Annotated in this window: 48 protein-coding genes; 17 read left to right on the forward strand and 31 right to left on the reverse strand. The window is 66.6% G+C overall.

Features of this window, described 5'->3' with window-relative positions; all coding sequences use genetic code 11:
* Positions 1-164: 164 nt before the first annotated feature.
* The 8 genes from IV112_RS00710 to IV112_RS00745 all read right to left on the reverse strand — a co-directional run bounded on the left by IV112_RS00710 (position 165) and on the right by IV112_RS00745 (position 5,605).
* Complete coding sequence (locus IV112_RS00710) at positions 165-776, reverse strand: nitrogen fixation protein NifQ (RefSeq protein ID WP_304000459.1); 612 nt, start codon at positions 774-776, stop codon at positions 165-167.
* A 16-nt stretch (positions 777-792) separates the two neighbouring features.
* Positions 793-1,101, reverse strand: coding sequence for a ferredoxin III, nif-specific (gene fdxB / locus IV112_RS00715; protein WP_019916643.1), 309 nt, complete (start codon positions 1,099-1,101; stop codon positions 793-795).
* 13 nt (positions 1,102-1,114) lie between these two features.
* Positions 1,115-1,312, reverse strand: a complete 198-nt coding sequence (locus IV112_RS00720) for a CCE_0567 family metalloprotein (protein ID WP_019916642.1) — start codon at positions 1,310-1,312, stop codon at positions 1,115-1,117.
* A 10-nt stretch (positions 1,313-1,322) separates the two neighbouring features.
* Positions 1,323-1,799, reverse strand: coding sequence for a NifX-associated nitrogen fixation protein (locus tag IV112_RS00725; protein ID WP_304000460.1), 477 nt, complete (start codon positions 1,797-1,799; stop codon positions 1,323-1,325).
* Positions 1,792-2,205 (reverse strand): nitrogen fixation protein NifX, encoded by a 414-nt coding sequence (nifX, locus tag IV112_RS00730; RefSeq protein WP_020165972.1) that lies wholly within the window; start codon positions 2,203-2,205, stop codon positions 1,792-1,794. The genes IV112_RS00725 and nifX overlap by 8 nt, the downstream gene beginning before the upstream one ends.
* 30 nt (positions 2,206-2,235) lie before the next feature.
* Positions 2,236-3,675 carry a nitrogenase iron-molybdenum cofactor biosynthesis protein NifN gene (nifN, locus tag IV112_RS00735; protein ID WP_304000464.1) on the reverse strand — a complete coding sequence of 480 codons (1,440 nt, stop codon included), beginning with the start codon at positions 3,673-3,675 and terminating at the stop codon, positions 2,236-2,238.
* A 10-nt stretch (positions 3,676-3,685) separates the two neighbouring features.
* Positions 3,686-5,080, reverse strand: a complete 1,395-nt coding sequence (gene nifE / locus IV112_RS00740; RefSeq protein WP_304000467.1) for a nitrogenase iron-molybdenum cofactor biosynthesis protein NifE — start codon at positions 5,078-5,080, stop codon at positions 3,686-3,688.
* A 210-nt stretch (positions 5,081-5,290) separates the two neighbouring features.
* The gene (locus IV112_RS00745) at positions 5,291-5,605 is read right to left on the reverse strand and encodes a hypothetical protein (protein WP_020165975.1); all 315 of its coding nucleotides are present in this window, start codon (positions 5,603-5,605) and stop codon (positions 5,291-5,293) included.
* 105 nt (positions 5,606-5,710) lie between these two features.
* Between IV112_RS00745 and IV112_RS00750 the strand changes: the two genes are divergently transcribed.
* From IV112_RS00750 to IV112_RS00760, 3 genes are read left to right on the forward strand one after another with little or no spacing between them, the layout of a single operon-like run.
* Positions 5,711-6,127 carry a response regulator gene (locus IV112_RS00750; RefSeq protein ID WP_304000468.1) on the forward strand — a complete coding sequence of 139 codons (417 nt, stop codon included), beginning with the start codon at positions 5,711-5,713 and terminating at the stop codon, positions 6,125-6,127.
* Between the two features lie 10 nt (positions 6,128-6,137).
* Positions 6,138-7,850 (forward strand): AAA family ATPase, encoded by a 1,713-nt coding sequence (locus IV112_RS00755; RefSeq protein ID WP_304000469.1) that lies wholly within the window; start codon positions 6,138-6,140, stop codon positions 7,848-7,850.
* An 11-nt stretch (positions 7,851-7,861) separates the two neighbouring features.
* Positions 7,862-8,404 (forward strand): flavodoxin, encoded by a 543-nt coding sequence (locus tag IV112_RS00760; protein WP_019916634.1) that lies wholly within the window; start codon positions 7,862-7,864, stop codon positions 8,402-8,404.
* 441 nt (positions 8,405-8,845) lie between these two features.
* On the opposite strand, the gene nifK is transcribed toward IV112_RS00760, so the two are convergent.
* The 3 genes from nifK to nifH form a co-directional block, all read right to left on the reverse strand.
* On the reverse strand, positions 8,846-10,405 hold the full coding sequence (nifK, locus tag IV112_RS00765; protein ID WP_304000471.1) for a nitrogenase molybdenum-iron protein subunit beta: 1,560 nt from the start codon (positions 10,403-10,405) through the stop codon (positions 8,846-8,848).
* 110 nt (positions 10,406-10,515) lie between these two features.
* Positions 10,516-11,970, reverse strand: coding sequence for a nitrogenase molybdenum-iron protein alpha chain (gene nifD, locus IV112_RS00770; RefSeq protein ID WP_304000472.1), 1,455 nt, complete (start codon positions 11,968-11,970; stop codon positions 10,516-10,518).
* A 109-nt stretch (positions 11,971-12,079) separates the two neighbouring features.
* Positions 12,080-12,955: a nitrogenase iron protein gene (nifH, locus tag IV112_RS00775; protein ID WP_024300793.1), complete on the reverse strand. Its 876-nt coding sequence runs from the start codon at positions 12,953-12,955 to the stop codon at positions 12,080-12,082.
* A gap of 457 nt (positions 12,956-13,412) precedes the next feature.
* Here nifH and IV112_RS00780 point away from each other — a divergent pair, with 457 nt between their 5' ends.
* The 3 genes from IV112_RS00780 to IV112_RS00790 are packed head-to-tail and all read left to right on the forward strand — an operon-like array spanning position 13,413 to position 14,896.
* Positions 13,413-13,880, forward strand: a complete 468-nt coding sequence (locus IV112_RS00780; RefSeq protein WP_304000476.1) for a group II truncated hemoglobin — start codon at positions 13,413-13,415, stop codon at positions 13,878-13,880.
* A complete protein-coding gene (locus IV112_RS00785) occupies positions 13,861-14,454 on the forward strand; it encodes a hypothetical protein (RefSeq protein ID WP_304000478.1) in 594 nt (197 codons plus the stop codon). The genes IV112_RS00780 and IV112_RS00785 overlap by 20 nt, the downstream gene beginning before the upstream one ends.
* 10 nt (positions 14,455-14,464) lie before the next feature.
* Complete coding sequence (locus IV112_RS00790; protein WP_304000479.1) at positions 14,465-14,896, forward strand: ArsC/Spx/MgsR family protein; 432 nt, start codon at positions 14,465-14,467, stop codon at positions 14,894-14,896.
* 28 nt (positions 14,897-14,924) lie between these two features.
* Here the strand turns inward: IV112_RS00790 and IV112_RS00795 are convergent, their stop codons facing one another.
* On the reverse strand, positions 14,925-15,086 hold the full coding sequence (locus tag IV112_RS00795; RefSeq protein WP_198291452.1) for a hypothetical protein: 162 nt from the start codon (positions 15,084-15,086) through the stop codon (positions 14,925-14,927).
* Positions 15,087-15,108: 22 nt separating this feature from the next.
* Between IV112_RS00795 and IV112_RS00800 the strand changes: the two genes are divergently transcribed.
* Entirely contained in the window at positions 15,109-15,408 is a 300-nt protein-coding gene (locus tag IV112_RS00800; protein WP_304000481.1) for a DUF6156 family protein, read from the forward strand.
* A gap of 12 nt (positions 15,409-15,420) precedes the next feature.
* On the opposite strand, the gene IV112_RS00805 is transcribed toward IV112_RS00800, so the two are convergent.
* From IV112_RS00805 to IV112_RS00885, 17 genes are all read right to left on the reverse strand, one after another.
* A complete protein-coding gene (locus IV112_RS00805) occupies positions 15,421-15,786 on the reverse strand; it encodes a hypothetical protein (protein WP_304000483.1) in 366 nt (121 codons plus the stop codon).
* 18 nt (positions 15,787-15,804) lie between these two features.
* Positions 15,805-16,038: a hypothetical protein gene (locus IV112_RS00810; protein ID WP_304000485.1), complete on the reverse strand. Its 234-nt coding sequence runs from the start codon at positions 16,036-16,038 to the stop codon at positions 15,805-15,807.
* Positions 16,039-16,088: 50 nt separating this feature from the next.
* Positions 16,089-16,385: a 2Fe-2S iron-sulfur cluster-binding protein gene (locus IV112_RS00815; protein WP_019916623.1), complete on the reverse strand. Its 297-nt coding sequence runs from the start codon at positions 16,383-16,385 to the stop codon at positions 16,089-16,091.
* A 50-nt stretch (positions 16,386-16,435) separates the two neighbouring features.
* Positions 16,436-17,269: an SIR2 family NAD-dependent protein deacylase gene (locus tag IV112_RS00820; protein WP_304000488.1), complete on the reverse strand. Its 834-nt coding sequence runs from the start codon at positions 17,267-17,269 to the stop codon at positions 16,436-16,438.
* Between the two features lie 21 nt (positions 17,270-17,290).
* Positions 17,291-18,439: a DegT/DnrJ/EryC1/StrS family aminotransferase gene (locus IV112_RS00825; RefSeq protein ID WP_024300787.1), complete on the reverse strand. Its 1,149-nt coding sequence runs from the start codon at positions 18,437-18,439 to the stop codon at positions 17,291-17,293.
* A 14-nt stretch (positions 18,440-18,453) separates the two neighbouring features.
* The gene (locus IV112_RS00830; RefSeq protein ID WP_304000491.1) at positions 18,454-18,717 is read right to left on the reverse strand and encodes a hypothetical protein; all 264 of its coding nucleotides are present in this window, start codon (positions 18,715-18,717) and stop codon (positions 18,454-18,456) included.
* A gap of 1 nt (position 18,718) precedes the next feature.
* On the reverse strand, positions 18,719-18,934 hold the full coding sequence (gene nifT / locus IV112_RS00835; protein WP_019916619.1) for a putative nitrogen fixation protein NifT: 216 nt from the start codon (positions 18,932-18,934) through the stop codon (positions 18,719-18,721).
* 30 nt (positions 18,935-18,964) lie between these two features.
* Positions 18,965-20,101 carry a cysteine desulfurase family protein gene (locus IV112_RS00840; RefSeq protein WP_304000494.1) on the reverse strand — a complete coding sequence of 379 codons (1,137 nt, stop codon included), beginning with the start codon at positions 20,099-20,101 and terminating at the stop codon, positions 18,965-18,967.
* Complete coding sequence (locus IV112_RS00845) at positions 20,098-20,454, reverse strand: DUF3024 domain-containing protein (protein ID WP_304000496.1); 357 nt, start codon at positions 20,452-20,454, stop codon at positions 20,098-20,100. Before IV112_RS00845 ends, IV112_RS00840 begins: the two co-directional genes overlap by 4 nt.
* Positions 20,455-20,483: 29 nt before the next feature.
* Positions 20,484-20,753 (reverse strand): nitrogen fixation protein NifZ, encoded by a 270-nt coding sequence (locus tag IV112_RS00850; protein ID WP_304000498.1) that lies wholly within the window; start codon positions 20,751-20,753, stop codon positions 20,484-20,486.
* Positions 20,746-21,099: a nitrogen fixation protein NifZ gene (locus IV112_RS00855; protein ID WP_304000500.1), complete on the reverse strand. Its 354-nt coding sequence runs from the start codon at positions 21,097-21,099 to the stop codon at positions 20,746-20,748. The genes IV112_RS00850 and IV112_RS00855 overlap by 8 nt, the downstream gene beginning before the upstream one ends.
* The gene (locus tag IV112_RS00860) at positions 21,092-21,892 is read right to left on the reverse strand and encodes a 4Fe4S-binding leucine-rich repeat protein (protein ID WP_304000502.1); all 801 of its coding nucleotides are present in this window, start codon (positions 21,890-21,892) and stop codon (positions 21,092-21,094) included. Before IV112_RS00860 ends, IV112_RS00855 begins: the two co-directional genes overlap by 8 nt.
* Entirely contained in the window at positions 21,889-22,449 is a 561-nt protein-coding gene (locus IV112_RS00865) for a hypothetical protein (RefSeq protein WP_304000504.1), read from the reverse strand. Before IV112_RS00865 ends, IV112_RS00860 begins: the two co-directional genes overlap by 4 nt.
* Before the next feature lie 10 nt (positions 22,450-22,459).
* Positions 22,460-22,885: a HesB/IscA family protein gene (locus tag IV112_RS00870; RefSeq protein WP_304000506.1), complete on the reverse strand. Its 426-nt coding sequence runs from the start codon at positions 22,883-22,885 to the stop codon at positions 22,460-22,462.
* A gap of 7 nt (positions 22,886-22,892) precedes the next feature.
* A complete protein-coding gene (locus IV112_RS00875) occupies positions 22,893-23,102 on the reverse strand; it encodes a 4Fe-4S binding protein (RefSeq protein WP_019916611.1) in 210 nt (69 codons plus the stop codon).
* A gap of 53 nt (positions 23,103-23,155) precedes the next feature.
* Positions 23,156-24,730, reverse strand: a complete 1,575-nt coding sequence (nifB, locus tag IV112_RS00880; protein ID WP_304000510.1) for a nitrogenase cofactor biosynthesis protein NifB — start codon at positions 24,728-24,730, stop codon at positions 23,156-23,158.
* Positions 24,731-24,896: 166 nt separating this feature from the next.
* Positions 24,897-26,459 (reverse strand): flavin monoamine oxidase family protein, encoded by a 1,563-nt coding sequence (locus tag IV112_RS00885; RefSeq protein ID WP_304000512.1) that lies wholly within the window; start codon positions 26,457-26,459, stop codon positions 24,897-24,899.
* Between the two features lie 292 nt (positions 26,460-26,751).
* Between IV112_RS00885 and IV112_RS00890 the strand changes: the two genes are divergently transcribed.
* Genes IV112_RS00890 through IV112_RS00900 form a run of 3 tightly spaced genes read left to right on the forward strand, consistent with a single transcriptional unit; the run spans position 26,752 to position 28,982 of the window.
* Positions 26,752-28,263 (forward strand): protein adenylyltransferase SelO, encoded by a 1,512-nt coding sequence (locus IV112_RS00890; RefSeq protein ID WP_304000513.1) that lies wholly within the window; start codon positions 26,752-26,754, stop codon positions 28,261-28,263.
* Positions 28,264-28,294: 31 nt separating this feature from the next.
* A complete protein-coding gene (locus tag IV112_RS00895; RefSeq protein WP_304000514.1) occupies positions 28,295-28,729 on the forward strand; it encodes an Ohr family peroxiredoxin in 435 nt (144 codons plus the stop codon).
* Positions 28,730-28,739: 10 nt separating this feature from the next.
* Positions 28,740-28,982, forward strand: a complete 243-nt coding sequence (locus IV112_RS00900) for a hypothetical protein (protein ID WP_304000516.1) — start codon at positions 28,740-28,742, stop codon at positions 28,980-28,982.
* Positions 28,983-29,014: 32 nt separating this feature from the next.
* Here IV112_RS00900 and nifA read toward each other — a convergent pair whose 3' ends face one another.
* A complete protein-coding gene (gene nifA / locus IV112_RS00905) occupies positions 29,015-30,655 on the reverse strand; it encodes a nif-specific transcriptional activator NifA (protein ID WP_304000517.1) in 1,641 nt (546 codons plus the stop codon).
* 479 nt (positions 30,656-31,134) lie between these two features.
* On the opposite strand from nifA, the gene IV112_RS00910 reads away from it, so the two are divergent.
* Entirely contained in the window at positions 31,135-31,548 is a 414-nt protein-coding gene (locus IV112_RS00910; RefSeq protein WP_304000519.1) for a SoxR reducing system RseC family protein, read from the forward strand.
* Between the two features lie 9 nt (positions 31,549-31,557).
* Here the strand turns inward: IV112_RS00910 and leuA are convergent, their stop codons facing one another.
* Complete coding sequence (leuA, locus tag IV112_RS00915; RefSeq protein WP_304000520.1) at positions 31,558-33,264, reverse strand: 2-isopropylmalate synthase; 1,707 nt, start codon at positions 33,262-33,264, stop codon at positions 31,558-31,560.
* 468 nt (positions 33,265-33,732) lie between these two features.
* Here leuA and IV112_RS00920 point away from each other — a divergent pair, with 468 nt between their 5' ends.
* The 6 genes from IV112_RS00920 to IV112_RS00945 form a co-directional block, all read left to right on the forward strand.
* Positions 33,733-35,508: a glutamine--tRNA ligase/YqeY domain fusion protein gene (locus IV112_RS00920; protein ID WP_304000522.1), complete on the forward strand. Its 1,776-nt coding sequence runs from the start codon at positions 33,733-33,735 to the stop codon at positions 35,506-35,508.
* Positions 35,509-35,731: 223 nt separating this feature from the next.
* Positions 35,732-36,313 (forward strand): PEP-CTERM sorting domain-containing protein, encoded by a 582-nt coding sequence (locus IV112_RS00925; RefSeq protein ID WP_304000523.1) that lies wholly within the window; start codon positions 35,732-35,734, stop codon positions 36,311-36,313.
* 35 nt (positions 36,314-36,348) lie between these two features.
* Entirely contained in the window at positions 36,349-36,906 is a 558-nt protein-coding gene (locus tag IV112_RS00930) for a flavin reductase family protein (RefSeq protein ID WP_304000524.1), read from the forward strand.
* Between the two features lie 64 nt (positions 36,907-36,970).
* Positions 36,971-37,993: a S1 family peptidase gene (locus tag IV112_RS00935; RefSeq protein ID WP_304000525.1), complete on the forward strand. Its 1,023-nt coding sequence runs from the start codon at positions 36,971-36,973 to the stop codon at positions 37,991-37,993.
* 61 nt (positions 37,994-38,054) lie between these two features.
* Positions 38,055-39,635 (forward strand): ShlB/FhaC/HecB family hemolysin secretion/activation protein, encoded by a 1,581-nt coding sequence (locus IV112_RS00940; protein ID WP_304000526.1) that lies wholly within the window; start codon positions 38,055-38,057, stop codon positions 39,633-39,635.
* Positions 39,636-39,821: 186 nt separating this feature from the next.
* Positions 39,822-47,172: two-partner secretion domain-containing protein (locus tag IV112_RS00945; protein WP_304000527.1), on the forward strand; the 7,351-nt coding region annotated here is incomplete at its 3' end.

The raw sequence follows: 47,172 nt of genomic DNA on the forward strand, positions 1-47,172 counted from the left end.
CTATGTCCCGAAACAGCACGAAAACGCTTGCGCCGGAACATAGAATCTCCCACAGAACCCTCCCTGGAAGCCGCTCGGGCGCACTGTCGTGGGAGCGAGCTTGCTCGCGATGCAGCCTGTGCAGCGAGACGGCCTCGCTTCCAACAACCACAGTGGTCAGGTAGTCAGTCCTCCGGACCGAAGCACACCGCGTAGTCGGTGCACACGCCGCAGCTGGGCGCCTTGCAGACGCGGATCTGCTCGCGCTCGCACAGCTGTTTGTAGAGGAATTTCTTCCACTTCATGTCCTGCGTATTGCGTTCGGCCAGCGAAGTGAAGCGGCCGTGCATCAGTTCGGACAGCATGGCGCGCGAGGTCAGGTCCATGTCCTGCCACAGGTGGTCGGCGCCCAGGCAGCCGGTGGCCACCGCGTGCGCGAGCCACAGGTGATCCTGATCGACGATGGACAGATGCTCGCGCAGCAGCGCCACCACGTCGTCCATCTCGATCGCTTCGGCGAACTCGGCGGGCGTTGTCGCGTGCAGCGCCGGCAGCCACTCGGCGCCGGGGAAATGGCGCGCCAGCAGGCGGCGCGTTTCCGACACGTCGATGCCGTACAGCGGCAGGCACTGCAGCCCGCGCTGCGTCCAGCTGCGGCCGATCACGCCGGCGAGCACGCGCGGCACCAGATCGTCGGGCCGGCGCGCCAGCTTCAGCAGCAACCCGCGGAAGCCACCGGGCGCGGCCGGCAGTGGCCAGACGGGTTGTAACGGTGCGGTCGGAAAGAGCGTAGGCATCGCCGTCGTCCCGCGCTCACACCTCGACCGGCGCGTGCGTGTAGCACTTCTTCGGACAGACCTTGGAACAGGCCTGACAGCCCACGCAGTTCACCTGCCGCGAAATGGTCATTACCTTGCGCTCGTACTCCTCGTCGTCATCCTCGTTGTCCGGGTCGACCACGACGATGTCGCCATCCTCGGTGACACCGGCGAGCTGCAGCACGTCGTTGGCACAGACCTTCACGCAGCGCGCGCAGCCGATACAGGTGTCCTGGTTCAGGCTGGATACGAACTTCGGTGTCCAGATTTCGCCGCTGGGCAGCGTGACGGAAAATGCAGCCATGATGCGTCCTTCCTCAGGCGGTCGCGGCCGCCAGTTCCTTGCGCGCAGCCATCAGCGACTGGTGCGCGTCGTAGGCGACCTGCGCGACCTCGAGGATCTTCTCCCAGTTGGTCGGCAGTTCTTCCGACAGGTCGTGCAGGTCCATCTTGGCCTGCGTTGCCTGCGCGTTGAGCTTCTTCACCCGTGTCTTCAGTGCGTCGACGTCTTCCATCGCTTCGTCCTCAGCCCCAGTTGGCGACTTCGTTGTACTTGTTCACCATGCCGACGCCCTCGTCGACGAACTTCTGCCCCGCCTCGGCCAGCTTCGCGTAGGTCGGAAAGCCGAAGCGGTGGGCGTCGCGCAGCTGCTTGTTCACCGCGATCAGGCGACCGGCGATGAGCACCATGCGGCCGAAGCCCTCGTGCGACATCTTCATCATCGGCGTCACCATCACCTTGGTGGCGCGCTCGATCGACAGGCCGACCGCGTTGTAGAACAGCTCGATGCGCCACAGCGTTTCCGGGTCCGGGTCGCCCATGATGGGCAGCGCGCGACGCGCCTCCGCGCTCAGGATGTAGGGCTCGAGCAGCTGCGCGTCGCTCTTGCCCTCCCAGGCGCCGTGCATGTCCTGCGCGCGGTACTGCTTGATCAGCTCGCTCAGGAAGGGCGATGCCAGCGCTTCGGTGTCCTCGGCGCTCAGTTCCAGTGTTTCAGCCATGTTCTTCCACCTCGTCTTCGAAATCGAAACTGCGTGCTTCGTCTTTCTGCAGGGCCTTGCGCAGCCAGGGCGGCGGCGTGCCGCGCAGCACTTCCTGCAGCTTGTCCAGGATGTCCATGATCGGTTCCGGCTGATTCACCTTGATCGGGTGGATCTTGCTGGCGACCACGCGCGCCGCCGCCGAGCCGCCGATGGCGGCGACATAGACGATGGCGACGTCCTTGATCGCCTCGAGCTTGGGCGCGAGCTTGTCCTCGTCGCCGTCCTCGTCCAGCTTGCCGCCGAAGTCGAAGTCCTCGACATGGTGGTAACCAGCCTTGTCGATCTCGTACACGGCCAGGTGTTTGGCCCAGCCGAAGTGCGCGTCGACGCGCTGCTTGTCCTGGGTGGCGAAGGCGATCTTCATGCGCTGCTCCTCGGTGGATGGGCGACCGGCTCAGGTGCCGGACGCAACGGTTTCAGGAATTTCGGCGGACGATGCACAGCCACAGCCGCCGCTGCCGCAACCGGATGCCTGACTGCCCTCGCTCGCCGCGACGATGCTCTCCTGCGGCAGTGGCCAGTCTTCAGGCGTGTTCACGTGCTCGTCGGCGAGGAAGGTGTTGGCCCAGCCGAGGATCAGTTCGCGCGTGCCGCGATAGCCGACGCGCAGCACGTGCGCCGCGCCCAGCCGGTCGAACATCGGCAGGCCCTCGCGCAGCAGCGGAATGCCCAGTCTCGCCGCCGACTGCCGGCCATGCGCATGGGTGATGAACAGTTCGGCACCGGCCGCCTTGGCGCGCATCTCCAGATCTTCGAGATCGCCGAGCAGCACTTCGGCACACGGCACGGCTTCGAGCACGCGCGACGGCGTGGTGCTGACGGCGGCCACCACTTCGGCGCCCATTTCGGCGGCGGTGGTCGCCAGTGCATAGAGCAGGTCCGGTTCGGCGCCAATGGCCATCTTCCTGCCGCCGACCCAGAAGTGGGCGTCCAGCATCACGTCCAGCAGCTGGGTCCGCGCACGGCGGTATTTCGGCGGTACCGGACGACCGGACAGCTCGGACAGGTACTGCAGGAAATCGTCCACCGCGGCCAGTCCGGTCAGCCGGTCGAATACGCGGAAGGGCACGCCGCAGCGTTCCTCGATTGCCGCCGCGGCGGCGTCCATGCGCGCGCCGACGGCGAGGGTGGCGGCGGCCGCACCAACCCGGCGCAACGTGTCGACGCGGGTGCCGCCCAGCGTGGTCGGCGTGAAGTTGTCCGGAATGTGACCGTCGAGCGAACCGGAAATATCAGGCAGCACCTGTACGCGCAGGTCGAAGGCTTCGATGGTTTCGCGCAGTTCCTCGATGTCGGCCGGCGTCAGGTGTGCGCCCGGCAGCAGGTTCACCAGGCCGGCGTCGCGATCGCAGGGCTGGGCGAAGGCGTCGATCACGGCCAGCACCGCCTTGCCCCAACCGTCCTCGAAGGCGCCGACATAGTCCGGCGTCGACACGTAGACGATTTCGGTACCGGTCAGCGCCTCGCCGTGCTTGCGGCGGATCAGGTTCAGATAGCCGTCGACATCGTCGCCCTTGGTTTCGGTCAGCCCGGTCGAGGCAATGGCGATGATGGAGGGATTGGCGCGCTTCTTGATGTTCAGCACCGCCTGTTCGATGTTCTCCAGCCCGCCGAGTATGGTGCTCACCTCGTTCATCGCCGTGGTCTGCATCGGGATCGCCTCCTTGAAGTGGCGAACCAGCAGTACCAGGCCGAACGAGGTGCAGCCCTGCGAGCCATGCATCATGGGCATACAGTTGTCCAGGCCCATGAAGGCGTAGCACGCGCCCAGCGGCTGGCTCATCTTGAGCGGATTGACCGTGCAGGCCTTCTTCGATTCGATGACGGTGGCCATGGCGTGATCCTCAGGCGACCGCCACGTCCCAGGGCGCCGGACGGCGCACCTGTTCCCAGATCGGGTTGTACAGCGCCTTGTCGATCTCGCGCACCAGATCGACCATGCCTTCGTAGCCAGCGTAGGCGTGGTGGCGTTCCTGGTTGATGTCCAGCCAGGGCATCTTGGCCTTCAGCGCGATGAACTGGCTGCGCCCGCCGGACAGCATGATGTCGGCCTTGGCGTCCTTGAGCATTGCGTACATCTCGCGCGGCGTCATGTCGTCGATCATGTGCGCGTCCTGGCCCATCAGCTCCTTGATCTTTTCCTTGTCTTCCTTGGTCGATTTCTTGACGCTGGTGCCGACGATTTCCAGACCGGCCTCCTGCAGCGCGGCCACCACCGACCAGCTTTTCACGCCGCCGGTGATCAGCAGCACCTTCTTGCCTTCGAGCCGCGGGCGATAGGCAGCGATACGCTCGAAGGCGCGCTTCTCCTCGACCGCGATCAGCGCTTCGGTACGTACCTTCAGCTCCTCCGGCGCGCCCTTCTCGACCAGCAGGCGGGCGATTTCGCGCAACGTTTCCGACATGTCGCCGATGCCGTAGAAGGAACCTTCGAAGAAGGGGATGTCGTAGCGCTCGTCCATCTTGCGCGCGATATTGATCATCGACTTCGAGCACACCATCATCGCCGCCTTGGCGCGGTGGCTGTAGGCGACTTCCTTGTAGCGGCCGTCGCCGGAGATACAGGACAGGATGCGCACGCCGAGCGCATCGAGCAGCGGCTTCACCTGCCACAGTTCGCCGGCCAGGTTGTACTCGCCGATGATGTTGATGTCGTAGGGCGTGACGAATTCCGGCTCTTCGGTGCCGATCACGTAATCGAGCAGCGCCTCGGCGCCCAGCTTGTTGCCGAGGTTCTTCGGCCCGACGAAGCCCGGTGAATTGACCGGGATGACCGGCTTGCCGAACTTCTCCGAGGCCTTCTTGCACACCGCCTCGATGTCGTCGCCGATCAGCGCGGTGACACAGGTCTGGTAGACGAACACCGCCGGCGGGTCGTACTTCTCGATGATTTCCTTGACCGACTTGAACAGCCGCTTCTCGCCGCCGTAGATGACATCCAGTTCGTTGATGTCGGTGGTGAAGCCGGTGCGGTAGAGCTGCGAGGTGCTGGACGAGGAATTGCGGTTGTCCCAGGAGTTGCCCTCACAGGCGATCGGGCCGTGCACCAGGTGAGCGACATCGACGATGGGCTGCAGCGCGACCTTGGCGCCGTCGAACGCACAACCGCCAGCGGCTGCGCCGGGCGAAAGCTGCTTGGTACAGCCCTTCTTCTTTTCCTTGGCCGACTTGTTCTGGTTGTGCTCGCAGGCGGGTTCTTCGAACACGTCCTGGATCTTTGCCGATACGCGTGCATCCATGGCCCACCTTCCTTCCTGTCAGGGTCGGCGCGCAAGGCGCTGTCGGAGCTCACTCAGCAGGATTGATGCCAGAGCCGGCGCACGGGTCAGAGAGCCGGGAAATCAGTCATCTGCGGTCCGCCGGGTCGCCCGCGGGCAACGCGGCCCGACAAAGGCTGGTCGTTTTGCGACATGCAATGTCGGGTTTGGCGGACCGCCACGACGCCAGCACTACTCGATGCCCTCCATGCGCGCCTTGTTGTGGATGGCCGACTGCAACCGCTTGGCGATGCCCATCGGGCTGGCGTCGAAACTGCGATGCGCCTCGGTCAGCGCGTCCTGCGCGACCTGCGCTTCCTCCAGCGTCAGCGGAATGCGCCCGGCCACATGGGTGGCGCCCGGCACCGCTTTCGCGATGGCCTGGCGGTTCGGATGTTCGGACAGCGGAACCAGCCCGCCCGCCTCCGGCTTGCCCTCCAGACAGACCACGCCCTCGATCACCTCGACCCGCCGTCCGTCCATCGTCGTCTTGATCAGTACGCCCATTGCGACCTCCTTCGAATGAATGACAAAGGCTGAGAAGCGAAAGCCATGCCGCGTTTGGAACGAAGCTTGCTCGGACCGAGAAGACGACAGACAGGGAGAGTCCTCATGCAGATCGGCGTAGACAGTCAGCGCGCAGTCGAGAACAAGCGCGTGTTCGTGGTCGATGACGACGACGTGGTCGGCACCGCCTTGCAGTTCATGCTGGCCGACGAGATGGAAACCCATGTGTTCGCCGACCTCGCGTCGGCACTCACGGTGGCCGCGGCGACACCGCCCGATCTGGTGCTGCTCGGCGCCGGACTGCTGGCCGGCGACGCGGTGACGCGCCTGCGCGCGGTGCTGCCTCAGGTGCGCATCCTGATCGTCTGCAGCGATGCCGACGACGACGTTGTCCGTCAGGCGCTGGCGGCCGGCGCACAGAGCACGCTGCTGCGTCCGCTCAAGGTCGAGAACGTGCGGCGCAAGGTAGACGCCCAGCTCGGCCGGCGCGCGGCGCTGGAAATTCCGGTCGTCACCCGCTGAGGCCGCAGCGATGAAGGTGACCATAGAGGCACCGCAGATCGAATCGATGGCGGACGCCTTCCCCGATCTGGCCAGCCTGCGCGACCAGCTGCAGTACTGCGACAAGGTCGAGGTGCCGGTGTCGCGCCTGTCCATCGACGCGCTGCGCTTCCTCGGCCGGCTCTACGCCGACGCCGGGCCGGCCATGCTGGAGCGCGCGACCGCGCTGACCACGCTGGCCGACGCACTGGAAGGCGACGGCCGCCGCTTCGACGGCAACGATCTCGAACAGCTGGTGCCCGCGCTCGCCCGGCATCTGGCCGAAGGCGCGATTCGCGGCTGGCTGTTTACCGCCAATCAGCTCACCCGGCCGCTGCCCTGGGTGGTGAGCCGGCTCGACTACACGCCGGCCAACAACGAAGAGACCGGCAAGGTCTTCATCGAGCTGAAGGCCAATGTGAAGGCGACGCTGGCCACCTCGGTCATCCGCATCTACGGCGCCGACATCACCGGCAAGACGGTGGGCGAGGTGCTGGCGGCCAAGGGCTTCCTGAAGGAAACGCCGGCGCTGATCGCCGCCTGCGACACCGTGACCGCACGCTACATCGAATGGCGCGCGCGTTACGGCGAACAGTTCTCGGCCAGCGGCACCGGCTTCCACGCCGAAGACCCGAGCGCCACCCACCGCGACACCGACTGGTCGCGCAAGGATCAGGTGGTGCTGTCGGCCAGTGGCGGCATGGCCCGCCTGGTCAATGACGAAGCCATCCTGCCGGCGCGCACGCTGCTGCTCGAAGCGCCCGGCGACATCCTCGGCCCCTATCTGCGCAAGGCGGCAAAGAGCAATCGCTACGAGGCGGAGGACGAGGTCGAAGCCTCGCGCGACGCCATGCCCGACGGCCTGTTCTCGCAGCTGCCGGTGCATCCCTATGTGCTCATGTTTCACCTTGACCTGCACCAGCATCTGTGGGTCCACGTGGACGACATGGCGCCCTATGCCTACCAGCCCGCACTGAAGCAGAAGCTGGTGCTGCCGCCCGAGCAGACCGACCTGATCGACATCCTGACCGCCGAGATGGACGTGCTGATGGACGACATCGTGGCCGGCAAGTCGGGCGGCACCACCGTGCTGTGCGCCGGCCCTCCGGGCGTGGGCAAGACGCTGACTGCCGAGGTGTACTCGGAAATCATCCGCCGCCCGCTCTACCGCGTGCACTCGGGCCAGCTCGGGCTGAACGTCGCGCAGATGGAAGGCGCGCTCAAGCAGGCGCTGACGCGCGCCCAGCGCTGGGGCGCCGTGATGCTGATCGACGAGGCCGACGTCTACATCAAGCGGCGCGAGGACAACATCACGATGAACGCCGTGGTCGGCGTGTTCCTGCGCGTGCTCGAGTACTTCAACGGGCTGCTCTTCCTGACCACCAACCGGGTGGACGACATCGACGAAGCCATCGTGTCGCGCTGCATCGCGCTCATCCGCTACCACGCGCCTGACGAAGCGGCGCGGCGTCGCATCTGGCAGGTGATGGCAATGCAGTTCGGGCTCGCGCTGGACGAAGGCATGGTCGAGGCACTGGCCGTGCTGTTTCCCCAAGCCTCCGGCCGCGACATCAAGGGTCTAGCCAAGCTGGCGGCGAAGTACTGCCAGCACAAGGCCTGCGCGCCAACGCTGGAAGTATTCCAGCGCTGCGCCATCTTCCGCGGCATGGACGCCGCATACACCTCCCCTGCAACACTCAACTGAATGGATCTGTCATGGCACGCATCGGACTTTTCTTCGGCACCAACAGCGGCAGCACACGCAAGATCGCGAAGCAGATCAAGAAGCGCTTCGACGACGACACGATGGCCGAGCCGGTCAACATCAACAAGGCGACGGTGGACGACCTGCTCGCCTACGACTACCTGATCCTCGGCACGCCGACACTGGGCGACGGTCTGCTGCCCGGCATCGAGGCGGAATGCGACGACGAGAGCTGGGCCGAAGCGCTGGTCAAGTTCAAGGGCACCAGCTTCGCCGGCAAGACGGTGGCGCTGTTCGGCCTGGGCGACCAGGACACCTACGGGCACGAATTCGTCGACGGTCTGATCCTGCTGTACGACTTCTTCAAGGATGCCGGCGCAAAGATCGTCGGCGCCTGGCCCACCGATGGCTACGACTTCACCGAGTCGCAGTCGGTGATCGACGACAAGTTCGTCGGCCTGGCCATCGACCAGGACATCCAGCCTGAACTGACGGCCGAACGCGTCGACGGCTGGCTCAAGCTCATCGCCCCCGAGTTCGGTCTGAGCATCTGAGCGCAACAGGGCGTCGCTCGGCGACTGCGCCGACCGACGCCCCCAGTCGCGCCCAGGGCCACTCCCACAAGGAACGCGCCCGACCTGCTGAACGAGCCTGGGCAGGGGTTCTGTGGGAGGGCTCTTCTGACCCCGACGGCACCCTGCATTCAAGCCCGCGGACCGCGACGCCCCAGTCGCGGCCAAGGCCGCTCCCACAAGGAACGCGGCCGACCTGCTGCCCGAGCTGCACCGGGGTTCTGTGGGAGGGGTCTTGACCCCGACAATAGCCTGTATCGAAGCCTGCGGACCGCGACGGCCCGGTCGCGGCCAAGGCCGCTCCCACAGGGGGTGATTCGCCACACCTGCCGCCAGAGCCCAGGCCGGTGCATGCTCACCCTGCCCCAAAAAAGACGCCGCGCCGGCACGATGCGTGCCGGCGCGGCGCGAGAGGACGCGATATCAGCGGATGATGTCGTACGAGTAGTCGGTCTTGCCCGGAACGATGGTGTTCACGTCGATCGACTCGAAGAACTCGTCGAGCAGCATCACCAGCACGCGCATGCCGCCTTCGTAACCCCAGATCGGGTAGCGATGGTAGTGATGGCGATCGAAGATCGGGAACACCATGCGGATCAGCGGAGTGCCGGTGTCACGTTCCAGATACTTGCCATACGTGTTGCCGATCAGGAAGTCGACCGGCTCCGTGTAGAGCAGCGAACGCATGTGCCACAGGTCGCGCTTCGGATACACCTTGCAGCCGGCGCCGTAGGGCGAGGCGTCCAGCACCTTCTGCACACGTGCCTCCCACTCCTTCTCGCCGTTGGTGGCCAGGATGTGCGCCGGCTCGGCACCGAGTTCCAGCAGGAACTCGGTCAGGCCCAGCATCATGTCCGGGTCGCCGTACATCGCGTAGCGCTTGCCGTGCAAGTGGGCCTGCGAATCGGCCATCGCGTCAACCAGGTAACCGCGCTCCTTCTCCAGCACTTCGGGGATGGGCTTGCCGGTAAGGCGCGACAGTTCCATCAGGAACTTGTCGGTGCCGGCGACGCCGATCGGGCTGTTCAGCAGCACCACTTCCTGGCTATGCTCGGCGATGAACTTCGCGGTCTTCTCGCAGCAGAACTCCTGGAAGATGACCGTGGCCTTGGCGTTGATCGCGCGTTCGACCGTTTCCTTGGTGGTGCCGCCCTCGTACATGCGGAACTCGCCATCGGTCGGCGTATTCCAGACCTCGGACGGATCGCACAGGATGTTGTAGTCGATCTCGAACAGGTCGAGGATGCGCTTCATTTCCTTCATGTTGCCGACGACGAAGCCGTCGAAGCCGAAGATGAAGTTGATCGACTCGTCCGCCTTGCGCTCGAGCTTGGCGGCGGTGTCGGCCTTGCCGTCCCAGAAGTGACGCAGGATGCCGAGCAGCGCGTTGTCGTAGCCGGTGATGTGGCTGCCGACGAAGGCCGGGGTGTGCGCGAAGGGCACGTCGAACTCGGCCGGTACGCTGCCCTTCTCCTTCGAAGTCTTGATGAAGGCGTTCAGGTCATCGCCGATCACTTCCGCCATGCAGGTGGTCGACACCGCGATCATGTCCGGCTTGTACAGGTTGTACGAGTTGGCCAGGCCGTCGATCATGTTGTTCAGGCCGCCGAACACGGCTGCGTCCTCGGTCATCGACGACGACACGCAGGAGGTCGGCTCCTTGAAGTGACGCGAGAAGTGCGAACGGTAGTAGGCGACACAGCCTTGCGAGCCATGCACGAAGGACAGGGTCTTGTGGAAGCCGTTAGCGACATAGACGGCACCCAGCGGCTGGCAGGCCTTGGCCGGATTGACCGTAAGCGCTTCACGGGCGAAGTTCTTCTGCTTGTAGTCCTCGGTCTTGGTCCACTCGACGATCTCCTGGATCTTGGCGTCGGCGTGGTTGAACTCGAACTGGGACTTCTTGTCCGCCAGCATCTGCTGGTATTCCGGTTCGCGGAACAGCAGTTCGTGGTCGAGGATCTTGTCGGCTGATTGAGGCATGTTGAACACTCCTGAGTGTAGGGTGGGCAGGGGCTGCGCCCCGCCCTGCGACACGGATGTCGGGAACGGTGGGTTTCGGTGCCCTCAACCCACCCTACGTTGCACTGCGCTTACTTCTTCCACGGAGCCTTGGTCAGGCCCCAGATCGGCGAGCTGATCGCCATGTCCATGTCGCGGGCAAAGATGGCGAAGCCGTCGTAGCCGTGGTACGGACCGGAGTAGTCCCAGCTGTGCATCTGGCGGAAGGGCACGCCCATCTTCTGGAACACGTACTTTTCCTTGATGCCGGAACCGACCAGATCGGGCTTCACCTTCTCGACGAACTTCTCGAATTCGTAGCCGGTGACGTCGTCATAGATCAGCGTGCCGTCCTTGACGTAGTGCGTGGTGCGCTGATAGTCGTCGTTGTGGCCGAATTCGTAACCGGTGCCGACCACTTCCATGCCCAGATCCTCATAGGCACCGATGACGTGACGCGGGCGCAGACCGCCGACGAACAGCATCACCTTCTTGCCTTCCAGGCGCGGGCGGTACTTGTCGATCACCGCCTGCATCAGCGGCTTGTACTTGGCGATCACCTTCTCGGTGTTCTCCTTGATCTTGTCGTCGAAGTGCGAGGCGATCTCGCGCAGCGATTCCTCGATCTTGGACGGGCCGAAGAAGTTGTATTCCACCCAGGGAATGCCGTATTTCTCTTCCATGTGCCGCGAGATGTAGTTCATCGAGCGGTAGCAGTGCAGCACGTTGAGCTTCGCCTTCGGGGTGTTCTCCAGTTCGGCGATCGTGCCGTCGCCCGACCACTGGGCGATCACGCGCAGACCCATCTCTTCCAGCAGGATGCGGCTGGACCAGGCGTCACCGCCGATGTTGTAGTCACCGATGATGGCCACGTCGTACGGGGTCGACACGAAGTCGGGGCGCTTGTCTTCGGTCTTGTCGAACACCCAGTCGCGGATCGCGTCGTTGGCGATGTGGTGACCCAGCGACTGGCTCACGCCGCGGAAACCTTCGCAGCGCACCGGCACGATGGTGTGGCCGTTGTATTCCTTGGACTTCTTCTTCGACACCGCTTCGATGTCGTCGCCGATCAGGCCGATCGGGCACTCGGACTGCACCGAGATTCCCTTGTTCAGCGGGAACAGCTGCTGGATTTCATCCATGATGACTTCCAGCTTCTTGTCGCCACCGAACACGATGTCCTTCTCCTGGAAATCGGAGGTGAACTGCATCGTGACGAAGGTATCCACACCGGTGACGCCGATGTAGTAGTTGCGGCGTGCCGCCCACGAGTACTGGCCGCAGCCGACCGGGCCGTGGGAAATGTGGATCATGTCCTTGATCGGACCCCACACCACGCCCTTGGAACCTGCGTAGGCACAGCCGCGGATGGTCATCACGCCGGGCAGCGACTTGATGTTCGACTTGACGCCGCAGTCGGGCTTGCCTTCCTCGTGCACGTTGAGGTGCTTGGCGCGCTTCTTCGCGGTCTTCTCGGGATAGGCCTTCAGCACTTCTTCGATCAGCGCTGCGTTCTGGGCCTTCTTTTCGTCTATGGTCATGCTCATTTGATCACTCCTTGTCGAGAGCTGAGGGTAGAGAACCACGGTTGTCGCCGGCGGAGGCCGGGAGCCTGCGAGCGACGCCCGCGGCTCCCGACCCTCGACTCTCGGGTGCTCAGGCGGCAGCGGCGGCCTTGCCGACTTCCGATTCGTCGACCTGCTTCATGATCCCGTGCTCCATCAGCAGATCTTCGAGCTGGTCCATCGTGATCGGGGTCGGAATGGTGCCGTTGCCCGCGTTGGCATGAACCTTCTGCGCCAGATCGCGGTACTCGTTGGCCTGCTTGGAATCCGGCGCGTACTCGAGCACCGTCATGCGACGCAGTTCGGCGTGCTGGACGATGTTGTCGCGCGGCACGAAGTGGATCAGACGCGAACCCAGCATCTTGGCCAGCGATTCGGCCAGTTCCAGTTCCTTGTCGGTCTGACGCTCGTTGCACACCAGGCCGCCCAGGCGCACACCACCCGAATTGGCGTACTTCAGAATGCCCTTCGAGATGTTGTTGGCGGCGTACATGGCCATCATTTCGCCGGACATGACGATGTAGATTTCCTGCGCCTTGTTCTCGCGGATCGGCATCGCGAAGCCACCGCACACCACGTCGCCGAGAACGTCGTAGGACACGTAATCGACGCCGTCATAGGCGCCGTTCTCTTCGAGGAAGTTGATCGAGGTGATGACACCGCGACCGGCGCAGCCGACGCCGGGTTCCGGGCCACCGGATTCGACACAGCGGATATCGCGGTAGCCGATCTTCATGACGTCCTCGAGCTCCAGGTCCTCGACCGAACCGGCTTCCGCGGCCAGCGACAGGATGGTGTCCTGTGCCTTTGCGTGCAGGATCAGGCGGGTCGAGTCGGCCTTCGGGTCGCAGCCGACGATGAGGATCTTCTGACCCATTTCGGCCAGAGCGGCCAGGGTGTTCTGGGAGGTGGTCGACTTGCCGATGCCGCCCTTGCCGTAGAAGGCGATTTGTCTGAGAGATGCCATGTTTGATTCTCCTGAGTCGATGAACAGTTGATTGCCGCTGACCAAGCGATCATTGGCCACGTACCGCGCCACCGGATCCAGCCCCTTGTGCCCATTGTTGGTCTTCGTGGTCAGCCATTGGCGGCAAGTCATGGTCGGTGCATGGCCTGTTCAGCAACTGCCGTGCCATTCACCGTGCATTCTCGATAAACGGCTTACAGACGTCATTCCAGCGCTTTCGAACGACATTCACGCGGGCCGCCGCGGGGAACGACAAACGCGACAATCAGCCCAGCGCTGTGAGGATTGACCGGGCTGCGACAGAGCCGACACAGGCTTCCCTCTCCTGTGTGGTCCATGCGTCATCGGGCGCACCGGCGGGCGTTCCCGCACGCATTCCGGTGTGATGGCGGGCGAGGCGGACGCAGCGGGTACGGCACTTGCTGTAGCTCCGCATCCGCCCAGCAAAGACACGTCCATGTCCACGCAAGAACCCGTCGTTCCGGCCGCCGCGCCTTCGGTCAGTTCGACCGCAGGTACGCAGAACCCGCACTTCGCCCGCATCGGCGGCGAAGCGGCGATCGTTCATCTGGTCGACCGCTTCTATGCACACATGAGCGAACGCCCGGAGGCACAGGGCATACGCGCCATGCACGGGGTCGATCTGACCGACGTCAAGCGCGTTCTCGTGAACTACCTCGTCGAATGGATGGGCGGCCCGCAGCGCTACTCGGTCGAACGTGGCCACCCGCGTCTGCGGCGCAAGCACCTCGCGTTCGCGATCGGCCCGGCCGAACGCGACGCGTGGATGAACTGCATGCGCGCCGCCCTGCAGGAAGTCGTCAACGACGGCGAACTGCGCATGCAGCTGGAGCAGGCCTTTTTCAAGACCGCGGATTTCATCCGCAACGATCAGGGGAATCACCATGAGCATCACCATCGCTAGCTCCGCCTTCGCCGCACTGGAAAACGAAAAGCGGCTGCTCAACGCCGTCTTCAAGGGGCCGACGCACAAGGCTGGGCGCGTCGGTTTCCGGGGCGACATCGCACTGAAGTTCGCGCAGCAGTTCGCAGACGAGGCCCGTCCGCCCGAAATCAGCAGTGACCAGGTGATGGCCGCCGCGCACGAGGGCGAAACGCATATCGCCTTCCTGACCTGCTTCCTGCTGTCCTTCGAGTACCTGAAGATGCTGGCCGAGGTGCTGGGCGACGCGCTGTCGCCGCAGGGCAAGTACATCGTGTTCTGCGACAACATCGACCTGTCGAAGAAGTACCAGGTGCAGTACGGCGGTGCCACCTTCCACGTGCTGCCGATCGACGAAGCCACCGTCTACAACGAGACGCTGGAACTGCTCTATCTGGAGAAGAACGACCTGAAGAAGCTGGACACCGCGGGCAAGCTGGACGCGGTCGTCGACGCCGCGATGAAGTTCACCGGCAAGTTCCCGGAGATCAGCTACGAAGAAGGTCTGAAGCTGATGGGCCCGGTGCGCAATCTGTACGAAAACCGCCCCGTTTGAGCTGTCGTCCATGGCGCACGTCGTCTTTTTCGAAAAGCCCGGCTGTACCGGCAACGCGCGGCAGAAGCAGTGGCTGCGCGATGCCGGCCACCAGCTTTCGGTGCGCAGTCTGCTGACCGAGCCATGGACAGCGGCGTCATTGCTCGACTTCCTCGACCCCTTGCCGGTGGCCGACTGGTTCAACCGCGCTGCGCCACGGGTGAAGAGCGGCGAGGTGCAGCCTGAGTCGCTCGGCCGGGCGGAGGCACTGGCGCTGCTGCTGGCCGAGCCGCTGCTGATACGGCGGCCGCTGCTGCAGGTTGGCGCTGAGCGGCGGGTCGGCTTCGATCCGCCGGCGATAGACCGCTGGATAGGCCTGACGCCCGACGCCGCGGCGCGGCTGCGTGAAACGTCGGAAGGCTGTGCCGCCGGCGGCATGGCGTCGTGCCGCCCCACGGAATGAGGAATCGTCGCGCGGGCGGTGACGCCGCTCAGTCCGGCGTCATGTCCGGCTGCAGCACCACCTCGTCGGGCAGCACGCCACCGTTGCCCAGCAGTTCCAGCGAGCCGAGCGGGGAATAGCCGTCGTCGCCCTCCAGCAGCACGGTGGCGTCGGCCGGCAGCCCCTGCAAGGCCACGATCAACTGTTTCACTGTCATCGACATCCGCTCACCCATGTCCTCGCCATCGCGCTCCCCTTCGCCCTCGACGACCACCCGCTACTTCCTCACCTACCGCGGCGTGAAACTGCCGCTGCAGTTCGCCGAGGAACTGCAGCCCGACGCGCTGCGCAACCGCAACACCTGGTTCCAGGTCGACTACGACGCGGCCGGTCGCATCGTGCGCGCCGAGAAGAAGGTCTACGGTGAAACCGAAATGCGTCACGAATACAGCTGGAGCGCCGACGGCCGCCTGCTGCGTGCCTGCATCGTCATCGGTGACGAAGACCCGCAGGTGGTCGACTTCGCCGCCTGAACGGCGCCCGCCTCAGCCGGCGAACGCGAACAGCTCGGGCTCGCGCTGGCGGTAGAGCCGCAGCCACATCAGCGTGGCCGGCACCAGCGAGGTGAGGGCGAACCACAGCGTGTCGTCGCTGGCCGGCCCACGGTCGGGCAAGGTGCGCGCCAGCAGCGACCAGCCGGCCCAGTCGATCTCCGGCAGACGACGGCTGGCGTCCACTGGCAGGCCATCCATCAGACGGGCGATGATCAGCAGCAGGCGGCCCACCTCGGCGCGGGTCAGCCGCGACGACAGGAACTCGTCGCGCTCCAGCCCTTCGCCGAGGATGAGCACGCCGCTGCAGGCCTCGTCCAGCATGGCCAGCGACGCTGCACTGAACAGCGCATCGGTCATCGCGGTCGAGCCTCGGCCTCAGGCGCCGATGCGGTACTCGTAGTTCAGCCGCGTCATCTTGCCGACCGCGCCGCACTTGACACAGCGCCAGCCGGCCGAGAAGGCCTGGTTGGTGCAGCTGTCGTCGTAGGTCTGGCGGCAGCCGACATGGCCGCACTCGCACTGGAAGGTCTGGCCGTTGCACTTGCCGGCGGCGCCAAGGCGGTTGCCGGTACAGAGGCCGCGATCGGCCTTGATTGCGTCGTAACTCATGATGGTGTTCTTCCCGTTGTCCGGTTCTTGTCGGGGTGGCGTGGACGCGATCAGACGAAGCTGAGCAGCTCGACCGTCACGTTCTCTTCGCCCATCTGCGCCTGACAGGCCAGGCGCGATTTCGAGCTGACGCCGACCAGCGCGTCGAGCTTCTCGTTCTCGGCGCGCGTCGTCTTCGACAGGCTCTTGCGCCCCTCGTTGACCGCGATGTGACAGGCGCCGCACTGGGCCTGACCGCCGCACTTGCTGATCAGCTTCTCGCCGGCGGACAGGATGGCGGCGAGCAGGGTGGTTCCGGGTGCGACTTCGAGTGCCGTTCCGGACGGCATGATGGTGAGCTGTGGCATGGCGCTTCTCCTTGTCGGTGTGTGTGAAATCCGTTGGCGAGGCGCTGCGCTCAGGCGGCCTGCGCCGACACGGCGGCGAGGCTGTCCAGCGGCAGCGCGATGCGGGTGATGTTCTGTTCGGCCAGGAACTTCGCTTCCATCCGCGTCGGCTCGTCCGGCAGCAGCGCCCAGTGACGGTCGCTGGAACGCTTCATGATCTGGCGCGCGAACGATCGGGTGAGCTGGTCGTTGAAGCGGCAGCCGAGGAAGAGGAAGCTGCGGCCGCTGCGCAGCGCCTGCACTTCCTGCGGGATCGGCGTCTGGATGTCGATTTCGGTCAGCACCTCGACATAGTCGGAATCCGACACCAGGTAGTTGCCGGCCGGGCTTGTCGAGCCGATCGGCTTGTACAGCAGCGTAGCCCAGTCCGGCGCGCGATCGGGCAGCGGATTGCCGTCGCGGTCGTACCAGCCGGTCCAGTTGCCGAAGTGTTCGGACTGCGACAGACCCTGCACCTCGCCCCACTTGACGCCCGCTTCGTGCAGCGCGGTCGACATCGCCTCGTCGTACCAGGTGTCGACGATGAGCGGCAGATTCAGGCTGGCCAGCCAGGCATGCAGCGGCGAGGCCGACGGGGCGGCCGCGAAGGCGTTGTTCATCAGGTCGACCACCGTCTTGCGGTGCTTGAAGTTCTCGATGAACTGCGCGGCCTGGGTGAGCCGGCTGCGTATCTTGTGCGGCACCGAAACCTTGGCGGTGAGCAGCGCGACCAGCGCCTCGGGCGTACCGGGCACCGCGTACTGCGGCACCAGCGACAGCATGCCGGGGCCCAGATAGGGCACGACGCGGCCGGCGCGCAGCCCTGCTTCGATCTCGGCCGGCAATTGGGTCAGGGGGGATGTCATGACTCGTCCTCGTAACGCGGTTCAGTAGATGGCGGCGCCGGCGCCGACGTTGGTGGCCGCGTCCTTCAGCGTCTTCACCACGAAGCGCACTTCGTCCTGCTCGATGAAGCCGTGGAAGGGCAAGGCCAGCGAACGATCGGCGATGCGGTCGGTGTTGGCGAGCTGGCCGCGCTTGTAGCCGTAGCTCTGGTAATGAAACTGCTGGTGCAGCGGCCGGCTGTAGGCGGCCGCCTCGATCGCTTCGGTGTCGAGATCCTCGATCAGCTGCGCGCGCGCGCTGGCGGTGAAGCGCTTGCCCAGATGCACGACGTAGAGCATCCAATGCACCTCATCGACGTCCTGCGCCAGATAGGGCGGCTTGATGCCCTCGAAGGTCTGCATCTGTTCGTGGTACCAGACCTCGACCTGCTTGCGCCGCGCATGGATTTCGTCGATGCGTTCCGCCTGGGCGATGCCGATGGCCGCGGTGACGTCGCTCATGTTGGCCGAGAAGGGCACGCGGCTGCCGACCGACACCGAGTTGCGGTCGCTCAGCCCGTGCGCACGCAGGTAGCGCAGTTCGCTGGCCAGGCGCGCGTCGTCGGTCAGCACCATGCCGCCCTCGCCGCAGTTCAGCGCCAGCGGTTGCGAGAAGTCGAAGATGGACAGGTCGCCGAAGGTGCCGACCAGCTCGCCGAGGTAGCGCGAACCGATCGCTTCGGTCGAATCCTCGATCAGCGCCAGCCCGTGCGCGTCGGCAATGTCACGCAACGGCTTCCAGGCGGCCGGATGACCGTTGCAGTTGTTGCCGATGATGGCGCGCGTGTTCGGCGTAATGCGCGTCAGTACCGACTCTGGCGCCACCGCACCGGACCAGTAGTCGATGTCGGCCAGCACCGGCGTGGCCCCCGCGTGCACGATGGCGTGCGCGATGTGGTGCCAGCTGTATGCACTGGCGATCACTTCATCGCCCGGGCCGATGCCGAGCGCGCGCAGCGCCATCCAGGCTCCCGCCATGCCGCTCGATACGGCCACCGCATAGCGGCGCCCATGCAGGTCGGCGAACACCGACTCGAAAGCTTCCACCATCGGGCCGCCCGATAGCCGGCCGGAACGCATCACCTGCTCCACCAGCTGTGCTTCGCGTTCGCCGACGTCGGCGAGCGAAAGCGGTATCCAGTCGCTGTCCATGTTCATCTCCCGGTTCAGGTGTGCTGGGTCAGCACGATGCCGTGCGCTGCCAGCGGGTCTGGCGTGACCGACCAGCAATGTCCGTCGCTGTGCATCAGGAACAGATCGCGGTCGCCGATGCGCAGCGCCGGCGTCTCGCCGCGCATGTCGAAGGCATCGACCGCCGAGGCGCGCACGCCGGGCAGCGCTTGGCGCACGCCGGCAATGGCCTCGCCCAGCGTCGGTGCCGCCAGCGCGATGCGGGCGATCTCACCCAACTGATCTGCGCTCAGCGCCACGTCACTCTCGTCCGCCGGTCAGGCGGGCCTCCACCGTGATCGGCAGCCGGGTGTCGGCGGCCATCTCGGGCAGGTCCAGCGTCCACCCGTTGGCGAGCGTGATCTGGCCGCCCCACATGTCCGGGCGCTCCATCTGCACGATGGGTTCTTCCAGGTCCTTCTTAGGCACGTAGAGCGAAAGTTCGCCCTTGCTGCTCTTGCGGATCATGACTTTCATGGCGGACTTCCTCGTGGTGACGTGTCGGCTTCAGGCCGCGGCGGCGGCCGTTTCGGATTGCAGGCTGCGCAGTACATGGACGACGCGGGCAAGGTGTTCGCCGTCGGTGTCGCGACCCAGCGACAGGCGGATCGCCTCGCGTGCGAGCGCCGGCGGCACCCCCATCGCGGCCAGCACGTGCGACGGCTCGCTGCCGCCGGACGAACAGGCCGCCCCCGACGCGGCGAGGATGCCTTCGCGCTCCAGCCTGCCCAGCAGACGGTCGGCCGACTGGCCGGCGACGGCGATGAAAAGCGTGTTGGGCAGGCGCGGCGCACCTTCGCCGAACACCGTCAGCCCGGTCAGTGCTTCACGCAGCGCGTCTTCGAGCGCGTCGCGCAGCGCGCCCTGGCGCAGCGTCTCGGCCTGCATCGTCACGCGCGCCTGAGACGCCGCGACGGCAAAGCCGGCGATGCCCGGCATGTTCTCGGTACCGCCGCGGCGCCCGCGCTCCTGCTGGCCCGGCAGCAGTGCCGGCCAGATCAGGCCCTTGCGTGCGATCAGCGCGCCGCAGCCCTTCGGCCCACCGAACTTGTGGGCGGACATCGACATCAGGTCGACGCCCCAGCCTGCGAAATCCAGCGGCAGGCGACCGGCCTGCTGGGTGGCGTCGACATGCAGCGGCACGCCGGCCGCGCGCGCTGCTGCGGCGACCTCGACCACCGGCTGCAGCACGCCGGTCTCGTTGTTGGCCGCCATCACCGACAGCAGCGCGGCCGGGCGCTCGAGCGCGGTGTGCAGCGCGTCGAGGCGCAGCACACCGCGCCCATCCACCGGCAGCAGCTCGACCTCGACACCGAAGTCGCGCATGCGTTGTGCCGCCTTCAGGAAGCCGGCGTGCTCGACCGCCGACAGCAGCACCCGCGGCGGCGCGCCGGGACGCGACAGCGCGCCGGCCAGCACCTGGTTGTTCGCCTCAGTGGCGCCGCTGGTGAACACCACCTCGGCCGGCTGCGCGCCGGCCAGCGCCGCCACCTCGGCGCGCGCGGCCGCCAGCGCCGACTTCGCGCGCTGACCGAAGCCGTGCTTGGACGAAGGATTGCCCCAGCCATCGCGCAGGCAGTCGGTCACCGCCTCGATCACCTCGGGCAGCGGCGGTGTGGTCGCGTTGTGGTCGAGGTAGATCATGGCCAGAACACCCGGTGCGGGTCGTGCACGATCAGGTCGAGCAGGCGATCGAGGCTGTTCGAGCGCGTGTGCTGCACCCAGCCGCCGAGCAGATGGTCGCAGGCGTACAGCACCCAGCTCGCGTCCTCGTGGCGGATGCGCGCGATATCGATCGTTCCGCCCTCCGGATCGACATTGCGCGAACAGCACGGGCTGGTGATGATCCAGCCGTCGTCGGTGTCGTGCAGGGCCGGATGCACGTAGCGATAGCGTTCGCGTTCCGCCAGTGCGCGCAGCACGCGCCGGCGCAGCAGTTCGGTCTCGGCGACGACGACGCTGCCGACGGGCGCCGGCGCGGTGCGGAGCGGGCTCAAGGCATGGACGTTCATCGCGCGCGCACCGGTCAGACCGGCGCGATCTCCTCTTCCAGCACGCCGATCACGCAGGGGCGCGGCGCGCCATCGACGCCGCTCGGACCGTCGGCGAACTCGACCATGTAGATCGGAATGTTCGCCTCTTCGTGATGGCCGATCTGCACCACCTCGCCGGCCGCGCCCTCCGCCACCAGCAGGGCGTCGAGCGCTACCTCGGGGTGGGAGCCGTCGTTGTACAGGTCTGTCGTCGCGGCGACGCGCTGACCCCAGCGGAACTTCGGTTCGCGCAGTTCAAACACTGTCGCCTCCCACCTTGATGGCTGCCAGTTGATGGATGCGCTCGCCCAGCACCTCGACCACGTGCGGCGGCAGGTTGTCGAGCGACACCAGTTCGCGCCCGCGCATGCCGACCCGGTGGCCGGTACCGAGGAATTCGACGGCGTAGATGTAGTACTGCTGCAGGAAGGTGCCGATCGAGGTGACGAAGCCGACGTCGCCCTTCTTCGCCAGTACCTCGCCGATGTCCTTGCCGCAGTAGGTACCGTCGTTGCGTATCGTGTAGCGGCTCACCACACGCTCGCCGTACTTGAATACCGGCGGCGCGGTCAGTTCGACGGTATCGCTGTCGCGACTGATGTCACCCATGTCGATCTCCTTCTTCCCGATCCAGTTCGTTCAGGCGCGCGCACGCTTCGGCACGCACATCCGCTTCCTCGTCGCTCGCCGACATCTGCAACGCAAGCGCCCGGCCGGCACGGCCGGCCACGATCCAGCGCACCTCCCACGCGGGGTCATGCGCCATGCGGTAGAGCTGGGCCGTCGGCAGCCGCTGCGCGACGTCCTTGCGTATCGATATCTCCGGGTCGTCGCACATCCGCAGCAGCGCCGGCATGTCCAGGCGCCGCACCGCCTCCAGCCTGACTTCGGGATCGCTGTCGTCGAGCATGCGCGGCAGCAGTGCTGCGGGCAGGCGCTGCGCCACCAGCTTGCGCACGTAGTAGTCCTCGTCGCCGGCCATGGCGAGCAGTTCGCGCCCTTCGAGCCGCATCGCGACGCGGATGCGCACCTCGCGGTGCGGGTCGTCGCGCAGCTTCACCACCTGAGCGAGCGGAAGGCGCACCGCCACCGACAGGCGCACCGTCTCGTCCTCGTCGTCGATCAGCGACTGCAGACGGAACACGTCGGCACGACGGCAGGCGATGGCGCGCACTTCGAAATAGGGGTGATGCAGGAAGGTGTTGCTGAGGTCGGGATTCCAGCGAAAGAAGCGGTCGATGCGCTTGGCGTAGCGGTCCTGCACGCAGGCGTGCCCGCGCTCGCAGCGTGCACCGAGCAGTTCGGCGTCGCAGAGCGAACAGTCGAGTTCGTCGCCACTCCAGGCCAGCGGCGGAATGTCGTCCGACGGGTCGTACGAGGCCTGCGGCAGCGTGCTCATCATGGCGCGGCTCCAAGCGCTGTCGCGATGTCCGGGCAGTCCTCGTAACCGAGGTCATCGCGTCCCATGCGCGCAAGCACGTCGCCTATCACCCGGTGACCGACCTTGTCCTCCGGATCCATCACCGCCAGCCTGGCCAGCGCCGCACGACCGACGTCGAGTTCGCCCAAGCGCGCGCTCAGGTACGCGTAGCCCTTGAGCGAAAACAGCCAGAAACGCGGCATCGGCTCCAGCGCCCGAAAGTGCGCGTCGGCCTCGACCCGCCGCCAGTCCGCCGGCAGACCGAGCGCCGCCGCCGCGCAGGCGATGGCGCGCTCGCCGACGTCGCGCGCTGCGCGCAGCCGGTTACCGTAGAAATGAAAGCGGTAGAGCGCGATCAGCGTCGCCGGGTGCGACGGTGCAAGCGCGTGCGCCTCGTCGAGCAAGGCCTGCGCTTCGGCCACCCGGTTGCGGATCAGGCCGGCGCGCGCGATCAGCGCCTCGGCCTCGGGCGGCAGCCCGCGACCGAGCACGGCGAGGCCGGGATCGGCCAGATCGTCGTGGGCATCGATCGCCTGCATGGCCGCCTCCTCAACCGCGACGGATGGCGTCCAGACCGACCGTCGCGACGCCGGGCATCGCGTGGCCATGGCCGTGACCGTGTGCGTGCTGCTGCACGCCCGGTGCGCCGGCCGGTGCGCTGCTGCTGCATGCGCACGGTGCCTGGTTCGGGTTGATGAAGGTGAGCCCGCTCTTGGTCGGCGTGTCGGCGAAATCGACGGTCACGCCTTCGAGCAGCAGGCGCGACTCGGCTGGCAGGAACAGCCGCACGCCGGAGGCCTCGACCACCGAGTCGCCGCTCAGTGGTGCCGCCACGACCGTGAACTCGGAGTTCAGGCCGGAGCAGCCGCCGGCGCTGACCAGCAGGCGAAAGCCGGCACCTTCCGGTTCGCCGGAAAAGCGCACCATGCGCTGGATGAATTTCGCCGCAGCCGGCGTCAGGGTCAGTTGGGTCATGTTGTCCTCAGGCAGCCTGGGTCTGGAGTGGGAGGATGCAGTCGTCGATAGGGCACACCGCGACGCATTGCGGGGTGTCGTAATCGCCTTCGCATTCGGTGCATTTGTCGGGATCGATGACAAACAGGTTCTTGAGCTCGCTGATCGCCTCGTTCGGGCATTCCGGCTCACAGGCCGAACAGCCCGTACAGAGGTTGGCAATGATTTTCAAAGACATGGTTCTCTCCTTTCGCTCGGACCGCGGCGCTCGCCGCGGTCCATCCGGAAACGTCAGGCGGCGGCGGTGAAGGCGCCCTGGCGGATCGACGCGTCGCCGCGCTCGGCGTGCGCGATCTCGCCGCGCGCGACCCGGCCGGTGTAGTCGGCGAACCACGACAGCGCGGCCTTCTCGATGAACTCGTCGGCATAGGCATCGACCGGCTCGATGCCCGCACCCTTCAGCTCGTCGCGCGGGCAGGCGCCGATCTTCGACACCAGTACGGCGTGGCAGTCGTTGATCGCATTGACGATGGAGGGCAGCTGCTCGTCCTCGCCGTAGCCGCCCTGGCAATACAGGTCGACCCGACGGTGACCGACGAACAGCGCTTCGCCCGCCGACACCTCGAAGATCTGGAATTCGTCGGCATGGCCGAAGTGCTGGTTCACCCGGCCGCCACCCGTCGTGGCGACGGCGACCAGCACCTTGATGTCCTTCGCCGCCTCGTTGCCTTCGGTCGCGGCCAGCGCCTCGACCTTGGCCGCGTGCTGGGCCTGACGCTCGGCTTCGACGCGCTCCTGGTAGGTACGGCGGCGGTCGAGGTCATAGACCACTTCCATCTCTTCGATCTTGTCGAGCGTGAATTCCTCGCTGCGGTCCTCGCCCAGCAGGCCGACCGCGTCGGCGCGGCACTGGCGGCAGTGGCGCATCAGGTTGGCGCCACCCATGCAGGCGTCCTGCACCGCCTTCAGCTCCTGCGCCGTGGGGCCGCGCTGGCCGGTCAGGCCGAACACCGTGCCGTGCTCGGCTTCGGAAATGAGCGGCATGATGTTGTGCAGGAAGGCGCCGCGCGCCTTGACCGCCTTGTTCACCTCGATCATGTGTGCGTCATTGATGCCCGGGATGAGCACCGAGTTGATCTTGGTGAGCACGCCGCGGGCGGTCAGCATCTCCAGCCCCTTCATCTGCTGCTCGTGCAGGATGCGCGAGGCCTCGACGCCGGTGATGCGCTTGTGGTCCCAGAAGATCCACGGGTAGATCTTGGCGCCGATCTCCGGGTCGACCATGTTGATCGTGATGGTCACGTGGTCGATGTTGTACTTGCAGATCTCGTCGACCAGATCGGGCAGCGCCAGACCGTTGGTGGACAGACAGAGCTTGATGTCAGGTGCCTGCTCCTGGAGCATGCGGAAGGTGTCGAAGGTCTTCTTCGGGTTGGCCAGCGAGTCGCCGGGACCGGCCACGCCGAGCACCGTCATCTGCGGAATTTCGCTGGCGACCGCGACCACTTTCTTGACCGCCTGTTCCGGCGTCAGCTTCTGCGACACGACGCCGGGGCGCGACTCGTTCGAGCAGTCGTACTTGCGGTTGCAGTAGTTGCACTGGATGTTGCAGGCCGGCGCCACCGCGACGTGCATGCGCGCGTAGTGGTGGTGGGCCTCTTCCGAATAACAGGGGTGATTCTTCACCTTGTCCCACACATGGGCCGGCATGTCGTCCGGCCCGGCGGACGTTCCGCAACTGGCCTTGCCTTCGCCGCCGGAGGTGCCACAGCCGACGTGAGCCGGCGCTTCCGCCGGGGTGGCCAGCACGTTGTGGCTGGACTTCAGGTCAGCCAGGCTGACATAGCTCGCTGCTGCACTTTCCATGACCTACTCCTTGTTCTGCTGACGCGCGATGTGGGCTGGCAAACGAGGGATAGCCATTTCCGTGCCAAAGTGATTTCGTCATTCGATTCATTGACTTGGCGCGATCCGGACAGGATTCGTCCGGTGGTCGGAAACCTACGCTTGCGACAAAGCACACAAAGCGGCGTCAGCCACGCACCGGCATGCGGTCGATCAGCATCTGGTTCAGCGACTGGGCGAAGGCGCGCCAGGCGAGCGCAAGATCGACACGGATGCGCGCGACGTAATCGGGCGACGGCGCGTGTTCGTCGGGAAAGTTGGAAAGCGCACAGGACGTGCGGTTATGCTGCAGCGCCTCGCCGACCAGCCAGTCGCTGAAGCCGGAAAAGGGCGCCAGCAGCGATGGCGTCAGCCCGCAGCGGCCGCGCTCGATGGCGACACCGCTCAGGTCGAAGTCCAGCGCATCGATGCGGCGCAGCGCCTCGGCATACACATGGTCGATCACCGCGCACAGCACGGCGTGCGTCATGTCGATGCTGCGCTGTGCGCTCAGTGCACGCACCACGCTCTGCCGGTACAGCTCGCCGGCCTGACTTCGCAGCGCGCTCACCCGGTCGGCAAATTCGGCGATGCTGCCGTCGTTGGCCGGCGAAGGTGGCAGCGAGGGCGACAGGGCGATGAGGCGTGCCGCCACGCGCGCCGCGGCGTCCAGCGCGCCTTCGAGATAGCCGGCACCGCGCGTGGCCGTCTCGCTGCCGGCCAGGTGCAGGCGGCCGGACCAGTGCGGCGCGGCCAGCAGCGACACGTCATCCTCCGGATGGCCTCCGGGCTCGGTCAGGTCGAGCGCGCTGCATGTCATCGGCTCCCGGGCCCAGTCGCGCAGATGCAGTTCGCCCTGTTCCACCGCCGGGCCGAACAGCTGCGCGAACTGGCTGCGCACCATCAGTTCGAGCGCCGGTGCACTGGCTGCACGCAGCGCCGGCGACAACGCGACAAAGCCGCCCAGCGCGGCCGCTTCACCGGTGGCGTCGCAGGCGTCGAACACCTCGCCGAGCACGGCCTGCGGATGGGATACGAAGGCGTTGCCGGACAAGCCGCCGCGACGCCAGTGCGCGCTGTCGGAGCGAACAAAGGCCTTGGCCTGCGCCGCCATCCAGGTCGGCTGGTCCTGCATCGCCTGACGCAGCGGCGCATCGAGCGCCGGCTCGAACACGATCTGTTCCGCCGCCAGCCGCGGCGGCAGCGCGAGCACGACGCTGCGCGCAGCGATGACGAAGGACTCGCCTCCTCCGATGCACTGCACCTCGACGCGGTCGCTTCGCGCGACCAGACGACGGACCGTGCAGCCGGTACGCACGCGGTCGTGCGACAGCCGGCGCAATAACGCACCGGTCAGCGCCGCCATGCCGCCGACCAGTCGCCGCGCGCCATTGTGTATTGCCTCGCTGCCCAGCGTTTCCGGATTGCCGTCCGGCTGCTGCAGATGCAGCACGACGCCCTCGTCATGCTGTGGAAAGGTTTCCAGCCCCAGATCCGCGATCAGCCTGACCATGCGCGGCTGCGACTGCGGCCAGTACCAGCCGGGGCCGAGATCGAGGGCGGCCGCGCCCGCTGCTGCGGGCACCGTATCCACACGACCGCCGGCGCGCGGCCGGGCCTCGACCAGCAGCACGCTGCGTCCCGCCGCTTCCAGACGGCGGGCGAGCTCCAGGCCGCACAGGCCGGCGCCTACGATGAGGGTATCGAGCATGGGGCGCTCCTTTCAGCTTCAGATCGGTTCATCGGATGGGTAGCGATGTTCAGCAAACATCGAGCCACCGGCGATCTCGCGCACGCCGCCCCGGCCTCGCCTTCGCTGGCACGACATCCGCGTCGCGTTTGTCGCAGATGCAACAGCGTGTCGGTCGTCGACCGGCGCGCTGCGAGGCATCCGGCGGATGCGCACCCGCCCCGCTGGCGGCCGGCCGACGACGGCTGACTGCGTCGCTGGCCGACGCTTGCCCGATTCTTGCTGCGCACTTCCGCAACCGCGGAACGCCACCATGAATGCACCTTTGCCCACGCCACCGCTGTCAGCGCTCGAATCGCTGCGCCTGAGCAACAGCTACGCCCGGCTGCCGGCCGCCTTCCACACGCGACTGCCTCCCGCGCCGCTGCCAGCCCCGCATCTGATCGCAGCCAGCGAAGACGCCGCGTCGCTGATCGGGCTCGCTCCGCAGGAGGCCGCGCGCGCAGAGTTCGTCGAGCTGTTTGCGGGCAACCGTCTGCTGCCGGGCGCGGAGCCGCTGGCGGCGGTCTATTCCGGCCACCAGTTCGGCAGCTGGTCAGGCCAGCTGGGCGACGGTCGGGCTCATCTGCTGGGCGAGGTCGATACGCCACACGGCCCGCTTGAACTGCAGCTGAAGGGTGCCGGGCCGACGCCCTACTCACGCTTTTCCGATGGCCGCGCCGTGCTGCGCTCGTCGATCCGCGAATTCCTCTGTTCCGAAGCGATGGCTGCGCTCGGTGTGCCGACCACGCGCGCGCTGTGCGTGATCGGCTCGCCGCTGCCGGTGCAGCGCGAAAGTACGGAGAGCGCCGCCGTCGTCACGCGCATCGCACCAAGCTTCGTGCGCTTCGGCACCTTCGAGCACTTCAGCGCCGACGACGACGTTCAACACCTGCGCCTGCTGGCGGACTACGTGATCGACCGTTTCCGGCCTCATTTGCGCGACAGCGCGCGACCGTACGACGCACTGCTGGCCGACATCGCGCAGCGCACCGGCGACCTGGTCGCGCACTGGCAGGCGATCGGCTTCATGCACGGCGTAATGAACACCGACAACATGTCGGCGCTGGGATTGACGCTGGACTACGGCCCGTTCGCCTTCATGGACAGCTTCGATGCCGGCCGCATCTGCAACCACTCGGACACCTGGGGCCGCTATGCCTTCCGTGCCCAGCCGCGCATCGCACAGTGGAACCTCTACGTGCTGGCCGATGCGCTCGGTCCGCTGATCGGCCACCCGGACCAAACGCGCGCTCTGGTCGATGACCACTTCCAGCCCGCTTTCGACACCCGCTTCGCCGCACTGATGCGACAGCGCCTCGGCTTCGCCACAGCGCAGCGAGGTGACGACGACTTCATCGGCGCGACGCTTGGACTGCTGCAACTGCAGCGCGTCGATTACACGCGCTTCTTTCGCACGCTGAGTGCACTGCCGGGGCGCGTCGCGCGCGAGCAGCGCGGCAGCACGGATGCGCCACTGCGCGACCTGTTCGTCGACCGCGAAGCCTGCGACGCCTGGCTGCTCGGCTGGCGCGCACGGCTGGCCGGCGAAGGCAGCGTCGATGCGCTGCGCCAGCCCGCCATGCTCGCCACCAACCCGTGCTACGTGCTGCGCAACTGGATGGCCGAGTCGGCGATCCGGCGCGCCCGCGACGGCGACTTCGACGAGGTGCGGGCGCTGCTCGACTGCCTGCGCCGCCCCTTCGACGAACGTCCGCAGTACGCGCACTACGCCGCGCCGCCGCCCGACTGGGCGGACGGACTGACCGTCAGCTGCTCAAGCTGAACACCTCGATCACCACTCACCGGGAGCTGTCATGGACCTCATCTACAAGACCCGCGTCTTCAGCCAGGGCGGCCGCAATGGCCGCGTTCAGAGCGAAGACGGCCTGCTGAAGCTGGACCTCGCCGCGCCGGCGGAAATGGGGGGCAAGAAGCCGGGCGTCAATCCGGAGCAGCTGTTCGCCGCGGCCTACGCTGCCTGTTTCGAGAACTCGGTGCGCCACATCGTGCGCGCCGACCGGCTGCCGGTGAAAGGCTGCATGGTCGAGGCCGAGGTGTCGCTGTTCAAGAACTTCGAGGAGGCCTACCGCATGGCCATCCGCTTCACCGCCGTGCTGCACGGCATCGACCAGCCGACCGCCGATTCGCTGGTGGAGCGCGCGCTCAAGGTGTGCCCCTACACCGACGCGACGAAGAACAACGTGACCGTCAGCGCCGCCGCGGTGCTCGAAGATCCGGCGCTGGCCTGAGGGGACGCTGATGAGCTCGGAAACCGGATACTTCATCGACTGGAACGGCAACGCGCGCAGCGTGCAGGACGCGGGCGGCAACTTCACGGTCGAGGTCGACATGCCGTCGAAGTACGTGGCGCTCTATTCGAAGGGCGGCACGCTGATGCACGAGGCGACCTTCTACCGGACGCTGGAAGACATCGCGAAGAAGGGCATCACCGCCGAACTGGTGCCCGGCGCCCACCCCTGGGGCATGCGCAACGAGTGGTGATCGGGCTGCGGGGCATTTGCCCCGCAGCGCCGTCAGAAGCGCCGCACCTCGATGTCGTACTTCTTCAGCGCATAGCCCATCTGCCGCGGCGTGATGTTGAGCAGGCGGGCGGCCTTGGCCTGTACCCAGCCGCACTGTTCCATCGCCCACACGAGACGGTCGCGTTCGCCGTCCGGCTTGTCATCGGTCGGCGCCGGGCGCGACACCGGCGCGGGCTCGCCCGGCGGGCTACAGGACTCCGCCTCGGCCGCGGCGGACTCCACCACCGGCGACACCGCGTCGTCCTTTTTCACGAAGTGCAGTACCTGCGTCAGGCAACGATTGGCCGAACAGGGGAAGTCGGACGCCTCGATCGCGTCGTGATGCGCCATCGTTGCGGTGCGCTCGATGCAGTTCTCCAGCTCGCGCACATTGCCCGGCCAGTAACAATGCATCATCACCGCCTGCCCGCCCTGGGTGAGCTTCATGTTGCGGTCGTTCTCGCGGTTGAAGCGCTCCAGGAAGTGCTGCGTCAGCGCCGGAATGTCTTCGCGCCGCTCGCGCAGCGCCGGCAGGAAGATGCTCACCACATTGATGCGGAAGTACAGGTCGGCGCGGAAGGTGCCCGCCGCCACCATCTTTTCGAGGTTGCGGTTGGTCGCGCAGATCAGCCGCACATCGACCTTGATCGGCTTGCTGCCGCCGACGCGCTCGAACTCGCGCTCCTGCAGCACGCGCAGCAACTTGGTCTGGAAGGCCGGCGAGATGTCGCCGATCTCGTCGAGGAAGAGCGTGCCGCCGTCGGCCAGTTCGAAACGGCCCTTGCGTTCGCCGGTGGCGCCGGTGAAGGAGCCCTTCTCGTGGCCGAACAGTTCCGATTCGAGCAGCGATTCGGACAGCGCCGCACAGTTGAGCTTGATGAAGGGGCCGGACTTGCGCGTGGACAGTTCGTGGATGGCACGCGCGATCACTTCCTTGCCGGTGCCGCTTTCGCCACGCAGCAGCACGGTCGAACGCGACGGCGCGACCTGGTGCGCCTCGGCGAACACCTGCTGCATGCGCGGCGAGGTGCCGACCACGTTGTCCAGCTTGAAGCGGCCGCGCGGCGCATCACGCCGCGCCTGCTTGGCCTGGTGCAGCAGGCGTTCGTGCTCGTCGGTCACCACGCGCTGCAGCGCCACCGACTGCCCCATCAGATTGGCCGCCATCGACAGCACGCGCACATCGCTGCCGAAGCCGCCGCGACGCGACACCACGCGGTCGGCGCACAGCACGCCCAGCATGTCGGCACCGGCGCGTATCGGCACGCCGATGAAGGCGATGGTTTCGTCGCCGGCATCGTCGAGCGCGCCGGTGCGGTTCAGGAACAGCGGTTCGACCGAAATGTCCGGCACCACGACCGGCGAGCCGGAGGCGAACACGCGGCCGATGATGCCCTCGCCCGACCGGTAGCGCCCGCTCGACCACTCCTTGACCGACAGGCCGACCGCCGCGGCCAGGCTGAGCGCCTCGCCGTCGTCCTCGACCAGCGCGATCATCATGCGTCTGAAGTCGAGGTAGTGCGACAGCACGTTCAGTGCTTCGCGCAGGGTCTTCGTTACGTCCAGCGACGAGCTGAGTATCTTGCTCAGCTCATACACGGTCACCAGTTCAACATTCGCGCGCGCATTCGTCTCGATGCCGTTCGCAGTCATGACAGCCCCCGATTGCTTCCCGAGGCGATGCCGGTCGTGCCGGCACGCCCTTCCATTCAGTGGCCCCTGCGTCTTTTCTTATTGTCGGGGAACGGTCGGCAGTACAGCCGGCCACGGCGGAAATCCACATGCGCTTCTCCACGCCTAGCAGCATGAAGCAAGGCGCGTACCCAGTGTCACAAAGCGGTCAATCGTAAGACGCCCGCGTAACAGCGCGCCGGAAAGCCGTTTGCGGGCAGGCACTTGGAAACGGGTCGGGCGATCGGCCGGCGGGTGCGTCCGCTTTGGTGCAAGGCGTCACAAAACGGTGCCGAGACAGCGCTTGTCGGACTTGTCGCAAACAGCACAGGAGGGCAGCCGCGCCCCGGCAGCGACGAAACGCGCCGAAAGCGCGCTGGACCAGCGTCGTCGGCGGCACGCGGATCACTGCACGGCGGCTGGCACGAGGATTGCGAGATACCCGGCGGGAGGGAAGAGACATGACGGTCAGGGATACCCGGGTAGTGCAGGTCGACGGCACCCGCGTCACCGTCGGCGTCGACAGCGCGCCGGCCTGCAGCGGCTGCCGCTCGCAAACCGTCTGTGGCAGCACGCCAAACACCCTGCACCAGTTCGAACTGCCCGCTGCGCAGGCCGCTTCACTGCAGCCCGGCGACCTTGTTGCACTCGGCATCGACGACGACGCGCCGCTGCGCGCCGTGATGCTGGCCTATCTGCCGCCGCTGGCCGGCCTGCTCGGCGGCATCGGCGCCGGCAGTGTGGCCGGCCTGCCGGATGTCGCCGTGCTCGCCTGCGGCGGCAGCGGCCTCTGCTTCGGCGCGGTCATCGCCCGCCTGCTCGCCGGCCACTGGCGGGACAGCTGGCGGCCCAGAATCTGCGGCAGCCGTGACTGAGGCCGACGATCAGGCCAGCGCCGGCGGTCTGGTCGAAGCGAGGAAATCGCGGCGCGCCGCCCGATCGAGCTTGGCGCAGGCGCGGTTGAGCCCGCTCAGGATGGCCAGCACCGACGCCGTCACGATATTCCGGTGCATGCCGGCACCGAAAGTGCTGCCGGGCAGCCCGTCGATGACGAATTCGGCGAAGGCCACCGCCGCCGCGTCGGCGCCGTGGCCGATCGCGCGTTCCTCGTAGTCGTGCAGGCGCGCGGGCACCTTGAGCGCGTCGATCACGGCAGCGATCGGGCCGTTGCCGCGGCCCGACAGCGTGCGTTCGATGCCCTCGACCTTCACCACCAGTTCGATGCCCTGCTCGTCGCCGATCTCGCTCAGATGATGGGTGACGTACTCGAACGGAACCGCTGGCTCGAAGTACTGCTGCGCGAACAGCTTCCAGATGTCGGCAGCGCGCACTTCCTGCCCGCTGGCGTCGGTGAGCTGCTGCACTGCCGTACTGAACTCGACCTGAAGGCGACGCGGCAAGGTGACGCCGTATTCGCTTTCGAGCAGGAAGGCCACACCGCCCTTGCCCGACTGGCTGTTCACGCGAATGATCGAATCATAGGTGCGGCCGACGTCGGCCGGATCGACCGGCAGATAGGGCACTTCCCAGAGCGCGTCCGGCTGCTGCGCGGCGAGACCCTTGCGGATCGCGTCCTGGTGCGAGCCGGAGAAGGCGGTGAACACGAGGTCACCGGCGTACGGATGGCGCGCGTGCACCGGAATCTGCGTGCACTGTTCGACCGTGCGTGCGATGTCGTTGATGCGCGAGAAGTCGAGCCCCGGATCCACACCCTGCGTGTAGAGGTTGAGCGCAAGCGTCACCAGATCGACGTTGCCGGTGCGCTCGCCGTGGCCGAACAGGCAGCCTTCGACCCGGTCCGCACCGGCCATCACCGCCAGTTCGGCCGCCGCCACCGCGGTGCCGCGGTCGTTGTGCGGATGCACGCTGAGGATGACCGACTCGCGGTTGGCAAGATTGCGATGCATCCACTCGATCTGGTCGGCGTAGTGGTTGGGCGTAGCCACCTCGACCGTGGCCGGCAGGTTGAGGATGACCGGCCGATCGGGCGTGCCGCCCCAGGCCTCGACCACCGCGTCGCACACCTCTTTCGCGAAGTCGAGTTCGGTGGCGGTGAAAGTTTCCGGGCTGTACTGGAAAACCCACTCGGTTTCCGGCTGCGCGTCGGTCAGGCGCTTGATGAGCACGGTGCTGTCGACCGCAAGCTTCTTCACCTCGTCGCGGCTCATGTCGAACACGACGCGGCGGAAGGTGGGCGAGGTCGCGTTGTAGACATGCACGATGGCGCGCTTCGCGCCACGCAAGGATTCGATGGTGCGTTCGATCAGGTGCGGGCGCGCCTGCGTCAGCACCTCTATGGTCACGTCGTCCGGGATGTGGCCGCCTTCGATCAGCGTGCGCACGAAGCTGAAATCGGTGTCGGACGCCGACGGAAAGGCGACCTCGATCTGCTTGAAGCCGATGTCCACCAGCATCTTGAACATGCGCATTTTGCGTTCGCCGTTCATCGGCTCGAACAGGGCCTGGTTGCCGTCGCGCAGGTCGGTCGACATCCAGATCGGTGCGCGGGTGAGGGTTTTCGACGGCCACTGGCGATCGGCGAGCGCGATCGGGGTAACGGGACGGTACTTCGTATTCGGCTGCTTCAACATGATGTGCTCCGGCAGATGGGAAGGATGCGTGGCCGGAATGCAGGGCTGTCAGGCGGCCACGGGTTTCCTGGCCTGACAACCGCTGCGCAGTCGCAGCATCGGGACGGTTTGAAACAGCTCGAACATGACGGGAACGCTCCGGAAAAACGGAATTCACCTCCCGGTCCATCGACCGGAGGCAGGTACTGCACGACAGGAGGGGGAGTTTTATGTGCGCGCGGGGCGCAGCAGCAGACCCGACGCGAGCAGCGTCGAGGAGAGGGACAGCAGTTGGGTCTGGTGCGTGAGCATGGGCTCGACCATAGGCAAGCCGTGAAAAGCTGTCAACCCTGAATTTCGCCGGCAAGCGGCTAGAATTGTGTTCTTCTGCCAGGCCGCGGTCTGGCCCGTGCATCGAGCGGACATCCTGCGGGCTGCCGCTCATGCCCTGGCAACGACACTCATCCTCAGGTTTCTCTGCTGCCCACCATGTCCGAACGCAACGCTCCCGCACCGGCTTCAAATTTCCTGCGCGCCGTCATCGAAAAGGATCTGGCCAATGGCACCTACGCCAGCCGCCGCTGGGCGCGCAGCCCCGGTGACGCCGCCCATCACGCCGCCGGCGAGCCGGACCCGGCAAAGATCCGCACCCGCTTCCCGCCGGAGCCGAACGGCTACCTGCACGTCGGCCACGCCAAGTCCATCTGCCTGAACTTCGGCCTGGCGCGCGATTACGGTGGCGTCTGCCACATGCGCTTCGACGACACCAATCCGGAGAAGGAAAGCGTCGAGTACGTCGAATCGATCAAGGACGCGGTGCAGTGGCTGGGCTTTGGCTGGGACGCCTTCGGCGCGTCGCAGCTCTACTTCGCCAGCGACTACTTCGATTTCATGTACCGCGCGGCGGAATACCTGATCACCGCCGGCCACGCCTACACCGACCAGCAGACGCCGGACGAGATGCGCGCCAACCGCGGCACGCTGACCGAGCCGGGCAAGGATTCACCGTGGCGCAATCGTCCGGCCGACGAATCGCTGGCGCTGTTCCGCGAAATGCGCGACGGCAAGCACCCGGACGGCGCCATGGTGCTGCGCGCGAAGATCGACATGGCCAGCCCCAACATCAACATGCGCGACCCGGCCATCTACCGGATCAAGCACGCGCACCACCACAACACCGGCGACAAATGGTGCATCTACCCGATGTACACCTACGCCCACCCGCTGGAAGACGCGGTCGAGGGCATCACCCACTCGATCTGCACGCTGGAATTCGAGGACCAGCGCCCGTTCTACGACTGGGTACTGGAGCGCCTGGCCGAAGGCGGCCTGCTGGCCCACCCGTTGCCCAAGCAGTACGAATTCGCGCGCCTGAATCTGACCTATGTCGTCACCAGCAAGCGCAAGCTGATGCAGCTGGTGACCGAGAAGCACGTCAGCGGCTGGGACGACCCGCGCATGCCCACCATCGTCGGCCTGCGCCGCCGCGGCTACACGCCGGAGGCGCTGCAGCTGTTCGCCGAGCGCATCGGCGTGTCCAAAGCCGATTCGTGGATCGACTATTCGACGCTGGAAGGCGCGCTGCGCGACGACCTCGACGGCCGCGCCGCCCGCGCGATGGCGGTGCTTGATCCGCTCAAGCTCAAGCTCACCAACTGGGACGCACTGTTCGCCGGCAAGGAGGCCGAGCCCTGCTCCGCACCGGTGCATCCGCACCACCCGGAACGCGGCACGCGCAGCTTCAACCTGACGCGGGAAGTGTGGATAGAGCGCGAAGACTTCATGGAAGAGGCGCCCAAGGGCTACCACCGCCTGTTCCCGGGTAACAAGGCGCGGCTCAAGTACGGCTACGTCATCGAATGCACCGGTTGCGAGAAGGACGCCGACGGCCGCATCACCGCGGTGCTGGCGACCATCGTGCCGGATACGAAGAGCGGCACGCCGGGCGCCGACAGCGTCAAGGTGAAGGGCGTCATCACCTGGGTCAGCGTGGCCGAAGGACTGGCGACAGAAGTAAGGCTGTACGACCGGCTGTTCACCGAAGCGCACCCGGACGCCGGCGGCCGCGACTTCCTGACCGTGATGAATCCGTACTCGGTGAAATCGGTACAAGCCTTTGTCGAACCCGGCCTGGCCACCGCCGCGGCCGACGACAAGTTCCAGTTCGAACGTCACGGCTACTTCGTCGCCGACCGGGTCGATTCGGTCGAAGGCCACCCCGTGTTCAACCGGGCCGTCACATTGAAGGACAGCTGGAGCCGTTGAGGTCGGGGCAAGCCGGCGGCGGCCCCCGACGCAGCGTCGGTTTTTTTTACACCCGGCTCGACCCGCCCAAGGACCGGATCGCCTGCAAGGCAGGCTGCGCCCCGATGCGTGCCGATGCAGCAATGCAGGCACACCGCTTGCTAACAGTTTTTGACATTTTTGAATCCGTCGGCCGGTCCGGCTTGCGACGGGTGACGACAACCTTCCAGCAGGGAGTGTCCCGATGAAATCGATACGCAGCCTCTTCGCCGCAACTCTGTTTGCCACCGCGCTGCCGGCGCTCGCCGTGATCCCCAATGTGACCGACCAGGAATCGTCAGAGCGCAACAACCTGATAGCAACCTTCGGCCAGAGCGGACTGGCGCAGTCCTTCAAGCAGATGGCAGACAACGTGTCCGGCGCCGGGATCTACCTCCTCCTCGCCAGCCCGGAGGAGTCGGCGAACGTGACCATCGAACTGTGGAGCAAGCTGCCCAACCAGGGCGGCAGCCTGCTGGCCGGCGGCTCGGCACTCGGTCTTGGCCCGGGCTGGGTGGACGTGTTCTGGACGCCTGTAACAGTTACGCCGGGGGACACCTACTTCCTGGTCTTCTCCGGCCCGTCCGCATTGGGTCTGGCGGGCAGCACGCTGAACCCCTATCCGAACGGACAGACGTTCGCGACCTCGGGCTATGCAGGCTTCCCCAACTTCGACTACACCTTCCGCACTTTCGCGGCGGCCGTACCCGAGCCATCGACCTGGGCGTCGATGATGGGCGGCCTCGGCCTGCTCGCGCTGCTTGCTGCGGCCCGCCGTCGCACCTGATCCTTCCGGGGAGCGCGGCAGCGCTCCCCTGCTCCATGCCCATCCAGGACGTCCCCCTTACGCAGGCTTACCGGCTGCTCAACCACGGCCCCACCGTGCTGGTGAGCAGCGCAGCCGGCGCGCGCCGCAACGTGATGGCGGCGGCGTGGTGCATGCCGCTCGATTTCGACCCGCCCAAGATCGTCGTCGTGATCGACAAATCGACCTTCACGCGTGAGCTGATCAGCGCGTCGGGCGAGTTCGCGATCAACGTGCCGCCACGTGCGCTGCTCGACGCCACGGTCGCGGCCGGAAACGACAGCGGCCGCGATACGGACAAGTTCGCCGCGCTGGACCTGCCCAGCTTCCCGGCGACGCAGATCGCCGCGCCACTGGTCGGCGGCTGCGTCGCCTGGCTCGAATGCAAGGTCGTGCCGGAAGCCCGCAACCAGGACCGCTACGACCTGTTCATCGGCGAGGTGGTGGCAGCGCGCGCGGACAGCCGCGTGTTCCGCAACGGGCGCTGGCACTTCGATGACGACGCGCTGCGCACGCTGCATCACGTCGCCGGCGGCGCCTTCTTCATGACCGGTGAAGCGGTCGGCGGCAGCTGAACTTTCGCGCCTGTAGCGCGCTCCCAAGACGGCTGTTCACACAACCCCGTCGATGGAGCCCGCCATGCGCCGCCTGCTCGCCTCCTCCTGCTGTCTGCTGGCCCTGAACGCCCACGCCGGCGGTTCGGCCAGCGAATTCGGATCCGCCTTCTATACCGGCCTGTCGATCAGCGTGGTGCAAGTGCGCGTTGCCAATGAGGCAGGCAAGGGTTTCTTCGGTTCGGGGGTCGTGGTGGCGGAGAACGAGGTCGTCACCAACTGTCACGTCACGCGTCAGGGCGTGCGCGTCGAGGTTGCCAAGGGCGCACTGGTGTTTCCGGTGTTCGGCCAGAAGGTGGACATGGCGAACGATCTCTGTCTGTTGCGCACCTCGCCGATGCCGCTGCGCACCGTCGCGCTGCGCGACGCAACGTCGGTCAGACCCGGCGAGAAGTCGTTCTACTACGGCTACTCGGGAGGGATAGAAGCCTTCTTTGCACCGGGGCGGGTGGCGACGCTGCATCCGCACGACGGCAGTGCGGTGTTCGAAACGTCCAGCGGTTTCGCGCTCGGTGGCAGTGGCGGCGGGCTGTTCGACGCCGAAGGTCGCCTGATCGGCATCACCACCTTCCTCGCCTCCGGCCACTCGGGTGGCTACTTCGCGATGCCGGCCGACCTGATCCACCGGCTGCGCAAGCAGCCCGAATCCGACATCGCGCCGATATCGGGGCTGGCATTATGGGAGCGGCCGGACGCGGAACAGCCCTGGTTCCTGCGGGTGGCGCGACTCGGCGCGCTGTCGCGCTGGCAGTCCGCCGCCGATCTGGCGCTAGCGTGGACGCGTGCCGAGCCGGACAACGCCGATGCCTGGCATCAGGCCGGCGTCGCGCTGCTGCGTGATCAGCGGCCGGTCGAGGCGAACGAGGCGCTGCAGCGCGCCCGCATGCTGTCGCCCGACCACCCGGACGTGCTCTTCCATCAGGCGCTGGCGCTGGCGCGCAGTGGCTCGGCCGAAGCCGCCCGCGAAGCGCGGGACCGGCTGGCCCTTACGGACGCCGAACTGCTGGGCAAACTGGATCAGGCCTTAGACTGTTCGGCCTACTGCTAAAGACATACAAACACACTAAACTCCGTCGAATACAAGAACTTGAAGATCGACGGGGTCCTCGGTGTCGCCCAGACTTTCCCTGCTGCTGTGCATCTGTGCAGTCCAGTTGTCGTTCGCCGACGCGCGCGCCGAGGAGAGTGCCGACGGCCCCCGCTTCGAGGTGCGCGCCTACTCGCTGGCCGGCGGAACAGTTTTCCGGCCGGGGGAAATCGACGCCATGCTGTCGCCCTATACCGGCGCCGAAGTCGGCTTCGGACAGCTCGAAGCGGCGCGCGCCGCACTGCAGGCCGCCTACCACCAGCGCGGCTTCGGCGCAGCCCAGGTCAGCATTCCGGAACAGGAACTGAGTGGCGGCACCGTCGTGCTGGAAGTTCTGGAACCCAAGCTGACCGAAATCACGCTGCAGGGCGCCAAACACCATGACGAAGAAAATATCCGCGCCAGCCTGCCCGCTCTGGCCGACGGCCGCATGCCGAACACGACCGACGTGGCGCGCCAGTTGTCGCTGGCCAACGAAAATTCGTCGAAGCAGACCGATGTGACCTTCAAGTCCGGCCGCAAGCCGGGCGAGATCGCGGCGACGATTTCGGTGGCCGACGACAAGCCGCTGCGCCGCTTCGTCACCGTGGACAACAGTGGCACACCATCGACCGGCACCCACCGCGTCGCCATCGGACTGCAGCACGCCAACCTGTTCAACCGCGACCATGTGGCGACCTTCCAGTACACGACTTCGATAGAGAAGCCGTCCGAAGTGACCATCTTCGGCCTCGGCTATCGCATTCCGCTGTACAGCAGCGGCAATTCGATCGACCTGGTCGCCGGTTACTCGAGCGTGAATTCGGGCCAGGTACAGGTGCTGAACTCAACGGCGAGCGTGTCCGGCGCCGGCCGCATCTTTTCCGCGCGCTATAACTGGCACCTGCCACGCGATGGGGAACTGACGCAGCGCGTCAGCCTCGCGGCCGACTGGCGCGATTTCGACAGCAGTTTTGTCCTGGAGAACGTGCCCGGCAGTCTGGTCCCGCGGGTAATCACCCATCCGGTCAGCCTGTCGTGGAGCGGCAACTGGCGCAACGACCTGCGCGAAGCGGGCCTGAACGTCAGCTATGCGCGCAACCTGCCCGGTGGCGAACACGGCCGCGACAGCGATTTCGCCGCCTCGCGCGGCGGCGCCAACGCGCGCTTCGCGGTGATCCGGGCCGGCGCCTCATGGCTGCAGCTGCTGTCCAGGGACTGGCGCGTGCGCCTGCAGGCACAGGCGCAGTACACCAACGACGAACTGGTTTCGGGCGAACAATTCGGTATCGGCGGCGCCGATTCGGTGCGCGGCCTGCGCGAGCGCGTGCTCGCCGACGACCGCGGCTGGCGTGTCAGTGCGGATCTCGATACGCCCGCCTGGGTGCACGACACCTGGGTGATGCGCGGCGTGCTGTTCGCCGACACCGCCCACCTCTATCGCGTGCGGCCGCTGGCCGGCGAAGACGCAAGTCAGGCAGTTTTTTCGGCAGGCGTGGGTCTGCGCGTCAACTTTTCCACGTGGCTATCTGGGCGGATCGACTACGCTCAACTTATTGACGGAGCAGGAAGATACGACTCCGGAAGTCACCGCGTGCACGCAACGTTCAGCCTGAACTTCTGACCGCCTGAAGGCCACCTCCCGGTGGCGCGCGGCCGGTTCCGGCGAAACACCCCGAATCGCGAAAAATTCGCGCATACAACGTCTGTCTGCGCGACACGAAGCAGCTGCATCACGGGCACCGGACTTTGCGTTGCGAACATACCCGCATCCTGTTTACGGCCCGTTTAAGAAGAACTTGAGGCCGAAATGAACAAGGGTCGCTACAGACTGGTTTACTCCGACGAACACCGCAGCTACGTGCCGGTGCCGGAAGAAACCTGTGCGCGCGGCAAGAACAGCGGCGGTCGCGCTCTGCGCCGCCTGGTCGCGGCCATGGCGGCAGCGCTGCCCGGTCTGGTCATCGCCAATCCGACCGGGCACCAGATCGTGCAGGGCCAGGTCGGCATCCAGACCCAGGGCAGCACGCTGAACATCACGGCCAGCGACCGCGCCATCATCAACTGGAAGCAGTTCTCGATCCAGCCGGGTGAAACCACGCGCTTCATCCAGCCGCATTCGACCGCCACCGTACTCAACCGCGTGGTCGGGCAGGATCCGTCGCAGATACTGGGCAATCTGATCGCCAACGGCCGCGTGTTCCTGATCAACCCGAACGGCGTGCTGTTCGGCGCGGGCGCCAAGGTCGACACCGCGGGGCTGGTGGCCTCGACACTGAACATCAGCAACGAGGACTTCACCGCCGGGCGGCTGAAGTTCAACGCCGAAGGCGCGGCGGGCAAGCTGCGCAACGAGGGCACGCTGAAAACCACTGGCGGCCCTTTGCTGCTGATCGCCACCGACATCGAGAACACCGGCCTGATCACCGCCGACAACGGCGACATCGTGCTCGCCGCCGGCAAGAGCGTGGAAATCGCCGACCCGCATCAGCCCGCACTGCGCGTGCGGGTCGAAGCGGGCGGCGAGGCGATCAACCTCGGTCAGCTGATCGCTCGAGGCGGCAACGTGGGCATGTTCGGTGCGGCATTGACGCAGGCCGGCAAGATCAGCGCCACCGGTGCGCACCGCACCGCCGACGGCCGCATCGTGCTGCGCGGATCGAAGTCGGTTACGCTGACCGCTCAATCGGAGACGACGGCGAAGACCGCCGACGGCGCCGGCGGCGACATCGACATCGCCGCACCCGAGGTGAAGGTCGAGGCCGGCGCGCTGGTCGAGGCCAGCGGCACCCAGGGCGGCCGCATCGATATCGCGGCCACGCAGAAGGCGCGCGTCGACGGCACGCTGCGCGCCACGGGCACGCTGCCCGCCGCTCCTGCACCTGCCCCGACAAGCACGGCCGAGGTCATCGAACTGCCCGCAACCGGGTCCGGCCCGGCACCGGTCGCGACGACAAGCGAAGCCGCCGGCAAGGGCGGCCACATCGAAATCACCGCCGACACCGTGCTGGTCGGCGGCAACGCCACGCTGGACGCGTCCGGCGACACCGGCGGCGGCTCGGTGCTGGTCGGCGGCGACTGGCAGGGCGCCAATCCGCAGGTGCGCAACGCCCAGGTGAGCTGGATCGGCAGCGGCGCCCGCCTGCTGGCCGACGCGCTGTTCGAGGGCGATGGCGGCAAGGTGGTGGTGTGGGCCGACCAGGCCACCGCCTTCCACGGCAACATCTGGGCACGCGGCGGCGAGCGCGGAGGCAATGGCGGCCAGGTGGAGGTGTCGGGCAAGGTCGCCCTGCTCTATCGCGGGCGCACCGACACCTCGGCGGCGCGTGGCCGCAATGGCGTGCTGCTGCTCGACCCGCTGGCGATGGTGATCCAGGGTGGCAGCGGCGACGGATCGAACGACGGCAGCCTGACCTTCAATGGCGGCGCACCAGGCACCCTCACCGCCGAGGCGCTGGGCCCGACGGTGATCTACGAAAGCGAAATCGAGGAACAGAGCAAGACCACCGACATCATCCTGCGTGCGCAACGCTCGGTCACGGTGGGCACCTCGCAGTTCAGCTACACCGGCAGCGGCAACGTCGCCGGCGAAACGGCGGGCCAGCTCACGCTGGCCGAAGGCAGCAGTCTGCTCATCGAAACGCGCAACCTGGGCGCGGGAGAAGGCGGCGCCAGCGCCGGCATCGACCTAGTCACCGGCGGCTGGCATGGCGCCGGCCTGCGCGTCGTCACCCAGGGCGACGGCAGCATCACGATGCAGACCGGCTACAGCAATGGCAGCGCCGTCGGCGACCAGCGCGCCGACATCGTCCTGCCGGTGCTGCGGGCGGCAGACGGCGGCATACTGATCCGCGCCGGCAGCAGTTCGACCGTGGACCTGCGCGGCAGCAGCTACGACTCGGGCGCCGGCATCGATATCAAAGCGGGCACCGTCACGGGCGGCGTCACCTTCAACGCCGCCGATGGCACGCAGATCGACGGCGACTACAGCGCGACATCGGGCACGCTCACCTTCAACGGCGGCGCATCGTCGATCAGCGAACGCCTGACGCTGGCCGCCAACCTCGGCGGCAATGCAGCACTGACGCTGGGCGACCTGCTGTGGCAAGGCGGCCAGATGCTGAGCGGCGCCACCACGACACTCACCGGCAGCGGCCTGATCGACAACAGCGCCGCCTACCGCTACCTCGATCGCCGGCTCGACGTCACCGGCCAGCTCGAATTCGCCAACAGCGCCGGTTACGACCTTTACGTGCGCGATGGCGGGCAGCTGAACATCAGTGCCGGCGGCAGCGTCGGTACGGCCAGTTCCAGCGGTTTCCTGCGCCTGGCCGCGTCGGCCGGCACCGCCACCTTCAGCGCGGAGAGTGGCGCCAGCCTGAATCTGGGAGACGGCAGCATCTTCAGCCTGTCGTCCGACAACGCGGCCGGCAATCTCATCGCCGGCAACTTCACCACCATCGGCAACGGCGTACTGCTGCTGGCGGCAGGGCGCATAAACACAGGTGCCGATACGACCTTCAGCGGCAGTGGCTCACTGCGCCTGGCGAACTCCGGCGTGATCGGCGGCAGCCACGTACTCACGATCGGGACGATGTTCGACTGGCGCGGCGGCAGCATGGACGGCAGCGGCAGCACGGTGCTGAGCGGCAACGGCCTGATCGACAACAGCAGCGCCTATCGCTACCTGCAGCGCACGCTGCGCATCGACGGCACACTGACGCTGGACAATCCGACCGGCTATGACCTGCGCGTTGGCAACGGCGGACATCTGCACATCGGCTCGACCGGCACGCTCGCCACCGGCACCGCGAACGGCTTCATCTACATGCAGGCCGGTACCGGCGGCACGACCGTCCTGAGCGCCGATGCGGGCGGTCGCATCGCGGTGGCCGACGGCACCTTGCTGACACTGCGCAGCGACAGCAGCAGCGGCAACCAGCTCTCTGGTACCTTCGATCTCGACGGCGCCGGCGCGCTGCACCTGGACAGCGGCGCGTTCAATGTCGACGGCAACACGAGCTTCGGCGGTGACGGCCTTCTGCGCATGAGCGGCGGCGCGACGATCAATGGCGACGGCACGCTGACGATCGCCAGCGATTTCGACTGGCGCGGCGGCCGCTTCGGCGGCAGCGGCACCACCCGCCTGACCGGCGATGCCGTCATCGACAACACCTCGGCCTACAAATACGTAAGCCGCAGGATCGAAGTGTCCGGCAATCTCACCTTCGGCAACTCGACCGGCTACGACCTGCGCATCGAGAACGGCGGCTCACTGCATCTGGCGGCCGGCGGACGGCTGTCGACCAGCAGCAGCGGCCTCATCTACATGCAGGCAGGCAGCGGCGGCAACGCGGCCTTCTCTGCCGCCGCCGGTTCCGCGATCACGGTCGGCACCGGCACCACGCTCACGCTGCGCAGCGACGGCAACGCCGGCAACACGCTGGGCGGGCAGTTCGTGCTCGATGGCGACGGCGCGCTGCACATCGATTCCGGCGTATTCACGACCTCCGCCACCAGCAGCTTCGGCGGCACCGGCCTGCTGCGCATCAGCGGTGGCACGACCTTGAACATCGATCACGCGTCGACCATTTCGACGCAGTTCCGCTTCGAGGGCGGCACGCTGGGCGGCAGCGGTAATCTGCTGATCAGCGGTCCGATGACCTGGGCCGGTGGCACGCTGGCGGGCAGCGGCACCACCACTGTCAGCGGCACGGCGGTCATCGACAACACCTCGGCCTACAAATACCTGTCGCGTCGCCTGGTCATCGCCGGCAATCTGGAATTCGGCAACAGCAGCGGTTACTACCTGCAGATCAACAACGGCGGCACGCTGCACCTCGGGGCCACCGGGCGCCTGTTCACCACGGCTGCCAGCGGCCTGATCTACATGGCGGCGGGCAGCGGCGGCACCGCCTCCTTCAGCGCGGACGACGGCGCGCGCCTCGATGCGGCAAGCGGCTTCGACATGACGCTGCGCAGCGACGGCAACAGCGGCAACCGCATCGCCGGCAGCTTCGAACTGGGCGGCAGCGGCGATCTGCACCTCGATTCCGGCGTGATCGGCACCGGTGCCACAACCCGCTTCGACGGCAGTGGCCGGCTGCGCCTCAGCGGCGGCGCCACGTTCAACGCCAATCACGCACTGACCATCGATTCCGCCTTCCGCATGGAAGGCGGCACGCTCGGCGGCAGCGGCACGATAGACAACACCAGTGCCTACAAGTACCTCGGCCGCCGGCTCGACGTCACCGGCAGTCTGGTCTTCGGCAACACCAGCGGCTATTACCTGCAGTTGAACAATGGCGGTCATCTGCACGTCGCCGCTGGCGGGTCGCTGGGCACTTCCGCCAGCAACGGCCTCATCTATCTGGCGTCGGGCAACGGCGGCAGCGCACTGTTCAGCGCCGATGCCGACGGCGATATCGTGCTCGGCGCCGGTACCGAACTGACGCTGCGCGCCGACGGCAATGTCGGCAACCGCCTGGCAGGCAGCTTCGATCTCAATGGCGAAGGGCAGCTGCACCTCGATTCGGGCATGGTGAGCGTCGATACCGACAGCGCCTTCACCGGCAACGGCCGCCTGCTGCTGTCGGGTGGCGGCACGCTGGCCGGCAGCGCAGTACTGTCGATCGCGTCGGCCTTCGACTGGACCGGCGGATCGATGAGCGGCAACGGCACCACCCGCCTGCTGCGCGACGTGACGCTCTCCGGCAGCGGGACACGCATCCTGAACCGCACGCTCGAGATTGCCGCCGGCCGTACGCTGGCCGTCGGCGACGGTGTCGCGTTGAACCGCTCGACCAGCAGCGGGGGCAGTGGTGGCATCGTTGCGCTGGGCCTGTTCACGAAATCCGCCGGCAGCGGTACGGCGTCGGTGAACTACCTCGACATCCGCGGCAATCTGTCGGCCAGCAGCGGCATCCTGTCGATCGCCGGTAACGCGCAGGGAACCAGCCTGGACGGCACCGCGTTCTCGACCAGCGGCAGTGGTTCGCTGCGCCTCGACTCGGGCCTGTTCACGCTGACCAACGGACAGGTGGCCACCGTTTCCGCCGGCAGTCTTGAGTTGCACGGCGCCACGCTGTCCAGTGCGGGCAACGCATCGATCGTCGGCAGTGGCACTTTCCGTCAGGTGTCGGGCACGCTGGACGGTGCCGGTACGCTGACCATCGCGTCGGGTTTCGACTGGACCGGCGGCACCATGGCCGGCAGCGGCACGACGCGCCTGGCCACCTCGGCCAGCCTGAGCGGCAACGCGACGCGCACACTCAACCGAACCCTCGAAATCGCCGCCGGCCATACGCTCAATCTCGGCGACGACGTGCTGATACAGCGCTCGACCAGCAATGGCGGCAGCGGCGGCATCGTCGCCCTCGGCACCGTTTCGAAGTCCGCCGGCAGCGGCGTCGCCTACATCCGCTACCTCGACCTGCGCGGCAATTTCACCGCGAGCAGCGGCGTGCTGTCGATCTACGGCAATACGGCGGGCAGCAGCATCGCCGGCGCCGTGTTCTCGTCCACCGGCAGCGCACGCGTGCGTGCGGACTCCGGCCTGCTGACACTGAACAGCGGCGAATCGGCGAGCATCGGCAGTGGTCTGTTCGAGCTGTCCGGCGCGACGCTGAGCACCAGCGGCAACAGCGCGATCAACGGGTCGGGTCTGCTGAGCTTCACCTCCGGATCGATCAATGGTGTCGGCACACTGAGCGTGAACACCGGATTCGACTGGAGCAGCGGCAGCATGGGCGGCGGTGGCGTCACGCGCCTGAATGGCAGCAGTCGCTTCCTGACCACCAGCGCCAAGACGCTGACACGAACGCTGGAAATCGCCGGCACCGCGCGGACGACCTCGGCTACCAGCGCTCTGCAGATCCAGGACGGCGGCCGCCTGTCCGTACTCGCGTCCGGCGAGTTCGAGATCGCTGGCGGTACCGGCTTCACCTTCAGTGGCAGCGGGCGCATCGACAACGCCGGCCTGCTGCGCAAGACCGGCACCGCGGCCGTGACGCTGGCGATGCCGCTGACCAACAGCGGCACGCTGCGGGTCGAGGAAGGCGTGCTCACCGCCAGCGCCTTCCCGGTCAATGCCGGCACGCTGGATGTGTTCAACGGTGCCACGCTGATCGCCGGCGCGCTGCAGAACGACGGCGTCGTCCAGGGCAGCGGCACGATCAATCTCGGCGGCGCCACGCTGACCAACGCCGGCACGCTGCGCCCGGGGGGCAACGGCGCAGCCGGCACGCTGACCCTCACCGGCCACTACGCCCAGACCGCCAGCGGCGTCATCGAGGCCGACGTGCTGGGCACGCTCGCGGCCGAGCAGGACCACCTGGTGGTCAGCGGCAACGCCGCACTCGACGGCGACCTGCGCCTGGCACCGGCCAACGGCCTGAGCTTCGGTGCGCAGGATCGCTACACGGTGCTGTCCTGCGGTGCCGACGGCTGCCTCAGCGGCACGTTCGACACTGTGGACAGCGGCACACTGGGCCTCACCGCCACCAGTTTCTCGAACGCCATCAGCTTCGCCACCGGCAGCATCGCCAGCACCTGGATAGCGCAGTCCTCCGGCTTCTGGGACGTCGCGTCAAACTGGGCTGGCGGCTTCATTCCGGGCGCACAGAACGACGTGGTGATCGATCAGGCAGGCGACCTGACCGTCACCGTGCGCAACACCTCGCCGGCCAGCAACTTCGTCGTCAACAGTCTTTATTCGAACGAGAACATCGTCATCAGCGGCAGCACGCTGACGCTGGTCGACGACTCGGTCATCAACGGCCGCCTGACCATGTCGGGCGGCACGCTGAACATCGGCACCCAGCTGGAAACCGGCGCCCTGACGCTGAGCGGCGGCACCATCGCCGGTGGCCGCCTGATCACCGCCGGCAGCGGCAACGCGATGAGCGGCGGCACGCTGAGTGCGCTGCAACTGATGCTGGGATCGCAACTGAGGGCGACCGGCGGCACGCTTTCCAATGTCACCCTTTCTCGACAGGGCAGCGCATCCGACGCAGGCAAGGTACTGATCGCCGACAACGGCGACGTGCGCGTGCTCGGCGCACTTACGCTGGACAACGCCGAGATCACTCTCGCCTCCGACGGCAGCTCGACCTATCTGCGCGGCACCGCCGGCGCGTGGTCCATCAACGGCAACGGCTCCA

It is taken from the genome of Methyloversatilis discipulorum (assembly GCF_018780585.1).
GTDB classification, from domain to species: Bacteria; Pseudomonadota; Gammaproteobacteria; order Burkholderiales; family Rhodocyclaceae; genus Methyloversatilis; species Methyloversatilis discipulorum_B.

What these genes read in the sequence shown, in the direction of transcription:
- IV112_RS00800 (WP_304000481.1), top strand. Translation starts at nt 15,109, where the DNA reads ATGTCCTCGCCATCGCGCTCCCCTTCGCCCTCGACGACCACCCGCTAC.
- leuA (WP_304000520.1), bottom strand. Translation starts at nt 33,264, where the DNA reads ATGTTGAAGCAGCCGAATACGAAGTACCGTCCCGTTACCCCGATCGCG.
- nifT (WP_019916619.1), bottom strand. Translation starts at nt 18,934, where the DNA reads ATGAAAGTCATGATCCGCAAGAGCAGCAAGGGCGAACTTTCGCTCTAC.
- IV112_RS00825 (WP_024300787.1), bottom strand. Translation starts at nt 18,439, where the DNA reads ATGGACAGCGACTGGATACCGCTTTCGCTCGCCGACGTCGGCGAACGC.
- IV112_RS00780 (WP_304000476.1), top strand. Translation starts at nt 13,413, where the DNA reads ATGTCCACGCAAGAACCCGTCGTTCCGGCCGCCGCGCCTTCGGTCAGT.
- IV112_RS00895 (WP_304000514.1), top strand. Translation starts at nt 28,295, where the DNA reads ATGGACCTCATCTACAAGACCCGCGTCTTCAGCCAGGGCGGCCGCAAT.
- IV112_RS00790 (WP_304000479.1), top strand. Translation starts at nt 14,465, where the DNA reads ATGGCGCACGTCGTCTTTTTCGAAAAGCCCGGCTGTACCGGCAACGCG.
- IV112_RS00815 (WP_019916623.1), bottom strand. Translation starts at nt 16,385, where the DNA reads ATGCCACAGCTCACCATCATGCCGTCCGGAACGGCACTCGAAGTCGCA.
- IV112_RS00875 (WP_019916611.1), bottom strand. Translation starts at nt 23,102, where the DNA reads ATGTCTTTGAAAATCATTGCCAACCTCTGTACGGGCTGTTCGGCCTGT.
- IV112_RS00855 (WP_304000500.1), bottom strand. Translation starts at nt 21,099, where the DNA reads ATGGGTGACATCAGTCGCGACAGCGATACCGTCGAACTGACCGCGCCG.
- nifD (WP_304000472.1), bottom strand. Translation starts at nt 11,970, where the DNA reads ATGAGCATGACCATAGACGAAAAGAAGGCCCAGAACGCAGCGCTGATC.
- IV112_RS00910 (WP_304000519.1), top strand. Translation starts at nt 31,135, where the DNA reads ATGACGGTCAGGGATACCCGGGTAGTGCAGGTCGACGGCACCCGCGTC.
- IV112_RS00840 (WP_304000494.1), bottom strand. Translation starts at nt 20,101, where the DNA reads ATGATCTACCTCGACCACAACGCGACCACACCGCCGCTGCCCGAGGTG.
- fdxB (WP_019916643.1), bottom strand. Translation starts at nt 1,101, where the DNA reads ATGGCTGCATTTTCCGTCACGCTGCCCAGCGGCGAAATCTGGACACCG.
- IV112_RS00860 (WP_304000502.1), bottom strand. Translation starts at nt 21,892, where the DNA reads ATGATGAGCACGCTGCCGCAGGCCTCGTACGACCCGTCGGACGACATT.
- IV112_RS00745 (WP_020165975.1), bottom strand. Translation starts at nt 5,605, where the DNA reads ATGGGCGTACTGATCAAGACGACGATGGACGGACGGCGGGTCGAGGTG.
- nifK (WP_304000471.1), bottom strand. Translation starts at nt 10,405, where the DNA reads ATGCCTCAATCAGCCGACAAGATCCTCGACCACGAACTGCTGTTCCGC.
- IV112_RS00760 (WP_019916634.1), top strand. Translation starts at nt 7,862, where the DNA reads ATGGCACGCATCGGACTTTTCTTCGGCACCAACAGCGGCAGCACACGC.
- IV112_RS00755 (WP_304000469.1), top strand. Translation starts at nt 6,138, where the DNA reads ATGAAGGTGACCATAGAGGCACCGCAGATCGAATCGATGGCGGACGCC.
- IV112_RS00725 (WP_304000460.1), bottom strand. Translation starts at nt 1,799, where the DNA reads ATGGCTGAAACACTGGAACTGAGCGCCGAGGACACCGAAGCGCTGGCA.
- IV112_RS00870 (WP_304000506.1), bottom strand. Translation starts at nt 22,885, where the DNA reads ATGACCCAACTGACCCTGACGCCGGCTGCGGCGAAATTCATCCAGCGC.
- IV112_RS00810 (WP_304000485.1), bottom strand. Translation starts at nt 16,038, where the DNA reads ATGAGTTACGACGCAATCAAGGCCGATCGCGGCCTCTGTACCGGCAAC.
- IV112_RS00710 (WP_304000459.1), bottom strand. Translation starts at nt 776, where the DNA reads ATGCCTACGCTCTTTCCGACCGCACCGTTACAACCCGTCTGGCCACTG.
- nifH (WP_024300793.1), bottom strand. Translation starts at nt 12,955, where the DNA reads ATGGCATCTCTCAGACAAATCGCCTTCTACGGCAAGGGCGGCATCGGC.
- IV112_RS00720 (WP_019916642.1), bottom strand. Translation starts at nt 1,312, where the DNA reads ATGGAAGACGTCGACGCACTGAAGACACGGGTGAAGAAGCTCAACGCG.
- IV112_RS00900 (WP_304000516.1), top strand. Translation starts at nt 28,740, where the DNA reads ATGAGCTCGGAAACCGGATACTTCATCGACTGGAACGGCAACGCGCGC.
- IV112_RS00865 (WP_304000504.1), bottom strand. Translation starts at nt 22,449, where the DNA reads ATGCAGGCGATCGATGCCCACGACGATCTGGCCGATCCCGGCCTCGCC.
- IV112_RS00785 (WP_304000478.1), top strand. Translation starts at nt 13,861, where the DNA reads ATGAGCATCACCATCGCTAGCTCCGCCTTCGCCGCACTGGAAAACGAA.
- IV112_RS00930 (WP_304000524.1), top strand. Translation starts at nt 36,349, where the DNA reads ATGCCCATCCAGGACGTCCCCCTTACGCAGGCTTACCGGCTGCTCAAC.
- IV112_RS00750 (WP_304000468.1), top strand. Translation starts at nt 5,711, where the DNA reads ATGCAGATCGGCGTAGACAGTCAGCGCGCAGTCGAGAACAAGCGCGTG.
- IV112_RS00820 (WP_304000488.1), bottom strand. Translation starts at nt 17,269, where the DNA reads ATGACATCCCCCCTGACCCAATTGCCGGCCGAGATCGAAGCAGGGCTG.
- nifE (WP_304000467.1), bottom strand. Translation starts at nt 5,080, where the DNA reads ATGGATGCACGCGTATCGGCAAAGATCCAGGACGTGTTCGAAGAACCC.
- nifB (WP_304000510.1), bottom strand. Translation starts at nt 24,730, where the DNA reads ATGGAAAGTGCAGCAGCGAGCTATGTCAGCCTGGCTGACCTGAAGTCC.
- nifA (WP_304000517.1), bottom strand. Translation starts at nt 30,655, where the DNA reads ATGACTGCGAACGGCATCGAGACGAATGCGCGCGCGAATGTTGAACTG.
- IV112_RS00885 (WP_304000512.1), bottom strand. Translation starts at nt 26,459, where the DNA reads ATGCTCGATACCCTCATCGTAGGCGCCGGCCTGTGCGGCCTGGAGCTC.
- IV112_RS00890 (WP_304000513.1), top strand. Translation starts at nt 26,752, where the DNA reads ATGAATGCACCTTTGCCCACGCCACCGCTGTCAGCGCTCGAATCGCTG.
- IV112_RS00925 (WP_304000523.1), top strand. Translation starts at nt 35,732, where the DNA reads ATGAAATCGATACGCAGCCTCTTCGCCGCAACTCTGTTTGCCACCGCG.
- IV112_RS00920 (WP_304000522.1), top strand. Translation starts at nt 33,733, where the DNA reads ATGTCCGAACGCAACGCTCCCGCACCGGCTTCAAATTTCCTGCGCGCC.
- IV112_RS00805 (WP_304000483.1), bottom strand. Translation starts at nt 15,786, where the DNA reads ATGACCGATGCGCTGTTCAGTGCAGCGTCGCTGGCCATGCTGGACGAG.
- nifX (WP_020165972.1), bottom strand. Translation starts at nt 2,205, where the DNA reads ATGAAGATCGCCTTCGCCACCCAGGACAAGCAGCGCGTCGACGCGCAC.
- IV112_RS00935 (WP_304000525.1), top strand. Translation starts at nt 36,971, where the DNA reads ATGCGCCGCCTGCTCGCCTCCTCCTGCTGTCTGCTGGCCCTGAACGCC.
- nifN (WP_304000464.1), bottom strand. Translation starts at nt 3,675, where the DNA reads ATGGCCACCGTCATCGAATCGAAGAAGGCCTGCACGGTCAATCCGCTC.